The sequence below is a fragment of the Streptomyces sp. NPDC046881 genome (assembly GCF_040645015.1).
Lineage (GTDB): Bacteria > Actinomycetota > Actinomycetes > Streptomycetales > Streptomycetaceae > Streptomyces.
On the sequence record NZ_JBEYXJ010000017.1, the window covers coordinates 57,672 to 110,730 of the forward strand.

The 53,059-nt window shown below is 75.3% G+C and carries 22 protein-coding genes and 1 pseudogene (1 of these 23 running past the window's edge); 17 read left to right on the forward strand and 6 right to left on the reverse strand.

Annotation, left to right across the window (positions count from 1 at the left end):
• The 8 genes from ABZ923_RS11560 to ABZ923_RS11595 all read left to right on the forward strand — a co-directional run.
• Positions 1-10,099, forward strand: partial view of a non-ribosomal peptide synthase/polyketide synthase gene (locus ABZ923_RS11560; RefSeq protein ID WP_361469901.1) — the 3' portion only. 8,606 nt of this gene lie to the left of the window's left edge; only the last 10,099 of its 18,705 coding nucleotides appear in the window; its start codon lies beyond the left edge, outside the window; the stop codon is at positions 10,097-10,099.
• A 13-nt stretch (positions 10,100-10,112) separates the two neighbouring features.
• Positions 10,113-29,987: a non-ribosomal peptide synthase/polyketide synthase gene (locus ABZ923_RS11565; RefSeq protein ID WP_361469903.1), complete on the forward strand. Its 19,875-nt coding sequence runs from the start codon at positions 10,113-10,115 to the stop codon at positions 29,985-29,987.
• An 83-nt stretch (positions 29,988-30,070) separates the two neighbouring features.
• Positions 30,071-30,274, forward strand: coding sequence for an MbtH family NRPS accessory protein (locus tag ABZ923_RS11570; protein WP_132785699.1), 204 nt, complete (start codon positions 30,071-30,073; stop codon positions 30,272-30,274).
• A 129-nt stretch (positions 30,275-30,403) separates the two neighbouring features.
• On the forward strand, positions 30,404-30,982 hold the full coding sequence (locus ABZ923_RS11575; RefSeq protein ID WP_361469905.1) for a GNAT family N-acetyltransferase: 579 nt from the start codon (positions 30,404-30,406) through the stop codon (positions 30,980-30,982).
• Positions 30,979-32,229: an MFS transporter gene (locus ABZ923_RS11580; protein WP_361469907.1), complete on the forward strand. Its 1,251-nt coding sequence runs from the start codon at positions 30,979-30,981 to the stop codon at positions 32,227-32,229. Before ABZ923_RS11575 ends, ABZ923_RS11580 begins: the two co-directional genes overlap by 4 nt.
• 194 nt (positions 32,230-32,423) lie before the next feature.
• Positions 32,424-34,871 carry a SpoIIE family protein phosphatase gene (locus tag ABZ923_RS11585; protein ID WP_361469909.1) on the forward strand — a complete coding sequence of 816 codons (2,448 nt, stop codon included), beginning with the start codon at positions 32,424-32,426 and terminating at the stop codon, positions 34,869-34,871.
• Between the two features lie 80 nt (positions 34,872-34,951).
• Complete coding sequence (locus ABZ923_RS11590) at positions 34,952-35,227, forward strand: hypothetical protein (RefSeq protein ID WP_361469910.1); 276 nt, start codon at positions 34,952-34,954, stop codon at positions 35,225-35,227.
• Positions 35,224-36,720, forward strand: coding sequence for a cytochrome bc complex cytochrome b subunit (locus ABZ923_RS11595; protein WP_361469912.1), 1,497 nt, complete (start codon positions 35,224-35,226; stop codon positions 36,718-36,720). The genes ABZ923_RS11590 and ABZ923_RS11595 overlap by 4 nt, the downstream gene beginning before the upstream one ends.
• Here ABZ923_RS11595 and ABZ923_RS11600 read toward each other — a convergent pair.
• Both ABZ923_RS11600 and ctaD read right to left on the reverse strand, forming a co-directional pair.
• Positions 36,656-37,039 carry a cytochrome c oxidase subunit 4 gene (locus ABZ923_RS11600; protein ID WP_361469914.1) on the reverse strand — a complete coding sequence of 128 codons (384 nt, stop codon included), beginning with the start codon at positions 37,037-37,039 and terminating at the stop codon, positions 36,656-36,658. The genes ABZ923_RS11595 and ABZ923_RS11600 overlap by 65 nt on opposite strands.
• Positions 37,036-38,718 (reverse strand): cytochrome c oxidase subunit I, encoded by a 1,683-nt coding sequence (ctaD, locus tag ABZ923_RS11605; protein WP_361469916.1) that lies wholly within the window; start codon positions 38,716-38,718, stop codon positions 37,036-37,038. The genes ABZ923_RS11600 and ctaD overlap by 4 nt, the downstream gene beginning before the upstream one ends.
• A 96-nt stretch (positions 38,719-38,814) precedes the next feature.
• On the opposite strand from ctaD, the gene ABZ923_RS11610 reads away from it, so the two are divergent.
• Entirely contained in the window at positions 38,815-39,183 is a 369-nt protein-coding gene (locus ABZ923_RS11610) for a DUF6479 family protein (RefSeq protein ID WP_361469918.1), read from the forward strand.
• A gap of 127 nt (positions 39,184-39,310) precedes the next feature.
• Positions 39,311-39,496, forward strand: a complete 186-nt coding sequence (locus ABZ923_RS11615; protein ID WP_361469919.1) for a hypothetical protein — start codon at positions 39,311-39,313, stop codon at positions 39,494-39,496.
• 9 nt (positions 39,497-39,505) lie between these two features.
• On the opposite strand, the gene ABZ923_RS11620 is transcribed toward ABZ923_RS11615, so the two are convergent.
• Together ABZ923_RS11620 and ABZ923_RS11625 are read right to left on the reverse strand one after the other, a co-directional pair.
• Positions 39,506-40,090 (reverse strand): hydrolase, encoded by a 585-nt coding sequence (locus ABZ923_RS11620; protein WP_361469920.1) that lies wholly within the window; start codon positions 40,088-40,090, stop codon positions 39,506-39,508.
• 108 nt (positions 40,091-40,198) lie between these two features.
• Complete coding sequence (locus ABZ923_RS11625; RefSeq protein ID WP_361469922.1) at positions 40,199-40,636, reverse strand: MarR family transcriptional regulator; 438 nt, start codon at positions 40,634-40,636, stop codon at positions 40,199-40,201.
• Positions 40,637-40,769: 133 nt separating this feature from the next.
• Between ABZ923_RS11625 and ABZ923_RS11630 the strand changes: the two genes are divergently transcribed.
• The 5 genes from ABZ923_RS11630 to ABZ923_RS11650 all read left to right on the forward strand — a co-directional run bounded on the left by ABZ923_RS11630 (position 40,770) and on the right by ABZ923_RS11650 (position 47,123).
• Positions 40,770-43,805: an FAD-linked oxidase C-terminal domain-containing protein gene (locus ABZ923_RS11630; RefSeq protein ID WP_361469924.1), complete on the forward strand. Its 3,036-nt coding sequence runs from the start codon at positions 40,770-40,772 to the stop codon at positions 43,803-43,805.
• A gap of 2 nt (positions 43,806-43,807) precedes the next feature.
• Positions 43,808-44,917: an enolase C-terminal domain-like protein gene (locus ABZ923_RS11635; RefSeq protein WP_361469925.1), complete on the forward strand. Its 1,110-nt coding sequence runs from the start codon at positions 43,808-43,810 to the stop codon at positions 44,915-44,917.
• A gap of 66 nt (positions 44,918-44,983) precedes the next feature.
• Positions 44,984-45,994, forward strand: a complete 1,011-nt coding sequence (locus tag ABZ923_RS11640; RefSeq protein WP_361469927.1) for an SDR family oxidoreductase — start codon at positions 44,984-44,986, stop codon at positions 45,992-45,994.
• 9 nt (positions 45,995-46,003) lie between these two features.
• Positions 46,004-46,519 (forward strand): metallophosphoesterase, encoded by a 516-nt coding sequence (locus ABZ923_RS11645; protein ID WP_361469928.1) that lies wholly within the window; start codon positions 46,004-46,006, stop codon positions 46,517-46,519.
• A gap of 7 nt (positions 46,520-46,526) precedes the next feature.
• Positions 46,527-47,123, forward strand: coding sequence for a GNAT family N-acetyltransferase (locus ABZ923_RS11650; protein WP_361469930.1), 597 nt, complete (start codon positions 46,527-46,529; stop codon positions 47,121-47,123).
• Positions 47,124-47,182: 59 nt separating this feature from the next.
• On the opposite strand, the gene ABZ923_RS11655 is transcribed toward ABZ923_RS11650, so the two are convergent.
• Positions 47,183-48,295, reverse strand: coding sequence for an XdhC/CoxI family protein (locus tag ABZ923_RS11655; RefSeq protein WP_361469932.1), 1,113 nt, complete (start codon positions 48,293-48,295; stop codon positions 47,183-47,185).
• A gap of 194 nt (positions 48,296-48,489) precedes the next feature.
• Here ABZ923_RS11655 and ABZ923_RS11660 point away from each other — a divergent pair, with 194 nt between their 5' ends.
• Both ABZ923_RS11660 and ABZ923_RS11665 read left to right on the forward strand, forming a co-directional pair.
• On the forward strand, positions 48,490-50,472 hold the full coding sequence (locus ABZ923_RS11660; protein ID WP_361469934.1) for a translation factor GTPase family protein: 1,983 nt from the start codon (positions 48,490-48,492) through the stop codon (positions 50,470-50,472).
• A gap of 74 nt (positions 50,473-50,546) precedes the next feature.
• Entirely contained in the window at positions 50,547-52,403 is a 1,857-nt protein-coding gene (locus ABZ923_RS11665; protein ID WP_361469935.1) for an endoglycosylceramidase, read from the forward strand.
• 62 nt (positions 52,404-52,465) lie between these two features.
• On the opposite strand, the pseudogene ABZ923_RS11670 reads toward ABZ923_RS11665, so the two are convergent.
• Positions 52,466-53,059, reverse strand: a pseudogene (locus ABZ923_RS11670) (YncE family protein); the annotation flags it as partial.

The following is a 53,059-nucleotide window of genomic DNA, read 5'->3' on the forward strand; positions in this document are numbered from 1 at the left end:
CGTACGCCGGGTCCTCGACGCCTGCCCCGGCCTGACCGTCGTGGACGGCTACGGCCCCACCGAGACCACCACCTTCGCCACCCGCCGCGTCTTCCGCTCCGGCGACCCGCTGCCCGCCGTGCTGCCCATCGGCCGCCCGCTGGACAACACCCGCGTGTACGTCCTCGACGCCGCCCTCCAGCCGCAACCACCGGGCATCCCGGGCGAGTTGTACATCGCCGGCGCGGGACTGGCGCGGGGCTACGCGGGCCGGCCCGCGGCGACCGCCGCCCGCTATGTCGCCGACCCCTTCGGGCCGCCCGGCACCCGGATGTACCGCACCGGCGACCTCGTGCGCTGGAGCACCGACGGCGAACTGCACTTCGTCGGCCGTGCCGACGACCAGATCAAGATCCGCGGCTTCCGCGTCGAACCCGCCGAGATCGAGGCCCGGCTCACCGCCCACCCCGCCGTCGCCGAGGCCGTCGTCTCCCTCTACGAGGACGCCGGCCGCAAGCGGCTCGCCGCCCACCTGGTACCGGCCGGCGGCGCCGGCGTGCCCACCGCATCCGAGCTGCGCGCCCATCTGGCGGCCGGCCTGCCCGACTACATGCTGCCCGCCGCGTTCGTCACCGTGTCCGAGCTGCCGCTGACCGCCAACGGCAAGGTCGACCGGCGGCGGCTGCCCGCCCCCGACTGGTCGGCCGGCGGCGACCGGGCCCACCGCGCCCCGCGCACCGAGACCGAGCGGGTCCTCGCCGCGATCTGGGCCGAGCTCCTCGGCGTCGAACGGGTCGGCGTGGACGACAACTTCTTCACCCTGGGCGGCGACTCCATCCTCAGTATCCAGGTGGTCTCCCGGGCCCGGGCCGCGGGGCTCACCCTCACCCCGCGCGACCTCTTCCGGCACCCCACCGTCGCCGAACTGGCCGCCGCCGGCGGCGATGCCGCGCCCGCCGTCGCCGGCACCGGGCCGGTCAGCGGACCGGCCGGCCTCACCCCGATCCAGCACTGGTTCCTCGACCCGCGGCCGGCGCACGCCGGGTTCTTCAACCAGTCCGTCGTCATCGAGGCCGCCGGCCCGGTCGACGAGGACGCCCTGCGCCGCGCCCTCACCGCCCTGTGGACCCACCACGACGCCCTCCGCGCCCGGTTCGCCCTCGCCGGCGACGGCTCCTGGAGCCAGGACATCGCCGCCGACAGCCCGGTCCCGGAGCTGTTCCAGGTCCACGACCGGCAGGCCGAGGAAACCGTCACCGCGGCGGCCCACGCCGGACTCCGGCTGGAGACCGGCCCGTTGTTCACCGCGCGCCTGTTCACCGCCGACGGCACCCGGCCCGCCCGGCTGCTGCTCGTCGCCCACCACCTGGTGGTCGACGGCGTCTCCTGGCGGATCCTGCTGGAGGACCTGGAGACCGGCTACGCGCAGGCCGCCGCCGGGCAGCCGGTGCGGCTGCCCGCCCGCACCACCTCCGTACGGGAGTGGACCCGCCGGCTGCGCGAGCGCGCCGGCACCTTCGCCGGCCGGCTCGACTTCTGGGAGCGGGCCGCACGGCACTGCGCCGACCCGCTCCCCGTGGACGGCGACGGCGGCACCACCATGGCCGACGTCCGCGAGGTGACCGTACGGCTGGACCGCGACCGCACCGACGGCCTGCTGCGCCGCGTCCCCGGCGTCTACCGCACCCGCGTCGACGACGTCCTGCTCACCGCGCTGGGCCGGGTCCTCGCCGACTGGACCGGACGCGACACCGTCGCCGTCGGCCTGGAGGGACACGGCCGCGAGGACCAGCTGTTCGAGGACGTCGACCTGTCCCGCACGGTCGGCTGGTTCACCTCCCTCCACCCGGTCGCCCTGACCGTCCCGGCGGGGGACTGGGGCACCGCCCTGAAGGCGGTGAAGGAGCAGCTGCGGGCCGTACCCGACCGGGGACTCGGCTACGGCGTCCTGCGCCACCTCGCCCGCGACCCCCGGCTCACCGCCGCGCCCGCGCCCGGCATCACCTTCAACTACCTGGGCCGCTTCGACTGGTCCGCCGACGGCGGCACCCTGATCGGGGCGGTGCCCGGCGGCCTGGGCGGCGCCGAGGCGCCCGGCACCGAGCGGCCGCACCTGCTGGACGTCGTGGCCCGGGTGGAGGACGACCGGCTGGAGATCACCTGGTACTACGGCGCCGGACGGCACCGCGAGGAGACCGTCACCGCGCTCGCCGAGGGTATGCTGCGGGCCCTGACCGACATCGTCGCCCACTGCGCCCGCCCGGACGCGGGCGGCCGTACCCCGTCCGACTTCCCGCTGGCCCGTCTGGACCAGGCGGCCGTGGACCGGATCGCCGGCAACGGCCGTGACGTCGCCGACGTCTACCCGCTGACCCCGATGCAGGCGGGCATGCTCTTCCACAGCCTGCTGGACGCCGACAGCCGCACCTACGTCAACCAGGTGCAGCTCGTGCTGTCCGGCGTGACCGACCCGCACGCCCTCGCGCAGGCCTGGCAGCACACCGCCGACGCCAACCCGGTGCTGCGCACCGGCCTGGTGTGGCAGGAGACCCCGGAACCGCTCCAGGTCGTCCGGCACCGGGCCACCGTGCCCGTCACCCACCACGACTGGTCCGGATGGCCCGCCGAGCGGGGCGCGCGCGAGCTGGACCGGCTGCTCGACGAGGACCGGCGGGCCGGCATCGACCTCGGCTCGGCGCCCCTGATGCGGCTGACGCTGATCCGGCTGGCACCGGACCGGGTCCGGCTGGTGTGGACCTTCCACCACGTCCTGCTCGACGGCTGGAGCGCCGCCCAGGTCTTCGACGAGGTGTGCGAGCGGTACGCGGCCCTCACCTCAGGGCGCCGCCCGCAACCGCCCGAGCGCAGGCCCTTCGCCGACTACCTGCGCTGGCTGTCCGGGCGGGACACCGACCGGGCCGAACGGTACTGGCGGGAGGCCCTCGCCGGTTTCCAGGCGCCCACCGAACTGCCCCGGGACCGGCGGCCCGCCGAGGCCCACCGCGCCTCCTCCTCCGGGTCGGTGCGCACGACCCTCGGCCCGGAGGTCTCGGCGCGGCTGCGGGAGACCGCCCAGCGGGCCGGGCTGACCCTCAACACGGTCCTCCAGGGCGCGTGGGCGCTGCTGCTGTCCCGCTACGGCGGCGGTGACGACGTGGTGTTCGGTACGACCGTCTCCGGCCGGCCCGCCGAACTCCCGGGCGTCACCTCGATGGTGGGCCTGTTCATCAACACCCTGCCCACCCGGGCCCGCGTCGACGGGTCACGCCCGCTGCTGGACTGGCTGCGCGACCTCCAGGCCGCCCAGTCCGAGGCCCGCCGCCACGACTTCGTCTCGCTGGCCCAGGTCCAGTCCTGGAGCGAAGTACCGGGCGGCACCGGCCTGTTCGACTCCATCGTGGTCTTCGAGAACTACCCGTTCGACGAGGGCGCGCTGGCCCGGCACGGCCTCGCCATGGAACAGGAACGCGACCTGGAGCCCACCAACTACCCGCTCAGCGTGGTCGTGGCGCCCGGCGACACCCTGGACGTGCACCTCGACTACGACCCCGCCGCCTTCGACGCCACGACGGTGCGCGCGCTGGGCGAGAGCCTGCGCGCCCTGCTCACCGGCATGGCCGCCGACCCGGACCGCCGGCTGGCCGAGCTGCCGTTGCTGGACCCGGCCGCGGGGCGGGCCCTGGTGGACCGGTTCGGCGGACGGCAGGCCGAGGCACCGTACGACACCCTCCCCGAGGCGTTTCGCCGGCAGGCCGGGAGCACCCCCGACGCCCCGGCCGTCCGGCACGGCGACACCCGCCTCACCTACCGCGAACTCGACGCCCGCTCCAACCGGTTGGCGCGGCTGCTCATCGCCGCCGGCGCCGGACCCGAGCGCTTCGTCGCCCTCTGCCTGCCCCGCACCGCCGACCTGCTCGTGGCACTCCTCGCGGTGCTCAAGAGCGGCGCCGGCTATCTGCCCGTCGACCCCCAGTACCCGGCCGAGCGGGTCGCGTTCCTCTTCGAGGACGTACGGCCCGACGCCGTGATCACCGCCACGGAGACCGCCGGGCGGCTGCCCGAGGGCCCGTTCACCCGGATCCTGCTGGACGAGGACCCGGCCGCCGGCGTACCGGACACCCCGGTCGGCGACGGCGAACGGCACACCCCCCTGCTGCCCGGCCACCCCGCCTACGTCATCCACACCTCCGGCTCCACCGGCCGGCCCAAGGGCGTGGTCGTCAGCCACGCCTCCGTGCTGGCACTGACCGACTGGGCGGCGGCCGAGTTCGGCGGCCGGGGCCTGCACCACGTGGTCGCCTCCACCTCGCTCAACTTCGACGTGTCGGTCTTCGAGATCTTCTCGCCCCTGCTGTCCGGCGGCTGCGTGGAGGTCGTCCGCGACCTGCTGGCCCTCGCCGAGCGCCCCGGGCCCTGGCGCGCCGGACTGCTGAGCGCGGTGCCCTCGGCCCTGGACCGGCTGCTCGCCGAGGACGCCGTCCGCATCACCGCGGACACCGTCGTCCTCGCGGGGGAGGGGCTGCCCGCCCGGACCGTCCGCCGGGTCCGCACGGCGATCCCCGGCAGCCAGGTGCACAACATCTACGGCCCCACCGAGGCCACCGTGTACGCCACCGCGTTCACCTGCGACCCGGCCGACCCCGACCGCGACCCGCCGATCGGCCGGCCCCTCGGCGGCGCCCGCGCCTACGTCCTGGACGAGCGGATGCGCCCGGTGCCCGCCGGCGCGCCCGGCGAGCTGTTCCTCGCCGGGACCGGCGTCGCCCGCGGCTACCTGCGCCGGCCCGGCCTGACCGCGAGCCGCTTCCTGCCCGACCCGTTCGGCCCACCCGGCAGCCGCATGTACCGCACCGGCGACCTGGTCCGCTGGACGGCCGACGGCGACCTCGTCTACCTCGGCCGCGGCGACGACCAGGTGAAGGTGCGCGGCTTCCGCATCGAACTCGGCGAGGTGGAGGCCGCGCTGGCCCGCCACCCGGCGGTGGCGGCCGCCGCGGCCCGGGTGCTCGAACACGCGGGCCACCGCCGCCTGATCGGCTACGTGGTGCCCCGCACCCCGGCCCGGTCCGACGCCGCCGCGCCCGACCTGCCCGACACCGCCGAGCTGCGGGCCTTCCTCGCCCGCAGCCTCCCCGACCACCTGGTCCCGGCCCTCGTCGTCCCGTTGGAGCGGCTGCCGCTCGGGGCCACCGGGAAGCTCGACCGGCGGGCGCTGCCCGTACCCGAGTGGGCGGCGCCGGGCACCGGCGAGGCCGGCCGGCCGCCGCGCACCGAGGCCGAGCAGACCCTCGCGGCCATCTGGTCGGAGGTGCTCGGCGTGCCCGAAGTCGGCGCCGACGACAACTACTTCACACTCGGCGGCGACTCCATCCTCGGCATCCGGATCGTCTCGGCCGCGCGCCGGGCCGGGCTCGCGCTGACCCCCCGGCACCTGTTCACCCACCAGACCCTCGCCGAACTCGCCGCCGCAGCGGAGCGCGTCCCGGTCGGCGCGGTCGCCGCCGAACAGGGCCCGGTGACCGGCGACGCCCCGCTCACCCCCGTCCAGCACTGGCTGCTGGACACCCTCACCGGCGACCCCGCGCACTTCAGCCAGACGGTCGCCTACGAGCTGGCCGCCGACCCCGACGAGAACCTGCTGCGGGCCGCCCTGGCCGCCGTACTGGAGCACCACGACGCGCTGCGGCTGCGCTTCGAGCGGGACGGGGACGGGCGGTGGCGGCAGTACGGCACCGCCCCCGGCGCCGAGCCCCCGCACCTGGAGGTGCACCGGCGGACGGCGCCGCGGGCGGCGGCCGAGGCCCTCGCCGCCGGCTTCGATCTGGCCGCGGGGCCGCTGCTGCGGGCCGCGCTGTGCCGGCCGGACGACGGCGGCCGGCCGGTGCTGCTGCTCGCCGCCCACCACCTGGTGGTGGACGCCGTCTCCTGGCGGCTGCTCCTGGAGGACCTCGACACCGCCTACCGGGCGCTGCGGGACGGCGAACGGCCCGCCCTCGGACCCAAGAGCACCTCGTTCCGGGACTGGGCCCGGCGGCTCGCCGCACACACCGAGGCGGGCGGCTTCGACGCCGAACTCGCCCACTGGCAGGGCCTGGACGCCGACACCGCGCTCCCCGTGGACCACCCGGGCGGCACCAACACCGTCGCCGACGAGGAGAGCGTGACCGCCGGCCTCGACGCCGAGGAGACCCGCCGGCTGCTCCAGGACGTGCCGGACGCGTACCGCACCCGCGTCAACGACGTCCTGCTGTGCGCGCTGGGCCGGGTCCTGGCCCGCTGGACCGGCCGGGACCGGGTGGCGGTGACCCTGGAGGGCCACGGCCGCGAGGACCTGTTCCAGGACACCGACCTCGCCCGCACGGCCGGCTGGTTCACCGCCGTGTACCCCGTCGCCCTGGACGTGCCCCGGGAGGCCGGCACCGGCACCGTGCTCAAGGCGGTCAAGGAGAACCTGCGGGCCGTACCGCACGGCGGACTCGGCTACGGCGCGCTGCGCTTCCTGCACCCCACGGCCGGCCGTCAGCTGCCCGGTCTGCCGCCGGTCTGCTTCAACTACCTGGGCCGGCCGGACGGGAGCCCCGCCCCGGGCGGTCTGCTGCACGCACCCCACGGCGGCCTCGCCGGCGGCATGGACCGCTCGGCGGACCGGCCGCACCTCCTCGACGTCCTCGGCCAAGTGACCGACGGCCGACTGGAGTTCACCTGGTCGTACAGCGGCGCGGTGCACCGGCGGGAGACCGTCGGCCGTCTCGCGGCCGAACTGACCGAGGAACTCCGTGCGATCGTCCGGCACTGCGCCGAACCCGGCGCGGGCGGCCGTACCCCCTCCGACTTCCCGCTCGCACCGCTCGACCAGGCGGCCGTCGACCGGCTCGTCGGCAACGGCGCGGACGTCACCGACGTGTATCCGCTCACGCCCACCCAGACCGGCATGGTGATGCACGGCCTGGACGAGGCCGAACACGGCCTGTACGTCGAGCAGATCACCTTCGTGGCCGACGGCGCCGACGACCCGGGGACCCTGGCCGCCGCCTGGCAGTACGTCGTCGACCGCACCCCCGTGCTGCGCACCTCCGTCGCCCTGAACGGCGTACCCGTGCCGCTCCAGGTCGTCCACCGGACCGTGACCCTGCCGGTCACCGAGCACGACTGGAGCACGCTGCCGGCGGACCGGCACGAGGCGGAGCTGGAGCGGCTGCTCGCCGACGAGCGGGCCCGGGGCCTCGCCCTGGACCGCGCCCCGCTGCTGCGGCTCGCCCTGGTCCGGCTCGGCCCGGACGCGGTCCGGGTGGTGTGGACCTTCCACCACGTCCTGCTGGACGGCTGGAGCGTCTTCCACGTCCTGTCCGACGTCACGGCCGCGCACGCCGCCCTCGCCCGCGGCGAGCGGCCCCGGCTGCCCGAGCGCAGGCCGTTCGCGGACTACGCCGCCTGGCTGGCCGCCCGGGACGCCGGCCCCGCCGAGGAACACTGGCGGGGCGCGCTGGCCGGCCTCGCCGCGCCGACCCCGCTGCCGTACGACCGCCGGCCCGCCCCGGGCACCACGGCTCGCTCCGGCACCTGGCTGTCGCAGCGGCTCGGCGCCGAACAGACCGCGCGGCTCCAGGAGTTCGCCCGTCGGCACCGCCTCACCCTGAACACGCTGGTGCAGGGCGCCTGGGCGCTGCTGCTGGCGCGGTGGAGCGGGCAGCGGGAGGTGTGCTTCGGCACCACCGTCTCCGGCCGGCCCGCCGACCTGCCCGGCGCCGACACCGTCACCGGCCTGTTCATCACCACCCTGCCCGCCCGGACCGCGGTCGACGGCGACGCCCCCTGCGCCGCCTGGCTGCGCTCGGTGCAGGAGGCCCGCGCCGAGGACCGCCGGCACGACCACCTGCCCCTGAACACCCTGCACTCCCTCAGCCGCCTGCCCGCGGAGACCGCGCTCTTCGACAGCCTGGTGGTCTTCGAGAACTACCCGGTCGGCGACGCGACCGCGGGCGCGCACGGGCTCGCCCTGCGCGACCTGGACGCCCGGGAGGCCACCAACTACCCCCTCACCGTGGTCGTCTCGCCCGGCGACCGGCTCGCCGTCGAACTCGGCTACGACCCGCGGTACTTCGACGCGGTCACCGCCGCCTCCCTGGCCGGACAGCTGCTGCACACCCTGCACACGCTGGCCGCCTCCGACGGCACCGCCCGCCTCGACGACCTCGACCTGCTGCCGCCCGGCGAGCGGGACCGGCTGCTGCACGGCCCCGCCCGCCCGGCGCTCGGCCCGGTGCCCCCGGCCACCCTGCCCGCCCTGATCGAGGCCGCCGTCGACCGGTGGCCGACCGCCCCCGCGCTCGGCGCGCCCGGCACGCTGCTCACCTTCGCCGAGGTCGAGGCGAAGGCCAACCGGCTGGCGCACCGGCTCATCGCCCGCGGCGCCGGACCCGGCGGCCTCGTCGCACTGCTGCTGCCCCGCTCGGCGGACATGGTGCTGGCGCAGCTCGCGGTGGCGAAGGCGGGCGCCGCGTTCCTGCCCGTCGACCCCGCCTACCCCGAGGAGCGGATCGCCCTGATGCTGGGCGACGCGGCCCCCGCCCTCACCCTCGACGCCAAGGAGGTCGCCGGCCTGCTCGCCGCCCCGCCGGACGACGTACCGGGGCACCGGCCCGGCGACGGCGACCGGACCCGCCCGCTCGACCTGGACGACCCGGCCTACGTCATCTACACCTCCGGTTCCACCGGCACCCCCAAGGGCGTCGTCGTCACCCACCGCGGACTCGCCGCCTTCTCCGCCGCCGAGGCCGCCCACTACCAGGTCGGCGAGGGCGACCGGGTGCTGGCGTTCGCCACGCCCAGCTTCGACGCCTCCGTGCTGGAGCTGTGCACGTCCCTGCCGCACGGCGCCCGGCTGGTCGTACCCCGGCCCGGTCCGCTGCTCGGCGCCGAACTGGCCGACACCCTGCGGGCCGAGCGGATCACCCACACCCTGCTGCCGCCGGCCGCGCTCGCCACCCTGCCCGCCGACACGCCCGGCACCCTGCCCGACCTCAAGACGCTGATCGTCGGCGCCGACGCGTGCGGTGCCGAACTCGTCGCCCGCTGGGCCCCGCACCACCGCATGGTCAACTCCTACGGCCCCACCGAGGCCACCGTCGTCGCCACCTGGTCCGCCCCCCTGGAGGCGGACGGCAGCGCGCCGCCCATCGGCCGTCCGCTGCCCGCCACCGGCGCCTACGTCCTCGACGCCCGGCTGCGGCCGGTCCCCGACGGCGTCGCCGGTGAACTGTGGCTCTCCGGGCCCGCGCTGGCCCGCGGCTACCTCGGCCGGCCCGGACTGACCGCGTCCCGGTTCCGCGCCGACCCGTTCGGGCCGCCCGGCACCCGCATGTACCGCACCGGCGACGTGGTGCGCCGCGACAGCGGGGGCGAACTGCACTACCTGGGCCGCACCGACCACCAGCTGAAGCTGCGCGGCCACCGCATCGAGGCCGGCGAGGTCGAGGCGACGCTGGCCCGCCATCCGGGCGTGCTGGACGCGGTGGTGACCGTACGCGAGGACGAGCCGGGACAGCCGCGGCTGGTCGCCCACCTGCTCACGGCCCCCGGCGCGCAGCCGCCCACCCCGTCCGAGCTGCGGGCGCTGGCCGCCCGTTCGCTGCCCGGCCCCATGGTGCCCTCGGCGTTCGCGGTGCTGGACCGCTTCCCGGTCACCGAGAACGGCAAGACCGACCGGGCCGCCCTGCCCGCCCCGGCGCCGGCCGAGGAGCGGGCCCGGCCCGAGTACGTGGCACCCCGCACCCCGGCCGAGGAGGCGCTGGCGGCCATCTGGGAGGAGACCCTCCAGACGGCCGTGGGCGCCGAGGACGACTACTTCCTGCTCGGCGGCGACTCCATGCGCGCCCTGCTCATCGCATCCCGCGCGAACGACGCGTTCGGCGTCACGCTCACCCCCCGCGACGTCCTGCTCTCCCGCACGGTGGCCGCCCTGGCGGAACTCGTGGAGGAACAGGTGCTGAGCGAACTGGAGGACGCCGCGTACGGCGACCCCGACGCCGAAGGCGGCCCGTACGGCCCCGACGCCGCAGGCGACGCGAACGGCCCCGACTCCGAAGACGCCGCGTACGGCGGCCACGACCACGAACGGTGAGGATCCGACGACCATGACGTCTTCGACCCCTTCCCACCCCTCCGGCTCCGGGCGGCCCTCCCGGCCCTCCCTGCGGGACCGTGCCGAGGCGCTGCCCGAGGACCTGCGGGAGGCGCTGCGGCGGCGGCTGGCCGGACGGGCCGGCGGCGCCGCACCGGCCGCCCGGCAGGGCATCCCACGCGCCGACCGGGACCGCCCGCTGCCGCTGTCCTTCGCACAGCAGCGGCTGTGGTTCCTGGACCGGCTGCGCCCCGGCGACCCCCGCTACAACAGCGCGGTCGCGGTCCGTCTCGCCGGCACCCTGGACCGCGAGGCGCTGGCCGGGGCCCTCACCGCCGTCGTGGCCCGGCACGAGGCCCTGCGCACCACCTTCGAGGAGACCGACGGCCGCCCGGTGCAGCGCGTACACCCCGCGGGACCGGTGCCCGTGCCGGTCCGGGACGCCGGTGACCTGGACGCGGACCTGCTGGCCGAGTACTCCCGCCCCTTCGACCTGGAGCACGGCCCCCTGCTGCGGGCCCTGCTGCTGCGGGAGTCGGACACCTCGCACGTCCTGCTGCTGACGGCCCATCACATCGTCACCGACGGCTGGTCGATGGGCGTGGTCCTGGACGAGCTGTGCACCGTCTACGACGCCCTCGCCCACGGCACCCGGCCGGACCTGCCCGCACCGGCCACGCAGTACCCGGACTTCGCGGTGTGGCAGCGCGCCCAGCTCTCGGGTCCCCGACTGGAGCAGCAACTCGACTACTGGCGCGCGCAGTTGTCGGGCTCCGTCGCCCCCGAGCTGCCCCTGGACCGGCCCCGGCGCGGCGAGGAGGCGGGGGAGGGCGCCGTCCACACCTTCACCGTCCCCGCCCGCCTCACCGCCCGGCTGCGCGACCTCGCCAGAGAACAGCACAGCACCCTGCACACCGCCCTGGTCGCCGCCACCCAGGCGCTGCTGGCCCGCTGGTCCGGCCAGGACGACGTCACCGTCGGCTCGCTGACACCGGGCCGGTCCCGCACCGACCTCGAACGGACCGTCGGGTTCTTCGTGAACACCGTCGCGCTGCGCACCCCGGTGGACGCCGCCGGATCCTTCCGCGACCTGCTGGCCAAGGCGGCCGGGACGGTGGGCGACGCCTTCGCCCACGGCGACACGCCGTTCGAGCGGGTCGTGGAGGCGGTCGGCGCGCCCCGCGAGGCGGGCCGCAACCCGCTGTTCGACGTGATGGTCCTGCTGCACCCCGACCCGCCCGCCGCGACCGCCCCGCGCTCCCTCGCCACCAGCCCCGTCACCGTGCCCCGGCAGGCGGCCACCTTCGACCTGAGCGTCGAGTTCGTGCCGGACGGCACCGCGCTGACCGGTCTGCTGGAGTACCGCACCGACCTGTTCGACGCGGCCACGGCCGAGCGGCTGGCCGGACAGCTGCTGCGCCTGCTCCAGGGCGCCGCCGACACCCCGGACCGCCCGCTCGGCAGCCTGCCCCTGCTGTCCGAGGACGAGACACGGCGCATCGTCCACGACTGGAGCGCCGGCCCGCGCCTCCTCGTGGACGACACCCTCCACCCGGCCCTCTTCGAGCGCCGCGCGGCCCGCACCCCGGACGCCCTCGCCCTCGTCGCGGGCGGCGAACAGCTGGACTACGCCACGCTCAACGCCCGCGCCAACCGGCTCGCGCACCACCTGATCGCGCTCGGCGCCGGCCCCGAACGGCTGGTCGCGCTGCGGCTCCCGCGCACCGCCGACATGATCACCGCGATCCTCGCCGTCTGGAAGTCCGGCGCCGGATATCTGCCGCTCGACCCGGCCCTGCCCGAGGAACGCGTCCGGTACCTGCTGGACGACGCCCGCCCGGCCCTGGTCCTGGACGAGGCAGCCCTGCGCGCCGTACCCGCGGACGCACCGGACACCGACCCCACCGACGCCGACCGGCGTGCCCCGCTGCACCCCGAGCACACCGCGTACGTCATCCACACCTCCGGCTCCACCGGCCGCCCCAAGGGGGTCGCCGTCTCCCACCGTGCGGCGGCGCACCTGCTGGCCGCCCACCGGGCCGGCTTCGTCGCCGAGGCGGGCGGCGGCCCGCTGCGGGTCGCGCTCACCGCCTCCTTCTCCTTCGACACCTCCCTCGAAGGCGTGCTGCTGATGGCCGACGGCCACCCGCTGCACCTGGTGGACGAGACCACCCGGATGGACCCGGCCGCCCTGGTCGAGTACGTCGTCCGGCACCGCGTCGACTTCCTCGACGTCACCCCCTCCTACCTGCGGCAGCTGCTGCCCGCCGGACTGCTCACCGACCCCCGGCACCACCCCCGGGTCCTCATGCTCGGCGGCGAGGCGATCGGGTCCGCGCTGTGGCGGGAACTGGCCGCCCACCCGGACGTGACCGCCCACAACTTCTACGGCCCCACCGAGTGCACGGTCGACGCGCTGTCCTGCCGGATCGACGGCGGCGACCGCCCGCTGGTGGGCCGCCCCCTGCCGGGACTGCGGGCGTACGTGCTCGACGACCGGCTCCAGCCGGTGCCGCCCGGCGTCGGCGGCGAGCTGTACCTCGCGGGCGCCCAGCTGGCCCGGGGCTACACCGGCCGCCCCGGCCTGACCGCCGCCCGCTTCCTCGCCGACCCCTACGGGCCGCCCGGCACCCGCATGTACCGCACCGGCGACCTGGCCCGCTGGAGCGCCGACGGCCGCCTCGACTACCTCGGCCGCGCCGACGACCAGATCAAGGTCCGCGGCCACCGCATCGAGCCCGGCGAGATCGAGGCCGCCCTGCTCGCGCTGCCCGGCATCGCCGCCGCGGCGGTCGTCGCCGTACCCGACGCGCACGGCCACGCCCGCCTCGCCGCCTACGTCGTGCCCGCGCCCGGCGCGCCCCGGCCCGCCCCCGCCGACCTGCGGGCGGCCCTGCGCCGGGTGCTGCCCGACGCGCTGGTGCCGTCCTCCTTCACCCCGCTCGACGCGCTGCCGCTGACCACCAGCGGCAAACTGGACCGCCGCGCCCTGCCGGCACCCGACATCACCGCCGAGGACAAGGAGTTCGTCGCCCCGCGCACCCCCGACGAGGAGACCCTGGCCGGCATCTGGGCCGAGGTGCTCGGCGTGGCCCGGGTCGGCGTCACGGACAACTTCTTCGAGCTGGGCGGCGACTCCATCCTGAGCATCCAGGCCGTCTCCCGGGCCCGCGCCGCGGGCCTCGTCATCGGCTCCCAGGACGTCTTCCGGCACCAGACGGTCGCCGACCTGGCCGCCGCCGCGGCCCGCCGCACCGGGACCCCGCCCGCCCCCCGGCGCCCGCACGCGGACGGACCCGCCCCGCTCACCCCCGTCCAGGAGTGGTTCCTCGCCACACACGGCCCGCTGCGGCACTACAGCATGTCGATGCTCCTCGACCTGCCGTACGACCTGGACGAGCGGGCGCTGGAACAGGCGGTGGACGCCCTGGCGGCCCGGCACCCGGCCCTGCGCACCCGCTTCACCCGCACCGGGGACACCTGGCGGCAGCACCCCGGCACCGGCCCGGCCACCGGACTCCTCACCCGCCACGCCCCCGGCACCCCGCCCGAGGAGGCCGCCGACGCCGCCCGCGCGGCCCTGGACCCGGCCTCCGGCGCCCTGTTCCGCGCCGCCCTCCTCACCGGCGGACAGCGCCCCCAACTCTTCCTGACCGCACACCACCTGGCCGTCGACAGCGTCTCCTGGCGGGTGCTGCTCGCCGACCTGGAACAGGCCTACCGGCAGGCGGCGGCGGGCGAGGAACCCCGGCTGGAGCCCGAGCACACCCCGTTCGCCGACTGGGCGCGCGACCTCGCCGACCGGGTCCGGGCCGGCGACCTGGACGACGACCTGCCGCACTGGACGGCGGAGGCCCAATCACCGCGCACCCCGTTCCCCGTCGACCTGCCCGGCACCCCGCTCGCCGGCTCCGTGCGCACCGTCCGCACCCGGGTGGACCGCGCCACCACCGAGGCGCTGCTGCGCCGCGTACCCGCGGCCTACCGCACCCAGGTCAACGACGTGCTGCTGAGCGCGCTGGCCCGGGTGCTGGCCGACTGGACCGGCACGGACCGGGTGACCGTCGCCCTGGAGGGCCACGGCCGCGAGGAGGACCTGGTCGAGGGCGCCGAACTGTCCCGCACGGTCGGCTGGTTCACCACCCAGTACCCGGTCACCCTCATGCCGGCCGGACCGGCCGACTGGGGGGCCACGCTCAAGGCCGTCAAGGAGCGGCTGCGGGCCGTGCCCCGCCGCGGCCTGGGCTACCAGGCGCTCGGCCACCTCGGCTCACCCCGGGCCGCCGCCCGCGCCCTCGCCGGACTCCCGCTGCCCCAGGTGTGCTTCACCTACCACGGCCAGTGGGAGGCCCCCGGCGGAGGGGACTTCGCACCCGTCGCGGACGTACCCGGCCGGGACATGGACCCCGGCGCGCCGCTGGACCACCTGCTGGACGTGTCCGCCCTCGTCGCCGACGGCGAGCTGGAGATCACCTGGCACTACAGCGACCAGGTGCACCGCTCCGGGACCGTCCGGGAGCTGGCCGAGGGCATGGTGCGCGCGCTCGCCGCCATCGCCGAGCACTGCGCCCGGCCCGGCGCGGGCGGCCGTACCCCCTCCGACTTCCCGCTGGCCGGCCTCGACCAGGCCGGTGTCGACCGCCTGGCGGGCGACGGCCGGGACGTGGAGGACCTGCTGCCGCTCACCCCGCTCCAGGAGGGCATGCTCTTCCACCGGCTGGTCGGCGGACCGGACGACGTGTACGTCGACCAGGCCGCACTGCTGCTGGACGGGGTGACCGACCCCGACGCCCTCGCGGCGGCCTGGCAGCGGGTGACCGACCGCACCCCCGCCCTGCGCACCTCGGTCGTGTGGGAGGACGTGCCGGCACCGCTCCAGATCGTGCACCGGCACGTCACCGTCCCGACGGAGCAGCTGGACTGGCGGGACCTCGACGCGGGGGAGCGGGAGGAGCGGCTGGGCCGGCTGCGCGCCGACGACCTCGCGCGCGGCCTGGACCTCGGCACCGCACCCCTGATGCGGCTGACCCTGGTCCGGCTGCCCGGCGACCGGCTGCACCTGCTGTGGACCTCCCACCACCTGATCCTGGACGGCTGGAGCCTGGCCCAGGTGCTCACCGACGTCTTCGAGGAGTACGCGGCCCTCACCACCGGCGTCGGAACCCCGTCCCCGGTACGCCGGCCGTTCGCCGACTACGTGCGCTGGCTGGCCGGCCAGGACACCGGGGCCGCCCGCGCGCACTGGCGGAGCGTCCTCGCCGGGTTCGCCACCCCGACCCCGCTGCCCGTCGACCGCGCCCGGCGCGCGGGCCACGAGACCCGCTCCGGCCGCGTGCACACCGCCGGCCTGTCCGACGAGGTGTCCGCACGGCTGGCCCGCACCGCCCGGGCGGCCGGACTCACCCTCGGCACGGTGGTGCAGGGCGCCTGGGCGCTGCTGCTGTCCCGCTACGGCGCCGAGCGGGACGTGCTGTTCGGGACCACCGTCTCCGGCCGCCCCGACGACCTGCCCGGCGTCGAGTCGATGGTCGGCATGTTCATCAACACCCTGCCCACCCGGGTCCGCGTGGACGACCGCCGCACCGCCGCCGCCTGGCTGCGGGAGCTGCAGGAGGAGCAGGCCGAGGCGCGGCGGTTCGCCGCGGTGTCCCTCGCCGAGCTGACCTCGTTCAGCGACGTGCCCGCCGGCAGCCCCCTGTTCGACAGCATGGTCGCGTTCGAGAACTACCCCTTCGACCAGGCCCGTTCGGCCGGCACCGGGATCCGCCTCACCGACGTCTCCGCCCGCGACGCCACCAACTACCCCCTCGTGCTGCGGGCCTACCAGGGCGAGCGGTTCGGCTTCGACCTCGGCTACGACCCCGAGCTGTTCGACGCGGCGACGGTACGGTCCCTCGCCGACCGGCTGTGCCTGCTGCTCACCGAGCTGGCCGACGACCCCGACCGGCCCGTGCGCGCCCTGGCGTGGACGACCGCCGAGGAACGGCGGCGGATGCTGGCCGACTGGAACGGCACCGAGGAGGGCAGGCCGGCCGACACCCTGGACGCCCTGTTCGCCGCCCAGGCCGCCCGCACCCCCCACGCCGAGGCCGTCACCTGCGGTGACGACCGGCTCGACTACGCCACCCTGGACGCCCGGGCGGCCCGGCTCGCGCACCGGCTCACCGAACTCGGCGCCGGACCCGAGACGTTCGTGGCCCTCGCGCTGCCCCGCTCCACCGACCTCGTCGTGGCGGTCCTCGCCGTCCTCCGGACCGGCGCCGCCTACCTGCCCGTCGACCCCGCCCTGCCCGCGGAACGCGTCCGGGACCTGCTCGCCGACGCCCGGCCGGTGACCCTCGTGACCACCCGGCGGGCCGCGCCCGACACGGCCGTACCGGTCCTCCCGCTGGACGACCCCGATGTCCGCGCCGACCTGGCCCGGCGCCCGGTCACCGGCCCGGCCCGCCGCGCGCTGCCGGAGAGCCCCGCCTACGCCATCTACACCTCCGGCTCCACCGGCCGGCCCAAGGGCGTCGTCGTCCCGCACGCCAACGTGGTCCGGCTGTTCACCCGCACCCGGCACTGGTTCGGCTTCGGCCCCGACGACGTGTGGACGCTGTTCCACTCCTACGCCTTCGACTTCTCGGTGTGGGAGCTGTGGGGCCCGCTGCTGCACGGCGGCCGGCTGGTGATCGTCCCCGAGGACACCGCCCGCTCCCCGGAGGACTTCCTGCGCCTGCTCGCCGACGAACAGGTCACCGTCCTCAACCAGACCCCCTCCGCCTTCTACCCCCTCATCCGTGCCGACGCCGAACTCCCGGACGTCAGTGGGCGGTTGGCGCTGCGCACGGTGATCTTCGGCGGTGAGGCGCTGGACGTGGCCCGGCTCGCCGACTGGTACGCCCGCCACCCGGACACCGCGCCCCGCCTGGTGAACATGTACGGCATCACCGAGACCACCGTGCACGTCACCCACGCCGCGCTGGACCGCCGGACGGCCCGCGCCGGCACCGCGAGCCCCATCGGCACCGGCATCCCCGACCTGCGGCTCTACGTCCTCGACGACACCCTCCAGCCGGTGCCGCCGGGGGCCGTCGGTGAGCTGTTCGTCGCCGGCGAGGGCCTGGCCCGCGGCTATCTGAACCGGCCGGGGCTCACCGCGACCCGGTTCCCCGCCGACCCGTTCGGCCGGCCCGGCACCCGCATGTACCGCACCGGGGACCGGGCCCGCTGGCGGGCCGACGGCACCCTGGAGTACCTGGGCCGCGCCGACCAGCAGGTCAAGATCCGCGGCTACCGCATCGAACCCGGCGAGATCGAGGCCGCCCTGCACCGCCACCCCGGCGTGGGCGCCGCCACCGTCGGCGTGTACGAGGACACCGCCGGGACCCGCCGGCTCGTCGCCCACGTCGTCGGCACCGGCACCGGCGACCGCGCCGTACCGCCCCCGCCCGCTGCCGAACTCCGCGCCCACCTGGAGGCGTTGCTGCCCGCGCACATGGTGCCGGCCGCCTACGTGCCGATGGCCGCGCTGCCGCTCACCGTCAACGGCAAGCTCGACCGGCGTGCACTGCCCGCGCCCGGCCCCGACGGCTTCGCCGCCGACGGCACGCGGACCCCGCCGCGCACCCCGGCCGAACGGCTGGTCGCCGCCGCGTGGACCGACGTCCTGGACACCGACGAGGTCGGCGCCGACGACGACTTCTTCGCCCTCGGCGGCGACTCCATCCTCGCCGTCCGCGTCACCTCACGGCTGCGCGCCGCCTTCGGCACGGACGTCTCGCCCCGGCTGCTGTTCACCCACCCGACCGTGTCCGCCCTCGCGGCCGCACTGGGCGAGCCCCGCACCGGGAACACCGCCGACGTCATACCGGCCGCCGCCGCGGACGGCCCGGCGCCGCTGTCGTACGCCCAGCAGCGCCTGTGGTTCCTCGACCGGTTCGAGCCGGGCAGCACCGAGTACACCACCCTGTCCGTGCTCCGGCTGCGCGGCCCACTCGACACCGCCGCCCTGCGCACCGCCCTGGACGGCCTGGTCGCCCGGCACGGGGCCCTGCGCACCACGTTCGGCGAACACGACGGCCAGGCACGGCAGTTCGTCCGCCCGGCGCGGCCCGTGGACCTCCCGGTGGACGATCTCCCGGACACCGCCGCCCTCGACGCCCTGCTGGACCGCGAGGCCGCCACCCCCTTCGACCTGGCCACCGGGCCGCTGTTCCGGGCCCGCCTGGCCCGGCTCGGCGACGGCGAACACGTCCTCGTGCTGGCCGCGCACCACATCGTCACCGACGGCTGGTCCACCGGCGTGCTGGCCCGGGACCTGGGCGAGCTGTACGCGGCGGCCCTGGAAGGCCGCCGCCCCGACCTGCCCGGGCTGCCCGTCCGCTACACCGACTACGCCGCCTGGCAGCGCACCCGCGCCGAGCGGGCCGAGGCCGAACTCGCCCACTGGCGCCGGGCCCTGGACGGCGTGACCCCGCTGGAGCTGCCCACCGACCGGCCCCGGCCCGCCGTCCGCACCCGCGAGGGCGCCCTGGTGACCTTCACCCTGCCCGCCGCCCTGACCGAACGGCTGCGCGAACGGGGCCGGGAGGCCGACGCCACCCTCTACATGACCCTGGTCACGGCCTGCCAGGTCCTGCTCGCCCGCTGGGCGGGCCAGGACGACGTCACCGTCGGCACCGTCACCGCGGGCCGCGAACGGCCCGAACTGCACGACGTGGTCGGCATGTTCGTCAACACGCTGGTACTGCGCGCCCGGGTCCGCCCCGACCTGCCGTTCCGGGAGCTGCTGGCCGAGGTGCGCACCACCGTCCTGGAGGCGTTCGCCCACCAGGAGGTGCCCTTCGAACGGGTCGTGGACGCGCTCCAGCCCGAGCGGGACACCAGCCGCACACCGCTGTTCCAGGTCATGGTCGCCCTGCACAACCTCGGCGCTCAGGCGCCCCGGCTGCCCGGCCTGGCGGTGGAGCCGGTGACCCCGCCGGTCCGCACCGCCACCTTCGACCTCGCCTTCGACTTCACCGAGACCGACGGCGGCCTCACCGGCTACCTGGAGTACAACACCGGGCTGTTCGACGCCGGCACCGCCGAGCGCCTCGCCGCCCGGCTGCGGATCCTGCTGGAGGCCGCCGCCGCGGATCCCGGCCAGGCCGTGGGCCGCCTGCCGCTGATGACCGACGCCGAACGGCAGCAGATGCTCCGCCAGGGACAGGGCGCCCGGCTGCCCGAGCCGGACACCACCTTCCCCGCCCTGTTCGAGGCCCAGGCCGCCCGCACCCCGCACCACACCGCCCTCGCGGCCCGCGACACCACCGTGGACTTCGCCGCGCTGAACCAGCGCGCCAACCGGCTCGCCCACCACCTCATCGCCCGGGGCGCCGGCCCCGAGGACGTCGTCGCCGTACGGCTCCCGCGCACCTCCGACCTGATGACGGCACTCCTCGCGGTCCTCAAGTCGGGCGCCACCCTGCTCTGCCTGGACCCGGAACTCCCGCAGGAGCGGCAGGACCTCCTGCTCGCCGACGCCCGCCCGCACACCCTGCTCACCGACCTCGCAGCGGTGCCCTGGGACGAGCTGCCCGCACACGATCCGACGGACGCCGACCGCGTCCGGCCCCTGCTGCCGCGGCACACCGCCTACATCGTCTACACCTCCGGCTCCACCGGCCGCCCCAAGGGCGTCGCCGTCGAACACCGGCAGCTGGTCAACCTGTGCCACGACCACCGCGCGCACCTGCTCGCCCCGCACACCACCGACGGGCGGCGGCTGCGGGCCGCGCTCAGCGCTTCCTTCTCCTTCGACACCTCCTGGGAAGGACCGCTGCTCCTCGCCCTCGGCCACGAGGTCCACCTGATCGACGAGGACGTACGCCTGGACCCGGAGGCGTTCTGCGCCCAGGTCGCCGCAGACCGGCTCGACCTCGTCAACGTCACCCCGTCCTTCCTCCGCGAACTCACCGCCGCCGGCCTGCTCGCCCCCGGCCGCCACCACCCGCGCCTGCTGCTCGTCGGCGGCGAGGCCGTCACCCCCGCCGACTGGCGTGAACTCGTGCGGGCCGACCGGGACCTGAACGTCGCGGTGTACAACATGTACGGGCCCACCGAGTGCACCGTCGACGCCGTCTACGGCCGCTCCACCGACCGGCCCGACCGCCCGGTCATCGGCCGCCCCGGGGGCAACCTGCGCGCCTACGTGCTCGACGGCGCCCTGCGCCCGGTGCCGCCCGGGGTGCCCGGCGAGCTGTACCTGGCCGGGGCCCAGGTGGCCCGCGGCTATCTGCACCGGCCCGGCCTCACCGCCGCCCGCTTCCTCGCCGACCCGTTCGGCGCGCCGGGGGAGCGGATGTACCGCACCGGGGACCGCGCCCGCTGGGACCGGGACGGGCTGCTGGAGTTCCTGGGCCGGGTGGACGAACAGGTCAAGATCCGCGGGTTCCGCATCGAGCCCGGCGAGGTGGAGGCCGCCCTCCTCGGCCACCCGGACGTCGCCGACGCCGCGGTCACCGCACGCGAACACGCCGGCCGGCTGATGCTCGTCGGCTACGTGGTGCCGGCCGGCGAGCGCCTCCCGTCCGCCGACGAGCTGCGCCTCGCGCTGCGCCGCACCCTGCCCGACCACATGGTGCCCACCGCCTTCGTCCCGCTGGCCCGCATCCCGCGCACCACCAGCGGCAAGACCGACCGGCGCGCCCTGCCCGCGCCGCCCGCACAGCCCGACAGCAGCACCCCGTACGTCGCCCCCCGGCCCGGCACGGAGGAACGCCTGGCCGCGATCTGGGCCGAGGTGCTCGGCGTCGAACGGGTCGGCGCGCGCGACAACTTCTTCGCGCTCGGCGGCGACTCCATCCTCAGCATCCAGATCGTCTCCCGCGCCCGGCAGGCCGGCCTCGCCCTCACCACCAAGGACGTCTTCCGCCACCAGACGGTCGCCGAACTCGCCCTGCGGGCGAAGGAGTCCGCCCCGCGCCCGGTCGCCGAACAGGAGACGGGCGAGGCGCCGCTCACCCCGATCCAGCACTGGTACCTGGACGGCCGCGACCCCGCCCGGCCGCTCCGGTTCACCATGACCCAACGCCTCGAACTCGCCCCCGGCACCGACCACCCGGCGCTCGGACAGGCCGTCGGCGCCGTCGTACACCGGCACCCGGCCCTGCGCACCCGTTTCCACCACACCCCCGACGGCTGGCGCCAGGAGGCGCTGCCCGAGGCACCGGACGGCGTCTTCGCCCGCCACGACGTGGCCGGGCTGGACGACACGGCGCTGGAGGCCGCCGTCCAGCGGCTCACGGACGAGGCGCAGGCCGGCCTCGATCCCGTCGCGGGCCGGGTCGTCCGCGTCCTGCTCTTCGACCGGGGCCCGCAGCGGCCGGGACAACTGGTCGTGACCGCCCACCACCTGGTGATCGACGGGGTGTCCTGGCGCATCCTGCTGGCGGACCTGGAGGCCGCCCACCGGGCCGCCGCGGCCGGCCGCCCCGTCGAGCTGCCCGCCCCCGGCACCCCGTACGGCCACTGGGCCGCCCGCCTGGACCGGCACACCCGCTCCGGCGCCCTGGACACCGACCTGCCGTACTGGACGCGCACCGGCGCGGCCCCGGCCGAGCTGCCTGCCGGACGCCCCGGCCCGAACACCCACGGCACCGCCGCCACGCTCACGGTCACGCTGGACGAGCAGACCACCGAGGCCCTGCTGCGGCAGGTCCCGGAGGCCTACCGCACCCAGGTCAACGACGTCCTGCTCAGCGCCCTCGGCCGCACCCTGGCCCGCTGGTGCGGGCGCGACACGGTCCTGGTCGGCGTGGAGGGGCACGGCCGCGAGGACCTGTTCGAGGACGTGGACCTGTCGCGGACCGTCGGCTGGTTCACCGCCGAGTTCCCGCTCGCCCTGCGCGTCGCCCCGGACGCCGGCTGGCACGACACCCTCCGCTCGGTCAAGGAACAGCTGCGCGCGGTGCCGCTGCACGGCCTGAGCCACGGCGCCCTGCGCCACCTGCGGCCCGACAGCCCGCTCACCGGCACCCCGGCTCCCCGGGTCGGCTTCAACTACCACGGCCAGTGGGACACCGGCGGCGCCGACGGCCTGTTCCGCGGCGCCCTGCCCCCTGCCGGCCGGGACACCGACCCGGACGAACCCCGCCCGTACCTGCTGGACATCACCGGAGTGGTCCAGCAGGGCCGGCTCGAACTCGGCTGGACCTACCCGGCGGCGGTCTACGACGAGAGCACGGTCCGCCGGCTCGCCGAGGAGATGCTCGCGGCACTGCGGGACATCACGGCGCACTGCGCCCGGCCCGGCACGGGCGGCCGCACCCCGTCCGACTTCCCCCTCGCCGGCCTCGGCCAGGAGCAGCTGGACCGGCTCGTCGGCACCGGCCGGCACGTCGAGGACGTCCTGCCGCTCACCCCGCTGCAGTCCGGCATGCTCTTCCACGGCCTGGTGGACACCGAGTACGCCTACTTCGACCGTACGGCGGTACGGCTGTCCGGCGTCGCCGACCCGCGCGCCTTCGCCGCCGCCTGGCAGCAGGTCGCCGACCGCACCCCGGCGCTGCGCACCAGCGTCCACTGGCAGGGCCTGCCCCACCCGGTGCAGGTGGTCCACCACCGCGCCGAGCTGCCCGTCACCCACCTCGACTGGCGCGCCCTGACGCCGGCACGGCGCGCGGAGGCCACCGAGCGGCTGCTCGCCGAGGACCGCGCGGCCGGCCTGGACCTCGGCACCGCGCCGCTGACCCGGCTCACCCTGGCCGCCCTGCCCGGCGACGAGGTGCTGCTGCTGTGGTCCACCCACCACATCGTCCTCGACGGCTGGAGCACCGGGCAGCTGCTCACCGAGGTGTGCGAGCGGTACGCCGCCCTGACCGGCGGCCCCGACCCGGCGCCCCCGGTACGCCGGCCCTTCGCGGACTTCCTGCACTGGCTGCGCGAGCAGGACGAGCCGGCGGCCGAACGGCACTGGGCCGAGGCGCTGGCCGGGTTCACCGCCCGCACCCCGCTGCCGTACGACCGCACACCCGCCGAGGCCCACCGCGCCCGCTCCGCCGCCGCCGTCCACCACGAGCTGGACGCGCGGGTCTCCGGTCGGCTCCGGGAGGCCGCCGCCCGCGCCGGGCTCACCGTCAACACCGTGGTCGAGGGTGCCTGGGCGCTGCTGCTGGCCCGCTACAGCGGCCGGGACGACGTGGTGTTCGGCACCACCGTCTCCGGCCGCCCGGCCGAACTGCCCGGCGTCGACGGCATGATCGGCATGTTCATCAACACCGTGCCGGCCCGGGTCCGGATACCCGCCGGACCGGTGCTGCCGTGGCTGCGCGGCCTCCAGGACCGGCAGAGCGACGCCCGCCGCTTCGACTTCCTGGCCCTGCCCCGCATCCAGGCCGTCGGCGAGGTCCCGCCCGGCGAGCCGCTGTTCGACAGCATGGTGGTGTTCGAGAACTACCCCGTGGACGAGTCGGCCACGGCCCGCACGGGCGTCCGGGTCGAGGAGGTGCGCGCCGACGACGCCACCACCTTCCCGTGGTGCCTGCGCGCCCACCTGTCCGAACGGCTCGGCTTCGACCTGGCCTACGACCCCGACCTGTTCGACGCCGGCACCGCCGAACGCGCCGCGGACCGGCTGGCCGCCCTGCTCACCGCCCTGGCCGACGGGTTCGACACCGACCTGGCCGCCCTGGACCTGCTCACCCCGGCCGACCGCGACCTGCTGGCCGACTGGAACACCACCGCCCGCCCGGCCGCCCCGCGCACTCCCGTGGACCTGTTCGCGGAGCGGGCCCGCCGCACCCCGGACGCCCTCGCGGTCCGGGACGGCGACCGCGAGCTGACCTACGGCCAACTGCACGACTGGGCCGGCCGACTGGCCGTACGGCTGGCGGCGGACGGGCTCGCGGCCGAGGACCGGGTGGCGCTGCTGATGGACCGCTCCGCCGAACTCGTCGTCGCCCAGCTCGCGGTGCTCATGGCCGGCGGCGCCTACGTCCCCGTCGACACCCGGGCCCCCGAGGAGCGCCGCCGCACCCTCCTCGCCCAGGCCGGCGTCACCGTCCGGCTCACCGCCGCCGACGTGACCGCCGCCCGCACCGGCACCGGCGAGGGGCGGACCCCGGCCGCCGACCCCGACCGGCTGGCCTACGTGATGTTCACCTCCGGCTCCACCGGCCTGCCCAAGGCGGTCGCGGTACGGCACCGGGACGTGGCCGCGCTCGCCACCGACAGCCGGTTCGCCGACGGCGTCTGCGCCCGGGTGCTGCTGCACTCGCCGGTGGCCTTCGACGCCGCCACCTTCGAGGTGTGGGCCCCGCTCCTCACCGGCGGCTGCGTGGTCGTCGCCCCGGGCGGGACCGTGGACGCGGCCCTGCTGCGCCGGCTCGCCGCCGACGGCGGCCTGACCGCGCTGTGGCTGACCGCGGGCCTGTTCCGGCTGCTCGCGCAGGATGCCCCGGACTGCTTCCGGGGCCTGGAGCAGGTGTGGACCGGCGGCGACGTCGTGCCCGCCCAGGCCGTGCGCCGGGTGCTGGCCGCCTGCCCCGGCCTGACCGTCGTGGACGGCTACGGACCCACCGAGACCACCACCTTCGCCACCTCCTGCGCCCTCACCGACCCGGCCGCCGTGCCCGACACCGTGCCCATCGGCCGCCCCCTGGACGACATGCGGGTGCACGTCCTCGACGCCCGGCTGCGGCCCGTGCCGCCGGGCTGCGCGGGCGAGCTGTACGTGGCCGGCGAGGGCGTCGCCCGCGGCTACCTGGGCCGCCCCGGCGACACCGCGGCCCGCTTCCTCGCCGACCCCTACGGCCCGCCCGGCGCCCGCATGTACCGCACCGGCGACCTGGCCCGGCGGCGGCCGGACGGCACCGTCGAGTTCCTGGGCCGCGCCGACGACCAGGTGAAGATCCGCGGCTTCCGGGTCGAGCCCGGCGAGGTCGAGGCAGCCCTCGCCGCCCACCCGGACGTCGTCGACGTGGCCGTGCTGGCCCGCGAGGACCGGCCGGGCGCCAAACGGCTCGTGGCCTACGTCGTCGGAGCGGCCGGACAGGACGGCGAGGACCTGCGGGCCTTCGCCGCCCGCACCCTGCCCGACTACCTCGTCCCCACCGCCGTCGTCCCGCTCGACGCCCTCCCGCTCAGCCCCAACGGCAAGGTCGACCGGGCCGCCCTGCCCGCACCGGAGGCCCTGCCGGGACGCACCCGGGTCGAGCCCCGCACCGAGGCCGAGCGCCGCACGGCCGCCGTCTTCGGCGAGGTGCTGGGCAGCGAACCGCCCGGCGTGGAGGACGACTTCTTCCAGCTCGGCGGCGACTCGATCCTCAGCATCCGGCTCGCCTCCCGGCTCGCCGAGGCCTTCGACACCGACCTCACCCCGCGGGCGGTGTTCACCCACCCCACGCCGGCCGGACTCGCCCGGCTGCTCGGCGCACGGCAGGGCACCGGCCGGGCCGCCATCGCCCCGGTCGCCGGGGAGGGGGCCGCGCCGATGTCGTACGCCCAGCAACGCCTTTGGTTCCTGGAGGAGTTCGCACCCGGCGGCGCCGAGTACGTCACCGCGCTCGCCCTCCGGCTGCGCGGCACCCTGGACATCCGCGCCCTGCGCGCCGCCCTCGGCGCCCTCGTGGCCCGGCACGAGTCGCTGCGCACCACCTTCGACAGCGTCGACGGGCACGGCGTCCAGCTCGTCCACCCGCCGCAGGAGGTCCCGCTGCCCGTGCGCGACCTGTCCCGACCGGCGGCAGACGACCGGGAGCAGGCGCTGCGGAGCCTGCTCGCCGAGGAACGCTCCCGCCCCTTCGACCTGCGCGAGGGGCCGCTGCTGCGCACCGGTCTCGTCCGGCTGGCCGAGGACGAGCACGTGCTCACCCTCACCCTGCACCACATCGTCACCGACGGCTGGTCCACCTCCGTCCTGCTCGGCGACCTCGCCCACTTCTACCGAGCCGAACTGGGCGTCGCGGACGGCGCGTTGCCGCCGCTGCCGGTCCGGTACGCCGACTACGCGCACTGGCAGCGCAGCGCCGGGGACACCGGTGCGGAGGAGCACCTCGCCTACTGGAAACGGCACCTGGCCGACACCGCACCGCTGGACCTGCCCACCGACCGGCCCCGGCCGCCGGTGCGCACCAGCGCCGGCGCGACCACCCGGCTGACGGTGCCCGCCCGGACCGTACAGGGGCTGACCCGGCTCGCCCGGGAGCACGGGACCACCCTGTTCACCACGCTCGTCGCCGCCGCGCAGGCCTACCTCGCCCGGCTCTCCGGCGCCGAGGACATCACCGTCGGCACCGTCACCTCCGGCCGCGACCGGCCCGAGACGCAAGGCCTCGTCGGGTTCTTCGTCAACACCCTGGTGCTGCGCTCCCGGGCCGGTGCCGGGCAGCCCTTCACCGGGTTCCTCACCGACGTACGGCAGACCGTCCTCGACGCCTTCGCCCACCAGGACGTGCCGTTCGAACGGGTCGTGGACGAGGTGCAGCCGGTCCGCGACACCAGCCGCAGCCCCCTCTTCCAGGTCATGGTCGTCCTGCAGAACACCCCGGCCGCCGGACTCGACCTGCCCGGGCTGGACGTCACCGACGTCGAACCGGAGTCGGAGCAGGCCGCGTTCGACCTCACCCTGGAGTTCGCCGAGACCGGCTCCGGAGCGCTGCACGGCCTGCTCACCTACAACACCGACCTGTTCGACCCGGCCACCGCCGAACGGATGGCCGCCCAGCTCGGCACCCTGCTGCACGCCGTCGCCGAGGACCCCGGCCGCCCGCTCGGCGCCCTCCCGCTGACCTCCGCCGACGAGCTGAAGACGCTGCTGGACCAGGGCCGGGGCACCTTCCGCCCCGTACCCGAGTCCACCCTGCCCGCCCTGTTCGAACGGCAGGCCGCCCGCACCCCGGACGCGCCGGCACTGGTCGACGGCGACCGGGAACTGACCTACGCGGAGGTGGACCGGGCCGCCAACCGGCTCGCCCACCGGCTCCTGCGGGACGGTGTCGGGCCGGAGCGGGTGGTGGCGCTGGCGCTGCCCCGCTCGGCGGCGGCCGTCGTGGCCCAGCTCGCGGTCGCCAAGGCCGGCGGCGCCTTCCTGCCCGTCGACCCCGACTACCCGCCGCAGCGACGGGAGTTCATGATCCGGGACGCGGGAGCCCACCTCGTCCTCGGCGACCCCGCCGAGGTCTGGGCCGCCGACGGGCCGCAGACGGCACCCACCGACACCGACCGCCCCACCCCGCTCGGCCCCGCCCACCCCGCCTACGTCATCTACACCTCCGGCTCCACCGGCACCCCCAAGGGCGTGGCGGTCACCCACCAGGGCCTCGCCTCCTTCGCCGCGGCAGCCGCCGAGCAGTACGCGGCCGGCCCCGGCGACCGGGTGCTGCAGTTCGCCTCGCCCAGCTTCGACGCCTCCGTGCTGGAGCTGTGCGTCTCCCTGCTGAGCGGGGCCGCGCTGGTCACCGGCGAGGAGGGCCCGCTGGTCGGGGAGCGGCTGGCGGAGGTGCTCGCCGAGCGGCGCGTCAGCCACGCCCTGATCCCGCCGGCCGCGCTGGCCACCGTACCGGCGCAGACCGCCGCCGCCCTGCCCGCCCTGCGCACGCTCATCGTGGGCGCCGAGGCCTGCCCGGCCGACCTGGTCGACACCTGGGCCCCCGGCCGCCGGATGATCAACTCCTACGGGCCCACCGAGGCCACCGTGGTCGCCACCTGGACCGGCCCGCTGACCCCCGGCACCGGCGCCCCGTCCATCGGCCGCCCCGCCGGCACCACCCGCGTCCGCGTGCTCGACGCCGCCCTGCGTCCCGTACCGCCCGGCGTGACCGGCGAGCTGTACCTCGCCGGTCCCGGACTCGCGCGCGGCTACCTGGGCCGGCCGGGGCTCACCGCCCAGCGGTTCGTCGCCGACCCGTTCGGCGCGCCGGGGGAGCGGATGTACCGCACCGGGGACCTGGTCCGCTGGACCGCCGACGGCCGGCTCCGCTTCGCCGGACGCGCCGACGACCAGGTCAAGCTGCGCGGCTTCCGCATCGAACCCGGCGAGATCGAGAGCGCGTTGCGGCGCAGCCCCCTGGTGCGGGACGCGGTCGTCGTCGTCCGCGCGGAGGAGGGGCCGGGCGCACCGGCCCGGCTCGTCGCCTACGTCGTCCCGGCCGAGCCGTCCGCCGCCGGGCTGCCCGTCGGCGAACTGCGCCTGCACCTGGCCGGGTCGCTGCCCCCGCACATGGTGCCGTCCGTCTTCGTCCCGCTCGACCGGCTGCCGCTCACCCCGAACGGCAAGACCGACCGGCGGGCCCTGCCCGCACCCGGGCCGGTGCGGTCCGCCGACGGCCCGCGGACCGCGCCGCGCACCGACACCGAACGCCGGATCGCCCGCATCTGGGCCGATGTGCTGGGCATCGAGGAGGTCGGCGCCGACGACAACTTCTTCGCGCTCGGCGGCGACTCCATCCTGACCATGCAGGTCGTCTCGCGGCTGCGCCGCGACGGCCTGCACGTGGCCACCCGCGACCTGTTCACGCACCAGACCGTCGCCGAACTCGCCGGCGTGGTCCGCACCGCGCCCCGCCGGTCCGACGACGGCCCGGTGACCGGCGAGGTGCCGCTCACCCCGATCCAGTCGTGGTTCCTCACCACACCGCGCGCCGCCCACCACCACTTCAACCAGTCGGCGCTGCTGGAACTCGACGGCACCCCCGACCCGCAGGCCCTGCGCGCCGCCCTCGACGCGCTGCTGGAGCACCACGACGCGCTGCGCATGCGGTTCACCCGGGAGGCCGACGGCTGGCGGCAGTTCAACCCGCCGCCCGCCGCCGGCCACGACCTCCTCGTCCGGTACGACCTGACCGGGCTGTCCGCCGATGAGGCCGACGCGGCCAGGGCGAAGGCCGCCGACGAACTGCACGCCGGTTTCGACCTGGCCCGCGGACCGCAACTGCGCGCGGCCCTGTTCACCGGTGACCCCGGCCGGCCCGCGTTCCTCCTCCTCGTCGCCCACCACCTGGTGGTGGACGCGGTCTCCTGGCGCATCCTGCGCGACGACCTGGAGACCGCCTACCGGCAGGCCCTCCAGGGCGACCCGGTCACCCTGGGCGAGCGCGGCACCAGCTTCCGGGACTGGGCCCGCGGCCTCGCCGCGCACGTCGCCGGGGGCGGCCTCGACCACGAACTGCCGTACTGGGAACAGGCGGTGGACACCGAGGACGTACCGGCCCCGGCACCCGGCGCGGGACCGGCCGCCACGGTGAGCGTGGAACTCGGCGAGGACGACACCACCGCCCTGCTGCGGTCCGCGCCCACCGCCTACCGCACCCGGGTCAACGACGTGCTGCTCGCCGCCCTCGCCCTGGCACTGGCCCGCTGGACCGGACGCGACCGGGTCCGCCTGGACCTGGAGGGCCACGGCCGCGAGGACCTGCTCGACGGCGTCGACCTCTCCCGCACCGTCGGCTGGTTCACCACCGTGTACCCGGTCGCCGTCCAGGTGCCCGACCCCGGCGACCTCGGCCCGGACCGCGACTGGCGTTCCCTGGTGAAGTCGGTGCGCCGCCAGCTGCGCGCCGTACCCGGCAACGGCATCGGCTTCGGCGCGCTGCGCACCTTCGGCCCGCCCGAGGTCCGCGAACGCCTCGGCGGCGCCGCGCACAGCCAGGTGGTGTTCAACTACCTCGGCCAGTGGGACGCCCGCCCCGACAGCGCCGACGGCGGCCTGGTCCGCGCCGAACACGGCTCCTTCGGGCAGGACCACGACCCCCGCGACCCAGGCTCGCACCCGGTGGAGGTGGTCGGCGCCGTGCAGCACGGCCGGCTCGCCTTCACCTGGCACCACCGGCCCGGCGTCCACGACACCGCGACCGTGCGCCGGGTGGCCGAGGAGTTCGCCGAAGCCCTGCGCCACCTCGCCCGGCACGCCCGGGGCGGCCGGTGACGACCGGACGGCCCGGACCCCGCTCACCACCGCGGGCCCCACCGATCACCGCCCACCCGAACCGGACGACGAAGGGACCCGACATGGACGAGAACACCCGCTACCAGGTGCTGCGCAACGACGAGGAGCAGTACTCCCTCTGGCCCGTCGACATCGAGGTGCCCGCCGGCTGGCAGCCGGTCGGCAAGGAGGGCACCGAGGCCGAGTGCTCCGCCTACGTCGACGAGGTCTGGACCGACATGCGGCCCAGGAGCCTGCGCGAGCGCATGGAGAACGCCGGCGCCTGACCGCCACACACCCGCCGGGCCGGCCTCGCACAAGGCCGGCCCGGCACCCGAACCACCCCCACGTGCCGCCGTCCCGGCGCCCCACCGCCCTCGGCCCCCACCGCACCACGCCACTTCCGAGGAGCCGCCATGACCCCCGTCCTGCGCACCGAACGCCTGGAGTTCCTGCCCTACCGGCCCGAGCACGAGGACGCCTTCGTCGCGCTGCTGCGCGACGCGGAGGTGTGCCGCTGGATGGGCCAGGACCTCGTGCCCGAACCGGAGATCCGCGCCCTCTTCCAGGCCATCCTCACCGACGTCTACCCCTCGCGCCGCTTCGACGTGTGGGGCCTGTGGCACGCGGGCGGCTACGTCGGACACGCCGAGGTGAAACCGACCGGCAACGTCGACGGCCACGAACTCGTCACCGCGCTCGCCCCCGCCTACTGGGGCCACGGCCTGGGCGGCGAGGCCGTCCGCGGCCTGCTGCGCCACGCCGCCGACAACCTCGGCCTCACCGAGGCCTACGGCATGGTCGGCGCCGGGAACACCGCCAGTCTGAGCATGTGCCGCCGGCTCGGCTTCCGCCACGTCCGCGACATCGTCGCCGACGACGGCACGGTGACGAAGCTGCTGGTCATCCCCACGGGGCTGGGTGCGGCACCGGACGGGACGGCAGAGGTCGCGGACGGTGCCGGCGGGGCCGTCCGGCGTGAGGAGGCCGTATGACGCGGGCCTCGGTCAGCGAGGGGGCCGCCGGGGCCGCGGACGGCGAGCGGACGGGCAGCCTGTGGCGGAACCGGGACTTCACCCTGCTGTGGGCCGGGCAGTGCCTGTCCGATCTGGGCGGTGCCATGGTGGACCTCGCGCTGCCGCTGCTGGTGCTGCAGCAGACCGGATCGCCGGCCCGGGCCGGACTGGTCGGCACCGTCGGGCTGGTCACCGCCCTGGTGTGCCGGCTGCCGGCCGGGGTCCTCGCCGACCGTGCCGACCGGCGCCGGCTGATGATCGCCTGCGACGCGCTGCGGCTCGCCGGGTACGCCCTGCTGGGCTGGGCGGTCGTCACCGGCAGGGCCGGCCTGCCCGTGATCCTCGCGGTGGTGGTCGTCGGCTCCGCCGCCACGGCCGTCTTCAGCACCGCCGAGCACGCGAGCGTGCGCAACCTGGTCCGCCCGGACCAGCTGACCTCCGCCGTCGCCCGCAACGAGGCGCGGACCTACGGCGTCTCACTGGCCGGCCCGCCACTGGGCGGCCTGCTGTTCGGGCTCGGCCGGGCCCTGCCCTTCCTCGGCAACGCGCTCAGCTTCCTGCTCTCCCTGGTGGCCGTCTGCCGTATCCGCAGCCCCCTCCAGCAGCCCCGGCGCGAGGCCGCCCCGCCCGTCGGCGCGTCCACCGTGCAGGGCCTGCGCTTCCTGCTGGGGCACCCGTTCCTGCGCGCCCTGCTGGTGATCGCCGCTCCGCTGAACATGGCCTTCACCGGCATGATCTTCGCGATGACCCTCGCGCTGCGCCGGGCCGGCGTGTCCCCGGCCGTGGTCGGACTCGCCGGCACGATCTTCGCGCTCGGCGGTCTCCTCGGCGCCCTCGCCGCCCCGGCCCTCCAGCGGCGGCTGCGGCTGCCCGTCCTGATCACGCTGCTGTGCTGGACGACCGCCGCGCTGATGACGGTCGGCGCGCTGCTGGCCGGCACGCTGGCGGCCGCCGTACCGCTGGCCGCCGCCGTGTTCCTCGGGCCCACGGCGAACGCCGCCCTCTTCGCCCACCAGGCCGCCGTCACCCCCGACCACCTCCAGGGACGCGTGGTCGGCGGCGTCCTGCTCGCCGCCGGCTCGGCCGCCGCGCTCGCCCCCGCCCTGGCCGGCGCGCTGCTGGCCCGCTGGAGCCCGGTCCCGGCCACACTCGTCTTCCCCGCCCTGGTCACGGCCGCCGCACTGACGGCCACCCTGAGCAAGGGCATCCGGACCATGTCCACCTAGGCCGTGTCCGCAAAGTCCCTCCTGCCCCGCGACGCCTGGCACGCACTCTCGCCGCACCGGGCGCAGACCCAAGTACGTCCAGTACGAGGGACTGCACCCGGCACGCCGAGAGCACGCACCAGACGCCGCGCGGTCGTCGGCCCGCGGTCACAGGGGCTGCGCAGGCGGCTCATACGCGCTGTAATGGCGAGGTGGTGAGTGAGGGCGCTGCGGTCAGCGGGACGAGAACGGCGCCGGAGCGTGTCGAGGTCGCCCTCGCCTCGCTGACGGCGTCCCCGGACACCCCCGACCGGCTCCGCCGCCTCCTCGAACAGGCGCTCGTGTTCGCCGGTGCGTCCTTCGCCGGGGTGTACACGCCCGGCGAGGATCCCGCCCAGCTCTGCCTGACCGAGTCGGCGGGCCTGCCCCGCACCCTGTACGGCCTGCGCGACTGCTACCCGGTCACCGGTGGCTCCCCGGTCGCCGAGGCGCACCGCACCGGACGCCCGCGGTGGCTGGACCCCGCCGAACTGGCCGGCTGCCCGGACGCGCGCCGCACCCCGTCCCCGGACTTCTCCATGGCCGTCCTGCCGCTCCGCCCGGCGGGCGCCGGCTGCCTGGTCGCGGTCGGCGAGCACCCCGGCGGCTTCGGCAGCGACGACCGGGCCTGCCTGGAGCTGATCGCCGGCGCGGTCGCCGTCCCCGCGCCGGCCGCCGCGGGCGAGACCGGCGAGCTGCCGGAGGACGCCTTCAGCCTGGCCATGGACACCGGCCGGGTCGAGGTCGGCGAGGCCATCCTGCGGCTGTTCGGGATCGACCGGGACGACTTCGACGGCCGGGTGGAGACCCTGCTCGGCCGCGCGGTGCCCGAGGACCTGCCCGCCCTGATGTCCGTGGTCGAGGCCGACCACATGTCCATCGGCGACCGCGAGCTGGAGTTCCGCATCCTGCAGTCCGCCGGACCGCCCAAGTGGCTGCGGCTGCGCGGCCGGCTGCTGCCCGGCGGGGAGGGCCGCACCGCCCGGCTGGTCGGCACCGTCGCCGACGCCTCCACGCTGCGCTCCGACGTCACCGACGTGGCGCGGGTGCAGCGCCTGGCCGCCGCCCTCGCCATGGCCGGCACCGTCAAGGACGTCGGCCAGGCCGTCGTGGCCGCCGTGCGGGAGCCGCTGCAGGCCGACCGGATCGCGCTGGCCGAACTGGAGAACGACCGGCTGGTCGTCACCGTCCTCGACCCGCCCGAACCCGAGGCCTGGCCCGAGGTGTGGCGCAGCGAGTGGCGCACCGAGTGGCCCGACGCGCCGGTGCGCGCCATGCCCACCCTGGCCGCCGCGCTGCGCGAGGGCCGGGCCCGGATCTGGCCCGCCGGCAGCCCCCTGGAGCCCGCCCTCGCCGAGGTCGGCCCGGGCGGCCTGGCCGTGCTGCCGCTGCCCGCCGGCAGCCGCATGGCCGGCGCCTGTCTGGTCGGCTGGGACCGCCCGCACGAGTTCGCCCCCGACGAGCGCGCCCTGCTCACCGCCTGCGCCGGCCTCGCCGGCCAGGCCCTGCTGCGCGCCCACGCCTTCGATGCCGAGCACGAACTCGTCGGCATGCTCCAGCGCACCCTGCTGCCCCGCCGCCTGCCCAAGCTGCCCGGCGCGGTCGCCGTCGCCCGCTACCTGCCCACCACCGCGGGCCTGGAGGTCGGCGGCGACTGGTACGACGTGATCCCGCTCGCCGACAACCACGTCGCCCTCGTCATCGGCGACGTCCAGGGGCACAACGCGGGCGCCGCCACCCTGATGGGCCAGATGCGCACCGCGCTGCGCGCCTACGCCGCCGAGGGCCACACCCCGGACGTGGTCGTCGCGCACGCCAACCGGCTGCTGCTGGATATGGAGACCGACCTCTTCGCCACCTGCGCCTACGTCGACGTCGACATCGAACAGGGCACCGCCTGGTGCGTGCGCGCCGGACACCTGCAGCCGGTGCTGCGTCACCCGGACGGCACGGCGGAGATCGTGCAGGCCGAGGGCGGTCCGCCGCTCGGCGTGCTCGCCCAGGCCGAGTTCCCGATGACCCCGCTGCGGCTCCAGCCCGGCACCGTCCTCGCGCTGACCACCGACGGACTGGTGGAGCATCCCGGCGTCGACCTGGACGCCGGCATGGACCGGATGGCCCGCCGGCTGTCCGCCGCCGACCCGGCCCACCTCGGCCTGGTCGCCGACGCCCTGCTCTCCGGCGCCCACCGCGGCGACGACGTGGCGCTGCTGCTGGTGCGCTACGACGGGATGGCCGTACGGCCGCTGCGGGAGAGCTGGACGGTGTGGCGGGTGCCCGAGGCGGTCCGGCACGCCCGCCGTTTCACCCGGCGCACCCTGCGCGCCTGGGGCGTGTCCCCGGACACGCTCGACACGGCCCTGCTGGTCGTCTCCGAACTCGTCACCAACGCCCTGGTGCACACCGGCGGGCAGGTCCGGCTCGACCTCAGCCTGGTCAACCACCGGCTGCGGCTCGCCGTGGCCGACACCTCCCCGCGCAGCCCGGTGAAGCCCACCAGCATCGGCTGGGAGGCCACCGGCGGCCGGGGCATCCTGCTGGTGGAGGCCGTGTCGGATGCCTGGGGGACGGTCCCGGTCAGCGGCGGCAAACAGGTCTGGGCGGACCTCGTCCCCGACGGCTGACCCCCACTCGGGTGCCCGGGAACGCCGTTCAGACAGGCTGGGGAGGCGTGCTCCGGCCCTCGTGCCTAGGGTCGGTTGATGTGGCACACACCTTCGAAGAACTCGTGCAGAAGCAGCGTGCGGCCGCAGCGGCCCACACCATGGTCGAGGAACTGCGCGACGCCTACGGCCCGCCGGCCGAGCGGCGGATGACGGGCGCCCAGTCGGGCACCTACGAGACCGCCCTGCGCGCCTGGCGGGACCTGGCCCGCGATGTGCAGACCGCGGTGAGCGAGTACGCCAAGGAGACCGGCCGGCCGCGCCGCGAGGTCGAAGCCGAGGTGGAACGGGCGGCCGCGGCCCAGGACGACCGGTGAAGGGCGGCGGCGCCCGCCGCGCCGAGCGCGCCGCCACGGCCCTGGACGCGCGGCTGCCGCTCACCGAGGGCGGTTCGCTGCTGCGCAAGGCGTTCCCGGAGCACTGGTCCTTCCTGCTGGGCGAACTCGCCCTGTACAGCCTGGTGGTGCTGATCCTGACCGGGGTGTGGCTCACCCTGTTCTTCGAGCCGGAGATGCGCGAGGTCGTGTACGCGGGGTCCTACGTGCCGCTGCGCGGGGTGCGCATGTCGGCCGCCTTCGACTCCACCCTGCGCATCAGCTTCGACGTGCGCGGCGGCCTGCTGATGCGGCAGACCCACCACTGGGCGGCGCTGGTCTTCGTCGCCGCGATCGGCCTGCACATGCTGCGGATCTTCTTCACCGGAGCGTTCCGCCGGCCCCGCGAGCTGAACTGGGTGATCGGGCTGACCCTGTTCGTGGCCTCCCTCGCCGAGGGCTTCGCCGGCTACTCGCTCCCCGACGACCTGCTCTCCGGCACCGGGCTGCGCATCGCCCAGGGCATCATGCTGTCCCTGCCGGTGGTCGGCACCTACGTGGCCTTCTTCGCGGTCGGCGGCCAGTACCCGGGCCACGACATCATCACCCGGCTGTACCCGCTGCACATCCTGCTGCTGCCCGGCCTGCTCATCGGCCTGGTCACCGTGCACCTGATCCTGGTGTTCCACCTCAAACACACCCAGTGGCGCGGCCCCGGCCACTCCCGTCGCAACGCCGTCGGCAAGCCGATGTACCCGCAGTTCTCCGCCACCTCCGCGGGCCTGTCCCTCACCGTCTTCGGCGTCCTGGCGCTGCTCGCCGGCCTCGCCCAGGTCAACCCGGTCTGGAAGTACGGCCCCTACCGCCCCGACCAGGTCTCCACCGCCTCCCAGCCCGACTGGTACGTCGGCTTCCTCGAGGGCGCGCTGCGGCTGGTGCCCCCCTGGGAGACGAACGTCGCCGGGCACACGTTCATGTGGAACGTGCTGCTGCCGGCCGTCGTCCTGCCCGCCCTGCTGTTCGCCGTGCTCTACGCCTACCCGTTCGTGGAGCAGCGCCTGACCGGGGAGTGGCGGCACGAGCAGCACCTGTGCGACCGGCCGCGTGAGCGCCCCGTCCGCACCGGCCTCGGCGTGGCGGGCACGGTGTTCTACGGCGTGCTGGTGATCGCCGGCGGCAACGACGTCATCGCCCAGACCTTCCGCGTCTCCGTCAACGGCATCACCTGGGTGCTGCGCATCGGACTGGTCGTGGCGCCCGTCCTGGCGTTCCTGGTGACCCGGTGGCTGTGCCGGGCCCTGACCGCGGCGGAGCGGGAGCGGCTCGACGAGGGGGTGCCGACCGGCGAGATCCGGCAGACCGTCAGCGGCGGCTACGACTCCGGCCACGAGCCCGTCACGTCGTTCCGGCCGGGCGCCCCGCGCCGGTCCCTCACCGGTGCGCGTACTGGAACACCATCCCGCAGACCCCGCGAGCCAGGATCCCCAGACCGATGAGGAACAGCCACAACCCGAAGACCACACCGCTCGCGGTCACCGCGAAACCGAGCGCGGTGACGATCGGCCAGCCGCTCTCGTCGGGGAAGAACGCCACCGGTCCGGCCGCGTCCACCACCTCGGCCTCCGTGCGGTCCTGCGCGCGGCTGCCCCGGCGCCGGTACTGGATCAGGCAGAAGAAGGCGACCAGCGCCGCCATCGCGCACGCCACGACCAGCACGACCGTGCCGGTCTCGTCCTGCGACCACACCCCGTACAGGGCGGCGGAACCGCCGAAGAAGCACGCCACCCCGCCGAACAGCCACGCCTCCGTCTTCACCGGACCCGCTCCTCTCCGGGCGGCTGCTCGATCTCCGGGTGGTGCAGGTCGAAGGCGGGTGACTCGGAGCGGATGCGCGGCAGCGCCACGAAGTTGTGCCGCGGGGGCGGACACGCCGTCGCCCACTCCAGGCCGCGTCCCCACCCCCAGGGATCGTCCAGGGTGACCCGCTCGCCCCGGACGGCCGTGCGCCAGACGTTGTACAGGAACGGCAGCGTGGAGACGCCCAGCAGCAACGCGCCCAGAGAGGACAGGGTGTTCAGCAGGGTGAAGCCGTCCGCCGGGAGGTAGTCCGCGTACCGGCGGGGCATCCCCTGCTCGCCGAGCCAGTGCTGCACCAGGAAGGTCAGCTGGAACCCCGGGAACAGCAGCCAGAAATGGATCTTGCCGAGCCGTTCGTCCAGCATCTTGCCGGTGAACTTCGGCCACCAGAAGTAGAAGCCGGCGAACATCGCGAACACCACCGTGCCGAACAGCACGTAGTGCAGGTGCGCCACGATGAAGTAGCTGTCGGTGAGGTGGAAGTCCAGGGGCGGCGAGGCGATCAGCACCCCGCTCAGCCCGCCCAGCAGGAAGGACACCAGGAAGCCCATCGACCACAGCATCGGCGTCTCGAACGAGACCGACCCGTTGACCATGGTCCCGATCCACGCGAAGAACTTGATGCCCGTGGGCACCGCGATCAGGAACGACATGATGGAGAAGAACGGCAGCAGCACCGCCCCGGTGGCGAACATGTGGTGAGCCCACACCACCGCGGACAGCATGGTGATCGAGGTCGTCGCCCCGATCATCGGCACGTACCCGAACAGCGGCTTGCGGGAGAACACCGGGATGATCTCGGAGATGATCCCGAAGAACGGCAGTGCCACGATGTAGACCTCGGGGTGCCCGAAGAACCAGAACAGGTGCTGCCACAGCAGCGCCCCTCCGTTCGACGCGTCGAAGACGTGCGCACCGAACTTGCGGTCCGCCTCCAGTGCCAGCAGCGCGGCGGTGAGCACCGGGAACGCGGGCAGGATCAGGATCGAGGTGAACAGTACGTTCCAGGTGAACATGGGCATCCGGAACATCGTCAGACCCGGGGCGCGCAGGGTCAGGATCGTGGTGATGAAGTTGACCGCGGTCAGGGTCGTGGACACCCCGCTCACCACCAGGCCCATCGCCCACAGGTCGCCGCCCGCGCCGGGGGAGAAGTAGGCGCTGTTCAGCGGCGCGTACGCGAACCAGCCGAACGCGGCCGCCCCGTCCGGCACCAGGAACCCCGACACCACCATCAGCCCGCCGAACAGGTACATCCAGTACGACAGGGCGTTCAGCCGGGGCAGGGCCAGATCCGGGGCGCCGATCTGCAGCGGCATCACCGCGTTCGCGAACCCGGCGAACATCGGGGTCGCGAACAGCAGCATCATGATCGTGCCGTGGATGGTGACGAACTCGTCGTAGCCCTGCTTGCTCAGCAACTGCAGCCCCGGCCGGGCGAGTTCGGCGCGCATGCCCAGCGCCAGCAGTCCGGCCAGCAGGAAGAAGCAGAACGCCGTGACCATGTAGAGCCGGCCGATCACCTTGTGGTCGGTCGTGGTGGCCCAGCGCAGCAGCGCGCGGCCGGGGCGCGGGGCGGGGGCCGTGTAACGCGTGACGATCTCGAACGTTTCCGGCACATCTGGCAGATCGGTCATCCCGGGCGAGGTTACTCGCGGTGACCGAGGGGCCGGTCACGCCACGCCCTGCACACATCCGGTCGTATCCGCCGCCCGGGCGGGTACCCGACGGTCATGAACTCTGCCATGTACCAAGCGGCCACCGGCGCTCAGGTGTTCGGATACGTCCTGATCCTGCTCGCCGGGCTGGCCTGCGTCGCGGGACTGATCTACGCCTTCCGGCTGGGCGCCAAGGTGCGGGACAGGGAGCCGGCGCCGCCGCGCCCCGAGGAGCAGCCCAGGCTGCCGGCGTCCGGGCCGGTCCGCGAGACACGTGAGGTCCGTGAGCCCGACGAGGTGCCGCGCGCGGCCGACGACGGCGAGCGCCTGACCCCCCACCAGCTCGGCAACGTCCGCAGCAAGCGCGCCGACGACCAGAGCCGTCCCCGCTGGTCGCCCGGTTCCAGCGGGTCCTTCGGCGGGGGCGGCGGCGGCCGGACCTGAACCGCCGCGGACCGGGCCCGTGTTTGCGGGCCCGGCCGCCAGGGGACCCGGTCGGGCACAGACGCACAGCCCCGGGCCCCGGCGGGCCCGGCGAACGGCCCCGCAGCGAGCGGGGCGCAGAAGGAAGATGAACGACGTGACCGCGCATGCCAGCGAGAAACCGGCCATACCCGACGCGGAGACCGGCTGGGCCGCCGCCCACCGCCTGCGGAACCGGGGAGTGCGCACCTGCGTGCCGGCCGTCCTGGACCGCGCCTCGGCGCAGCGGCAGGGCCCGGACGCGGAGGACAACATCGTGCGCGGCGAGGACTGACCCCTGCGCTCAGACGCGGGTCTTGGCGAGCAGCTCCAGGATCTCCGCGGTCGTGCCCGTCTCGCCGAGCCGCGGGAAGATCCGCTCGACGCTGTTGACGTGTGCCTCGGCGTCGGCGTCGGCCATGGCGTCCGTGGCGAGCGTGACGTGGTAGCCGTGCGCGTAGGCGTCGCGGGCGGTGGACTCCACGCCGATGCTGGTCGCGATCCCGGTCAGCACGATCTGCGTGACGCCCCGGCGGCGCAGCTGGAGGTCCAGGTCGGTGCCGTGGAAGGCGCTCCAGTTGTGCTTGGTGACCCGGATGTCACCGGCGTGCCCGGACAGTTCGTCGACGACGACGTCCCAGCCCTCGGGGAAGGCGAGCCCGCGCGGCCCCCGCTCGGTGCGGCCGGGTACGGCGTCCGCCCCGTCGGGCGCGAAGGAGACCCGGACCAGGACCACGGGCAGCCCGTGGGAGCGGAAGGCGTCGGCGAGTCCGGCCGCGCGGGCGACGACGTCGGGGCCCGGGTACGGCTGGGTGGGCATGGCGACGATGCCGTGCTGGAGGTCGATCGCGACGAGCGCGGTGCGGGGGTCGAGCGTGGTGAGCGACATGGGTCGGTCGGACCTTTCGGAAAGATCAGAGAACTCGGGAATCTTCGGGACCGCGCGGACCGCGGGGGTGTGCCGGCCGAGGGAACGGCAGGGCGGTGCGCCTCGGTGTCACGGCCGGGACAGCCGGTCCATCAGCTCCAGCGCCGCGAGGACCGTCTGCCGCTCCTGCTCGGTGTAGCGGTCCTGGAAGGCGCGGGCCAGCCACTCCTCACGGACCTGCCGGTTGCCCTCGATGCGGGCCCGGCCGCCGTCGGTCAGCGTGACCAGCTGGCGGCGGCCGTCGTCGGGGTCGGGGGCGCGGCGGATCAGCCCGTGCTGCTCCAGGGCGGCCAGCGTGGTCGCCATGGACTGCGGGCGCACCCCCTCGGCGGCGGCGAGCGCGCTGGCCGTGGCCGCGCCGTGCTTGCCGACCAGGGTGAGCGCCGACTCCTGCGACGGGCTGAGGTCGGCGTCCTGCGCCACCTCGCGGATGCGGCGCCGCAGCCTGCTGAAGACCACGCGCAGATCGCGGGCGGCGCGGGCGGCGGAGTCGGAGATGTCGGCCATGCCGCCAGACTAGGGCCGACAGTCGAAACTGTCCAGTCTGGACTGTTCAGTTTTGGCTGTCGGTCTGCCGGGGTACTCGCGGCCCCGGACGACGCAGCACGGCGGTGAACCCGACTGAGCTAGAGGAGCGCAGATGACCCCTCCGGACAGGTCCGGCCTGGAGGCGGCACTCCGGGACGAGGTGGACGGCGAAGTCCGCTTCGACGCCGGCAGCCGCGGCGCCTACGCCACGGACGGTTCGAACTACCGGCAGGTCCCGCTGGGTGTCGTCGTGCCCCGCACCGTGGAGGCGGGCGCCCGCGCGGTGTCGGTGTGCGCACGCTTCGACGCCCCCGTCCTCTCCCGGGGCGGCGGCACCAGTCTGGCCGGGCAGTCCACGAACACCGCCGTGGTGATCGACTGGAGCAAGTACTGCACCGGGGTGATCTCCGTCGACCCCGAACGGCGCACCTGCGTGGTGGAGCCCGGCATCGTCCTGGACGAGCTGAACCGGCACCTCGCCCGCCACCGGCTCCAGTTCGGCCCGAAGCCGTCCACCCACAGCCACTGCGCGCTCGGCGGCATGATCGGCAACAACTCCTGCGGCGGCTCCGCCCAGGCCTACGGCAAGACCGTCGACAACGTCCGGCGCCTGGAGATCCTCACCTACGACGGGCAGCGCGCCTGGGTCGGCCCCACTCCGCCCGACGAACGCGCGCGCATCATCGCCGGCGGCGGCCGGCTCGCGGAGATCTACGCCGGCCTCGACCGCATCGCCACCGAGTACCTGGCCGACATCCGCCGCGGCTACCCCGACATCCCCCGCCGCGTCTCCGGCTACAACCTCGACTCCCTGCTGCCCGAGAACGGCTTCGACGTCGCCAAGGCCCTCGTCGGCAGCGAGGGCACCCTGGTCACCGTCCTGCGCGCCGAACTCGACCTCGTGCCCGTACCGTCGTACAAGTCCCTGCTCGTCCTCGGCTACGACGACATCTGCGCCGCCGCCGACGACGTACCCCGCCTGCTGGAGCACTGCTCGCCCAGCCAGCTGGAGGCCCTGGACGGGCGCATGGCCCAGCTGATGCGCGAGGAGGGCGCCTACCTGGACTCCCTCGCCGTACTGCCCGAGGGCGACAGCTGGCTGCTGGTGCAGTACAGCGGCGACAGCCAGGAGGACGTCGACGCCCAGGCGCACGATCTGCTGCGCGCCGTCGGCCGCGACGAGAAGGACGCGAACGTCGCCTTCTCCGACGACCCCGCGCGCGAGGAGAAGATGCTCAAGGCCCGCGAGGCCGGCCTCGGCGTCACCGCCCGCCCGCCGGACGACCGGGAGACCTGGGAGGGCTGGGAGGACTCCGCCGTACCGCCCGAACGCCTCGGCGACTACCTGCGCGACCTCAAGCGGCTGTTCCAGGAGTTCGACTACGGCCACCCCTCCCTGTACGGCCACTTCGGGCAGGGCTGCGTCCACACCCGCATCCCCTTCGGGCTGCGGACCGCCGAGGGCGTGGCCGGCTTCCGGCGCTTCCTGGAACGCGCCGCCGACCTCGTCTCCTCCTACGGCGGCTCCCTCTCAGGCGAGCACGGGGACGGCCAGTCCCGCGGCGAGCTGCTCACCCGGATGTTCGGGGAACGGCTCGTCACCGCGTTCGGCGAGCTGAAGGCGCTCTTCGACCCGGGCAACCGGATGAACCCCGGCAAGGTCGTCCACCCCAACCCGGTCGACGGGCAGCTGCGGCTCGGCCCGGCCTGGCGGCCGGACACCCCGGCGACCCACTTCGGCTTCCCCGAGGACGAGCACTCCTTCAACCGCGCGGTGATGCGCTGCGTCGGCATCGGCAACTGCCGCGGCCACTCCGGCGGCGTCATGTGCCCCTCGTACCGGGCCACCATGGAGGAGGAACACTCCACGCGCGGCCGGGCCCGGCTGCTGTTCGAGATGCTCGACGGGCACGCCGACTCCGCGATCAAGGACGGCTGGCGCTCCACCGCCGTGCACGACGCGCTCGACCTCTGCCTGGCCTGCAAGGGCTGCAAGTCCGACTGCCCGACCGGCGTCGACATGGCCACCCTGAAGGCCGAGTTCATGTCCCACCACTACGAGGGACGGCTGCGTCCCATGGCCCACTACTCCATGGGCTGGCTGCCCCTCTGGGCCCGGCTGTCCCGGACCGCTCCCGCCCTGGTCAACTCGGCGCTCCACGCGCCCGGCCTCGCCCGCCTGGGCAAGCGGCTGGCCGGGATCGACGAGGCCCGCCCGGCACCCCTGTTCGCCGAGGAGTCCTTCCTCCAGTGGTGGCGGGCGCGCGGCCGGGAGGAGCCCGACCCGGCCGACCCGCGCACCGTCGTGCTGTGGCCCGACACCTTCAGCACCTACTTCCACCCGTCCATCGCCCGGTCGGCCGTCCGGGTCCTGGAGGACGCCGGCTTCCGGGTCGCCGTCCCCACCCGGCCGGTGTGCTGCGGCCTCACCTGGATCTCCACCGGCCAACTGCCCACGGCCAAGAGGGTGCTGCGCCACACCCTCGACGTCCTGCGCCCCCATCTGGAGGCCGGCACCCCGGTCATCGGCCTGGAACCCTCCTGCACGGCCGTCTTCCGCTCCGACGCCCCCGAGCTGCTGCCCGGCGACCAGGACGCGGAGCGGCTCGCCGCACAGACCCGCACCTTCGCCGAACAGCTCGTCCACCACGCCCCCGACGACTGGCGGCCCCCGCAGCTCGCCCGGCAGGCGACCGTGCAGACCCACTGCCACCAGCACGCCGTCATGAAGTTCGACGCCGACCGCGAACTGATGCGCCGGGTCCACCTCGACGCCGAGGTCCTCGACGAGGGCTGCTGCGGCCTGGCCGGGAACTTCGGCTTCGAACGCGGCCACCACGAGGTGTCCATGGCCGTCGCCGAACAGGGCGTCCTGCCCGCCGTCCGCGGCGCCGCCCCGGACAGCCTGGTCCTCGCCGACGGCTTCAGCTGCCGCACCCAGATCGAGCAGGGCGGCACCGGCCGCCGCGCCCTGCACCTCGCCGAGGTCCTGGCGCTCGCCCTCGACGGCAACCTCCCCAGCGACCGCCCCGAGCGGCTGGCCGACCGCCCCGCCGGGCCGTCCCGTACGGCCCGCTGGGCGACGGCCGCCACCGTGGCCGCCCTCGCCCTGGGCGCCGTGGGCGGGCTGCGGCAGCTGCGGAGGTGACCATGAGCGACCAGCCGGCCGTCGAGGCCGTGGACACCGCCGTCTACACCGTGCCCACCGACACCCCCGAGGCGGACGGCACCCTCGCCTGGGACAAGACCACCCTCGTCCTGGTCACCGTCCGCGCCGGCACCACCACCGGGCTCGGCTACACCTACGCGCCCGCCGCCACCGCCCACCTCGTCCGCGAACTGCTCGCCGGCACCGTCACCGGCTTGTCCGCCCACGACGTGCCGCGCGCCAACGAGCGGATGTGCCGGGCCGTGCGCAACGCCGGACTGCCCGGCGTGGCCGCCCAGGCGATCGCCGCCGTCGACATCGCCCTGTGGGACCTCAAGGCGCGCCTGCTCGGCCTGCCCCTCGTCCACCTGCTCGGCGCCGCCCGCGACGACGTGCCCGTCTACGGCAGCGGCGGCTTCACCACCTACGACGCCGCCCGGCAGGAGCGCCAGCTGCGCGGCTGGGCCGAGGACGAGGGCATCCCCCGCGTCAAGATCAAGATCGGGGAGTCGTGGGGCACCCGGGAGGAACGCGACCTGGAACGCGTCGCCCGCGCGCGGGCCACCGTGGGCGACACCGCCGAGCTGTACGTCGACGCCAACGGCGGCTACACCGCCGGCCAGGCCGTCCGGATCGCCGGCCCGCTCGCCGACCACGGCGTCACCTGGTTCGAGGAACCCGTCTCCTCCGACCACCTCACCACCCTCGCCGACGTCCGCGCCCGCACCCCGATCGACGTCACCGCCGGCGAGTACGGCTACACCCTCGCCTACTTCGAGCACATGCTGGCCGCCGGAGCCGTCGACTGCCTCCAGGCCGACGTCACCCGGTGCGGCGGCATCACCGTCTGGCTGCGCGCCGCCGCGCTCGCCCACGCGCGCGGGATCGACGTCTCCGGGCACTGCGCCCCCCACGCCCACGCCCATGTCGCCGCCGTCGTGCCCAACCTGCGCCACCTGGAGTGGTTCCACGACCACGTGCGCATCGAGCGGCTCCTGTTCGACGGCGTCCTCGACCCCGGCGGCGGCAGCATCACCCCGGGCGCCGAGGGGGCGCCCGGCCTCGGCCTGACCCTCGTGGAGGAGCGGGCCGCGCCGTACCGGGCGGAGTGAGCCGGAACCGCGTCACGCAACCGTGTTCCGCGACCGCGTCCCGAGACCGCAGATGAGGAGATGAGCATGTCCCCGACCGTCGTCATCACCGGTGCCAGCGCCGGCATCGGCCGCGCCACCGCCCGCCTGTACGCCCGGCGCGGCGCCGACGTCGTCCTGGTCGCGCGCGGCGAAGGCGGCCTGGAGGCGGCGGCCGACGAGGTCGCGGCGCTCGGCGGACGCCCCCTGGTACGGCCCGCCGACGTGGCCGACCCGGCCCAGACGGAGGCCGTCGCCGAGGCCGCGGAGAAGGAGTTCGGCCCGATCGACGTCTGGATCAACTGCGCCTTCGCCAGCGTCTTCGCGCCCTTCGAGGAGATCACCCCCGAGGAGTACCAGCGGATCACCGAGGTCACCTACCTCGGCTTCGTCAACGGCACCCGCTCGGCCCTCAAGCGCATGCTGCCCCGCGACCGCGGCACGATCGTGCAGGTCGGCTCCGCGCTCGGGGAACGGTCGATCCCACTGCAGTCCGCGTACTGCGGCGCCAAGCACGCCATCAACGGCTTCACCTCCTCGCTGCGCACCGAACTGCTGCACCGGGGCAGCAACGTGCGCGTCACCGTCGCCCAGATGCCCGCGGTCAACACCCCCCAGTTCGAGTGGGTCCGCTCCCGGCTGTCCAAGCACCCCATGCCGGTCCCGCCGATCTACCAGCCCGAGGTGGCCGCGCGGGGCGTGGCCTACGCCGCCGACCACCCGGGCCGCAAGCAGTACTACATCGGCGCCACCACCGTGGCCACCATCTGGGCCAACCGGCTCTTCCCGGCCCTCCTCGACCGCTACCTGGCCCGCACCGGCTTCGACTCCCAGCAGACCGACCGCATCCCGCCCACCGGTCTGGACAACCTCTTCACACCGGTCGACCGGGACCCCGCCGAGGACCAGGGCGCGCACGGCTCCTTCGACGACAGCGCGCACGCCCGCTCCTGGCAGGAGACCCTGGTCCGGCACCCCGCGGCCACCGCCCTCGGGGCGGGCGCCGCGGCGCTGGGCGCGGTACGCGGCTACCGCCGCCTCGCGTCCCGGGCCGCCTAGGCTGACGCTGTGCGCCTCCTGCTGATGTCCGACACGCACCTGCCCAAGCGGGCCAAGCGGCTCCCCGAGCAGCTGCTCGCCGAACTCCCGCGCGCGGACGTGGTGTTCCACGCCGGGGACTGGGTCGACACCGCCACCCTCGACCTGCTGGAGAGCCGCAGCCGCCGGCTGGTCGGCGTGTACGGCAACAACGACGGGCCCGAGCTGCGCGCCCGGCTGCCCGAGGTGGCGTACGCCGAACTGGGTGGCCTGCGCTTCGGCGTCGTCCACGAGACCGGGCCCGCACAGGGCCGCGAGGCCCGCTGCGCCGCGCGCTTCCCGGACCTGGACGTCCTGGTCTTCGGGCACAGCCACATCCCCTGGGACACCACCGCCCCCACCGGGCTGCGCCTGCTCAACCCCGGCTCGCCGACAGACCGCCGCCGTCAGCCCCACTGCACCTACCTGACGGCGACCGTCGCCGGCCGGGCGCTCACGGACGTCACCCTGCACCGCCTGCCGCAGCGGGGACGGGCCGTGGCATGATCACCGCGTGACTTCCGGACCCGGCATACCCGCCGTCGTACCCGCCGGCCGGCTCGCCGCCGGGGCGCAGCCCGTGCTGCCGCTGTCCGGCGGCCTGGAACTGCGGCCCTGGCGCCTGGACGACGCCGACGCCGACGCCCTGCACACCGCGGGGCAGGACACGGCGATCAGCCACTGGAACCTCTTCTCCGTCGGCAGCCGGGCCGAGGCCCGCACCCGGATCGAGCGCCTGCACGCGCGCCGGCGGGACGAGACGGGGGCGGTCTGGGCCATCGCCCCGCGCGGCGGCGCCGCCGTCGGGCTCGCCGGCCTCAACGACGTCGACCTGGCGGGCGGCACCGCCGAGGTCGTCTACTGGGTGCTGCCCGAGGCGCGCGGCGGCGGCCTCGCGGTCGCGGCGACCCGGCGGCTCGGCCGCTGGGCCCTCACCGACCTGGGCCTACACCGGCTGGTCCTGTGCCACTCGACGGCCAACCCTGCCTCCTGCCGGGTGGCCGAGAAGGCCGGCTTCACCTTCGAGGGCACCCAGCGCAGCGCCCTGCTGCACGCCGACGGCTGGCACGACCAGCACCTGCACGCGCGGGTGGCCGGAGACCCCGAGTAGCACGGGCGGGGACGGACGAGTAGATCCTCGCGCCGACGCCGGCTGAGGGGACCCTCTTCCTAGGCGTCGGACCACCCGCGCGGATGGATCGCGCCGCTCGTCCTGCTGAGCGGCGCCCCGCTGCCTCCCCACCGCAGCGCCACGATCTCCGCCGCCACCGACACCGCCACCTCCTCCGGCGTACGGGCGCCGAGGTCCAGGCCGACCGGGGAGCGCAGGCGGGACAGTTCCTCGTCGGTGAGGCCGGACTCGGCCAGGCGGCGGAGCCGGTCCTCGTGGGTGCGCCGGCTGCCCATCGCCCCGATGTACGCGGCCGGGCGGCGCAGCGCCTCCCGCAGCACCGGCACGTCGAACTTCGGGTCGTGGGTCAGGACGCAGACCACCGTCCGCTCGTCGGTGCGCGTGCCGCGCAGGTACCGGTGCGGCCAGTCCACGACGACCTCCACGCCCTCCGGGAACCGCCGGGGCGTGGCGAACACCGGCCGGGCGTCGCACACGGTCACCCGGTAGCCGAGGAAGTCCCCGAGCCGGGCCACGGCCGCGGCGTAGTCGATGGCGCCGAACACCAGCATGCGCGGCGGCGGCGCGAAGGAGTGCAGGAACACCGTGACCGTGTCCTCGCGCCGCTCCCCGTGCGGCCCGTAGTGCCTCAGGCCGGTCACGCCGAGGGCGAGTTCGCCGCGCGCGTCGGCGGCGACGGCCGCGTCCAGCCCCCGCGTGCCCAGGCTGCCGGCGGCCGTCCGCGGCCACACCGCGAGGGTGGCTCCGCGCGGCGCCGGCCCGTCGACCACGACGGCCGCGGTGACCGGCTCACCGCTCGCGACGGACGCGGCGACCGCGCCGAACACCGGATCCCGGGCCGGGGTCACCGGCCGCACCAGGACGGTGATCTCACCGCCGCAGGTGAGGCCGACCGCGAAGGCGTCCTCGTCGCTGTAGCCGAACGTCTCCAGCCGGACCGCGCCGGTCTCGACGGCCTCTTGGGCCAGCTCGAACACCGCGCCCTCCACACAGCCGCCGGAGACGCTGCCGACCACCTCGCCGTCCGGGCCGACCGCCAGCGCGGCGCCGGGCCCGCGGGGCGCGCTGCGGCTGACCGAGACGACCGTGGCCAGCCCGAACGGCACCCGGGCGGCGTACCACCGGTCCAGCACCGCGAGAATCTCACGCATCGTCCGCTCCTCGGCTCACCTGTCACGGCCGCACCCGGCACGGCATTTGTTGAACGTAAATCCGTTGGTGGTGCCGTCGCCGTTCTGCTGCACTGCACCGGTCGAGTTCCCGAGCCCACCAGGAGCGATCATGCGCGCACCGTTCATGTCCAGCCCGGAAGGAATCGCCCACTCTCTCAAGGACATGACACTTCGTGCCTCTGCTCAATCTGGGAATCCTGGCCCATGTCGACGCGGGTAAGACGAGCCTGACCGAACGGCTCCTGCACACCGCCGGAGTGATCGACGAGATCGGCAGCGTCGACGCCGGCAGCACCACCACCGACACCCTCGCACTGGAGCGGCAGCGCGGCATCACCATCAGGTCCGCCGTCGTGTCGTTCCCGCTCGACCGCGTCACCGTCAACCTCATCGACACCCCCGGCCACCCCGACTTCATCGCCGAGGTGGAGCGGGTGCTCGACGTGCTCGACGGTGCCGTCCTGGTCGTCTCCGCGGTCGAGGGCGTCCAGGCGCAGACCCGGGTGCTGATGCGCACCCTGCGCCGGCTGCGCATCCCCACCCTCGTCTTCGTCAACAAGATCGACCGGCGTGGCGCCCGGGACGCCGCCGTGCTCCGTCAGATGGCCCGGCGGCTGGCCGTACCGCTCGTCCCGATGGGGACGGCCGCGGGGCTCGGCACGCGGGCCGCCCGCTTCCGCCCCGGCCTCGGCCCGGCCGCGCTGGAGGCGCTGGCGGACCGGGACGACGGCCTGCTCGCCGCCTACCTCGACGGCGGTGTCCCCGCGGGCCGGCTGCGCCGCGCCCTCGCCGCCCAGACCCGGAGCGCGTCCGTCCACCCGGTGTACTTCGGCTCCGCGATCACCGGCGCCGGCGTGCCCGAGCTGATCGCCGGGATCGAACGGCTGCTGCCCACGGCCGCCGGCGACCCGGACGGCCCGCTGTCGGGCACCGTCTTCAAGATCGAGCGTGGTCCGGCGGGGGAGAAGGCGGCCTATGCGCGGCTCTTCTCCGGCACCCTGCGCGTCCGCGACCGCATCGTGTTCGGCGACGGCCGCCGGGGCACCGGCGAGGAGGGACGCGTGACCGCGCTGACCGTCTTCGAACGCGGCACGGACACGCGCGCGGACAGCGCCGGCGCGGGCCGGATCGTCAAGGTGTGGGGCCTCGGCGGCATCCGGATCGGTGACGCGCTCGGCGTCCCGAACCGGTCGTACCAGCACCACTTCGCGCCGCCCACCCTGGAGACGGTCGTCGTCCCCGGCCCCGGCGCGGACCGGCGCTCGCTGCACCTGGCGCTCACCCAGCTCGCCGAGCAGGACCCGCTCATCGGCGTCCGCCACGACGAGCTGCGGGGGGAGACCTCCGTGTCCCTCTACGGCGAGGTGCAGAAGGAGGTCGTCCAGGCCACCCTCGCCGACGAGTACGGCCTGGCCGTCACCTTCCGCGAGACGACGACCCTGTGCGTCGAACGCCCGGTCGGCAGCGGGCACGCCGTCGAGTACAACAAGAAGGACGACAACCCCTTCCTCGCCACCGTCGGCCTGCGCGTCGACCCCGCCCCGCCCGGCGCGGGCGTGACCTTCCGGCGGGAGGTGGAGCTGGGCTCGATGCCGTACGCCTTCTTCAAGGCCGTCGAGGACACCGTCCGGGAGACGCTCGGCCAGGGACTGCACGGCTGGCAGGTCACCGACTGCACGGTGACCATGACCCACTCGGGCTACTCGCCCCGGCAGAGCCACGCGCACCAGGGCTTCGACAAGAGCATGTCGAGCACCGGCTACGACTTCCGGGGCCTGACCCCGCTGGTCCTGACCGAGGCGCTGCGCCGGGCCGGCACCCTGGTGCACGAGCCGGTGCACCGCTTCCGGCTGGAGGCGCCGGCCGACACGCTCGGCGCGCTGCTGCCGGTGCTGGCCCGGCTCGGCGCGGTACCGGAGAGCACCGGCACGCACGCCGCGGTCTGCGTACTGGAGGGCATCGTCCCGGCCGCCCGGGTGCACGCGCTGGAACAGCGGCTGCCGGGGCTGACCCGGGGCGAGGGGGAGCTGGAGACGGCCTTCGACCACTACGCGCCGGTGACCCGCGGCACGGTCCCCGAGCGGCCGCGCACCGACCACAACCCGCTGAACCGGCAGGAGTACCTGCTGAGCTTCATGCGCCGGGTCGGCGAGTGAGCTGACCATTAGTCAACTTACTCGGGAGTCAGAAGCTGTTGACGCTGCCCGGATCAGGCCGGACTGTGGTGGACATGCCGAATCTTCGGGTACGTCTGCTGGCCGTGCTGGTCGTCCTGAGCGGATCCCTGACGGTGGCGGGAGTCCCGCCCGCCACCGCCGCCACCCCTTCCGACTCCCTCTGGTTCGACGGCACCGCGCTGACCGTGCGGGACGGCCGGTTCGCCGACGGCCAGGGCCGCGAGATCGTCCTGCGCGGCTACAACGTCTCCGGCGAGACCAAACTGGAGGAGAACGGCGGCCTGCCCTTCGCCTCCGCCGCCGACGCCCGCAAGGCCGCGGCCGCGCTGCGCGCCCTCGGCGGCGGCAACGCGGTCCGCTTCCTGCTCTCCTGGGCGCACGCCGAGCCGGTACGCGGCCAGGTGGACACCGCCTACCTGGACGCCGCCACCGACCAGATGCGCGCCTTCCTGGACGCGGGCATCCGGGTCTACCCCGACTTCCACCAGGACCTCTTCTCCCGGTACCTGTTCGACACCGGCAGCTGGTACACCGGCGACGGCGCTCCCCAGTGGGCGGTGGACGCCGGGAGTTACCCCAAGGAGTCCTGCGGCATCTGCCTGTTCTGGGGCCAGAACATCACCCAGAACACGGCCGTGCAGAAGGCCCAGTACGACTTCTGGCACAACGCCCACGGCCTGCAGGACGCCTTCCTGGCCACCGCCCGGAGCACCATGGCCCATCTGCGCCGGCACCTGAGCGCGGCGCAGTTCGCGGGCATCGCCGGCTTCGACCCGTACAACGAGCCGTACGCCGGCGGCTACGACCCCGGGCAGACCTCCCGCACCTGGGAACGCGACCTGCTCTGGCCGTTCTACGTGCGGTTCCGGGCCCGCATGGACGCCGCCGGCTGGCAGGACAAGCCCGCCCTCGTCGAGCCGAACCTCTTCTGGAACGCCAACATCTCCACCCAGAAACAGGAGGGCGGCCTCCTCGACGCGGGCACGCTCGGCCCGGACTACGTCTTCAACACCCACTTCTACGACCAGAAGGCCATCTCCGGCATCCTCATGTGGGGCAAGGCGGCCGACGGCCAGTACGCCGCCGACTTCGCCGCCGTCCGCGACCGGGCCGCGGCCGCCGGCACCGCGGCCGTGGCCGGCGAGTTCGGCCACCCCCTGTCCGGCACGGTCGCCGACAAGGCGCCGACCGTCGTGAAGGCCATGTACCAGGCCCTCGACTCCCGCCTGCCCGGCGCGAGCTGGTGGGCGCGGCCGGCCGCCTCCGGGCCGGTGCTGTCCGGCACCCAGTGGCAGTGGGACCTCTACAACGGCCGGCACCACGAGCTGATGAACGGCAACCCCGGCAAGGTGCTCACCGCCGGGGACGCCTGGAACGACGAGGACCTGTCGGCGGTACGGCTCGACGACTCCGGGAACGCCGTCCTGCGCCAGGACGCCCGCCTCCTGGACCGCCTCTACCCGGGCGCCACGGCCGGCACCGCCCTCGCCTTCACCTACGAGGACCGCTCCCGCGACGGCTCCACCACCCTCACCTGGAACCCGGTACCCGGCTCCCTGCCGAACACGGCGAAGCTCGTCGGCACGGGCCGGTACGGGCTGCTCGTGTGGCGCTCCGGCGACGGCACCGCGCCCACCGAGCTGCACCTGCCGGCGTCCTTCCCGACCGCCGCCACCACGGTCGTCTCCGACCTCGGCACGGTCCACGGCCCGCCCGCGTACACCTCCGCCACCCCGGTCGCCGCGGCCCCGGAGCCGGGCGGTACGGGCAGCCGCCGGCTGCTGCTCACCGACGCGGACTCCGGCGTCCTGCACTACGCCCTGGTCACCAACGGCGCCACCGCCCCCTCGGCGGACCTGCTGGCCGCGGCGAAGGCCGAGCTGGCCGCCTGGGCGGCGGCGCGCTTCTGACGGCAGCGGTGTGGCCTCCGGGGTGAGTGGGGGCATCCCGGAGGCCACGGCCCGGTGGGGCGTCAGCTGCCGGCGGGGCCGGTCCAGCCGTCCTGCACCCGGCCCAGCCGGACCCGCTGCGGGTGGTCGCCGACCGGGACCGACGTCACCTTCCGGCCGGTGGCGAAGTCGATCGCCGTCACCTGGTCGGCACCGCTCTCGGAGACGACGCAGTCCTTGCCGTCGCCGCTGACCGTCGCCCAGTACGGCTTGGACGTCGTCACCAGCGGGCCCTCCTGGAGGGAGGCGCGGTCGACCACGGTCGCGTAGTCGTCCATGGTGCCCGCCACGCACAGCTTGGTGCCCCCGGGGTTCATCGAGATGCCGTGGTGGCGCGAGTCGTTGACCCAGGTGGTGCGGTCCTCGCTGGTCGCCGGGTTCTTCGGCAGCGTCTTCATCCGGGTGATCTTGTCGGTGGCGACGTCGTACTCCAGGAAGCCGTTGAAGAACGACACCTGGAAGTACAGCTTGGACTCGTCGGGGGAGAAGACGGCCGGGCGGACCGCGTCGGAGAAGTCCTTCAGCCCGAACGCGTCCAGCCGCTGCCGCATGTCGACGACCTCGACCTGCCGGTACGTCGTCGCGTCCACGACCGTGATGCGCCGGTCGCCCTTGGT

Bases quoted from the DNA above. Each gene is read 5' to 3' on its own strand.
- ABZ923_RS11655 (WP_361469932.1), bottom strand. From the start codon at position 48,295: ATGCGTGAGATTCTCGCGGTGCTGGACCGGTGGTACGCCGCCCGGGTG.
- ABZ923_RS11620 (WP_361469920.1), bottom strand. From the start codon at position 40,090: ATGTCGCTCACCACGCTCGACCCCCGCACCGCGCTCGTCGCGATCGAC.
- ABZ923_RS11665 (WP_361469935.1), top strand. From the start codon at position 50,547: ATGCCGAATCTTCGGGTACGTCTGCTGGCCGTGCTGGTCGTCCTGAGC.
- ABZ923_RS11610 (WP_361469918.1), top strand. From the start codon at position 38,815: ATGAACTCTGCCATGTACCAAGCGGCCACCGGCGCTCAGGTGTTCGGA.
- ABZ923_RS11640 (WP_361469927.1), top strand. From the start codon at position 44,984: ATGTCCCCGACCGTCGTCATCACCGGTGCCAGCGCCGGCATCGGCCGC.
- ABZ923_RS11615 (WP_361469919.1), top strand. From the start codon at position 39,311: ATGAACGACGTGACCGCGCATGCCAGCGAGAAACCGGCCATACCCGAC.
- ABZ923_RS11580 (WP_361469907.1), top strand. From the start codon at position 30,979: ATGACGCGGGCCTCGGTCAGCGAGGGGGCCGCCGGGGCCGCGGACGGC.
- ABZ923_RS11635 (WP_361469925.1), top strand. From the start codon at position 43,808: ATGAGCGACCAGCCGGCCGTCGAGGCCGTGGACACCGCCGTCTACACC.
- ABZ923_RS11575 (WP_361469905.1), top strand. From the start codon at position 30,404: ATGACCCCCGTCCTGCGCACCGAACGCCTGGAGTTCCTGCCCTACCGG.
- ABZ923_RS11570 (WP_132785699.1), top strand. From the start codon at position 30,071: ATGGACGAGAACACCCGCTACCAGGTGCTGCGCAACGACGAGGAGCAG.
- ABZ923_RS11630 (WP_361469924.1), top strand. From the start codon at position 40,770: ATGACCCCTCCGGACAGGTCCGGCCTGGAGGCGGCACTCCGGGACGAG.
- ctaD (WP_361469916.1), bottom strand. From the start codon at position 38,718: ATGACCGATCTGCCAGATGTGCCGGAAACGTTCGAGATCGTCACGCGT.
- ABZ923_RS11625 (WP_361469922.1), bottom strand. From the start codon at position 40,636: ATGGCCGACATCTCCGACTCCGCCGCCCGCGCCGCCCGCGATCTGCGC.
- ABZ923_RS11565 (WP_361469903.1), top strand. From the start codon at position 10,113: ATGACGTCTTCGACCCCTTCCCACCCCTCCGGCTCCGGGCGGCCCTCC.